Origin of the sequence: Tepidiphilus thermophilus (genome assembly GCF_001418245.1) — a bacterium.
Lineage (GTDB): Bacteria > Pseudomonadota > Gammaproteobacteria > Burkholderiales > Rhodocyclaceae > Tepidiphilus > Tepidiphilus succinatimandens.
In genome coordinates this window covers 112,400-167,019 of record NZ_LIPU01000004.1, presented here as the reverse complement: position 1 = coordinate 167,019, position 54,620 = coordinate 112,400, and the positions used below count along the sequence as shown (strand labels likewise).

Genomic DNA, 54,620 nt, shown 5'->3' with positions numbered 1-54,620 from the left:
GCACAGACCGACGTAGAGGGTGTTGATGTCCACGCATTTCCCGCCGAGATTGCCGCTCTCGAGCATGCTCTTGACGTCGCCCAGGCCGCAGCCGCGCACCTTGGGATCGCGGAAGGAGTGTTCCACCACCCAGTCGTAGATCGCGCGGGCTTTCTGCAGCGGGGTTTCCGCTCCGGCGCTCGCTGCCAGCGCCGTGTCGCGCACGATGCCATCGAGCGGCACCCGTTCGGTGGGCTGGAGATAGCGTTCGAGTACCGTCTCCTGCTCGGGGGTGGGTCGGGGCGGCCGGTGCCAGTCGATTTGCCGATCGCGGGTGGCGACTTCGATGCGCACGCTGGCGCGGCGCTCGGCGGCTCCACGCCAGCGGGCGAAGAAGGCCTCGGCGCGCCCCAGCCGCCGCACTTCGGCCGTGTCGGCATTGCTCTGCCATTGCGGGATCTCGGCGCGTTGATAGTCGCCGAAGTTCTGCGGCAAGGGCAACCACAGCTCGGCTTCGAGGCCGGGTTCGGCAAGTTCGACGTGGTAGGTGAGCGCGAAACGGCGCCAAGATCGCGAATCGGCCGAGTCGGCAGGCGAGGCTTGGAGGGTTGGCAGGCGGGTGAGCAGCAAGGTGCCGCCCGCCAGGCCGAGAAACTCGCGTCGATCCATGGGTGGGTCCTCCGCTGGGGGGTCAATGTTTTTTCTTGGGTGGGTTGCGGTATATTGTATCGTTCCTGTGGCGGACGGGGCGCATGTCCTTACCCGCCGCAGGAACGATATCCTGGTTTTCCCGAGGAAGGCATCCGTGTCCGGTGGCACGGCCGGGCTTCAAACCCGGTTGGGGGCGTCCGACGCTCCCAGGTAGGTTCGACTCCTGCTGCCTTCCGCCATCTGGCGTATCATTGCCCCATGGACGAGATCGCCGCTTCCTTCCCTGCACGCCTGCACGCAACGAGCGAACCCGCGCGCCTCGTGCTCGAGGGGGCGTGGACGGCGGCCGGGATGCGGGCCGAGGCACTCATCGCGGCCGCCGCGCAGGCCTTGTCCGCGCTTCCCGAAGGACCGGTTGCGCTCGAAGCGGCCGCGCAGGCCGAGGTCGACACCGTCGGCGCCCTGGTGCTGGAGCACATCGCGGCCGAGGCGGGGCGCCGGGGCCGTTCGCTCGATTTTTCGGGGTTGCCATCGAACTGGCAGGCGACCTTGGCGCTGGTCGAGCGCGCCGGCGAACATACGCCGCCCCCTGCGCCCGAGCCTTTTTCCGGCTTCGCCTACATCGGCAAGGTCGCCGTCGACCTCGCGCGCCATTACCGGGACATGTTGGCGTTCATCGGCGAGGTCACGCTGCATCTGCTGCCGCTGCTCGTACGGCCCTGGCGCATCCGCTGGGATTCGGTGATCGTGGAGATCGAGGCAGCCGGCGTGCGGGCGATTCCCATCGTGGCCTTGCTCTCCTTTCTCATCGGCGTGGTGCTCGCCTACCAGGCGGGGGTGACGCTCGATCGTTTCGGCGCCAACGTCTTCATCGCCGACATGATCGGGGTCGTCGTCATGCGGGAGATGGGACCGATGATCGCCGCCATCCTCGTGGCCGGCCGCACCGGTTCGAGCTACGCTGCCCAGCTCGGGTCGATGCGCGTCACCCAGGAGATCGACGCGCTGCGCTCGCTCGCGCTGCCGCCGGTCGAGATGCTGGTGATCCCGCGCTTCCTTGCGCTGGCGATCACGCTGCCGCTGCTCACCACCTTGGCCAACGCCGCCGGGGTACTGGGCGGAATGGTGGTGGCCACCGGTGGTTTCGGGCTGGACTGGACGGTCGGTTTGCAGCGTCTGGGGCGGCTGGAGAATACCCATTATTGGATGGGACTGGTGAAGACGCCGGTCTTCGCCACGGTGATCGCCCTCATCGGCTGCCAGGCGGGCATGAGCGTGCGCGGCTCGGCGCTGGAAGTGGGGCGGGCGACCACCTCCAGCGTGGTGCAAGCCATCTTCTGGGTGATCGTGCTCGATGCGATCTTCTCCATCGTCTTTCGCCGGTTGGGGCTATGAGCGCGGTGCAGGAGGAGACGGCCATCGAGGTGCACGGCCTGTGCAACCGTTTCGGTGCGCACGTGGTGCACGAGGGGCTCGACCTGGTCGTGCCGCGCGGCAAGGTGGTCTCGCTCGTGGGCGGCAGCGGCAGCGGCAAGACGGTGCTGCTCAACAACCTCATCATGCTCACGCGCCCGGCGGCCGGCTCCATCCGCATCCTGGGGCGGGACGTGGAGGCGCTCGGACGCGAGGAGCGTATCCGGCTGCAGCTGCGCCTAGGGGTGATGTTCCAGCAAGGGGCGCTCTTTACCTCGCTCACGGTACTGGAGAACGTGATGCTGCCGCTTGCCGAGCACGCGCGCCTGCCGCGGCGGCTGCGCGAGGAGGCGGCCATGCTCAAGATCCAGCTGGCGGGGCTGGACGCGGACGCAGTGCATCGCCATCCGCGCGAACTCTCCGGCGGCATGACCAAGCGCGCGGCGCTCGCCCGGGCGCTCGCGCTCGACCCGGAGATCCTCTTCCTCGACGAGCCCACCTCCGGGCTCGATCCGGTGAGCGCCCGGGCGTTCGACCGGCTGGTGCTCGCGCTGCGCGACGCGCTGGGCGTGACGATCTTCCAAATCACGCACGACCTCGATTCGATCTTCGGTGCAAGCGACCTCGTGGTCTTCCTCGCGCGCAAGAAAGTACTGGCCGCGGGCACGGCCGAGGAACTGGCGCAGCGTCCGGAGCCGGAGCTGCGGGCGTATTTCTCGGCGCGGGCGGGGGGTTCCAACTGTTCGTTAAATACTTGCCTATAGTTGCGCGTTTGTATACACTTTAATCATGTCTCGCAAGCTCGTACCAATACATGAGGCTGCCGAAGCGCTTGGCGTCTCGGCGCAGACTCTTCGCCGCTGGGAGCGCGAAGGGCGACTGTTGCCCGATGAGCGCACGGCGGGCGGGCGCAGACGCTATGACCTTGCCCGGCTCAAGCCAGAGAAGTTCCGCTCGCAAGCCGAGGCAGTACGCAAAACGGTTGCCTATGCTCGCGTTTCCAGCCACGACCAGAAAGACGATCTGGAGCGGCAGAAGCAGGTTCTCGAACTGTATTGCGCACGGCAAGGCTGGACGTTCGAGGTCATCGCCGACCTGGGTTCCGGCATGAACTACCACAAGAAGGGCTTGAAGAAGCTGCTGGAGGCCATCATCGAAGGCCAGGTGGGTCGGCTGGTCATCGCGCACAAGGACAGGCTGCTGCGCTTCGGCGCGGAGTTGGTATTCGCCATCTGCGAGGCCAAGAACGTCGAGGTGGTCATCCTTAATCAAGGCGAGGACACGACCTTTGAGGAGGATTTAGCGAAGGATGTACTGGAAATCATCACCGTGTTCTCGGCGCGGTTGTATGGCTCGCGCAGCCGCAAGAACCAGAAGCTACTGGACAGTGTGAAGAAAGCCGTGGAGGAAATGCAGGCATGATCGTTGCTCACAAGATCGCGCTCGATCCGAACAACGTGCAGGCTTCGTACTTTGCCAAGGCCGCAGGCACGGCGCGATTTGCCTACAATTGGGCACTGGCCGAGTGGCAACGGCAGTACGAAGCCTGGAAACAGGACAACAGCTTGCCCAAGCCCTCGGAAGCCGCACTACGCCGTCAGTTGAACGCCATCAAGCGCGAGCAATTCCCGTGGATGCTGGAGGTCACCAAGAACGCGCCACAAATGGCGATCATCCAGTTGGGCGAAGCGTTCAAGAATTTCTTTGCAGGCCGCGCCAAGTACCCTAAGTTCCGCAAGAAGGGCGTGCACGACCGTTTCACGCTCTCCAATGATCAGTTCAGCATCGACGGCTGCCGCATACGTATCCCCAAGTTGGGATGGGTGCGTATGCGCGAGTCGTTGCGCTTCAATGGCAAGATCATGTCGGCCACGATCTCCCGTGTGGCCGACCGCTGGTTTGCCAGTATCACCGTGGATGTTCCCGATCAGTCCCATTTGCCCAAAGCCGAAAACCAAGGCGTGGTGGGTGTGGATTTGGGTGTATCCGCGCTCGCAACACTCTCGACGGGAGAAACCATCACCGGTCCGAAGCCTCACAAGGCGCTGCTGACCCGGTTGCAACGGCTCTCGCGCAGTCTGAGCCGCAAGCAAAAAGGATCAGCCAATCGCAAGAAGGCCAAGGCGAAGCTGGCACGTCTGCACGCCAGGATCGCCAACATCCGGCAGGACGCCCTGCACAAGCTCACGACGGACCTCACGCGCCGATTCCACACCATCGGCATCGAGGATCTGAACGTGCGCGGCATGGTGAGGAACCGCCATCTGGCCCGCTCCATAGCCGATATGGGCTTCTTCGAGTTCCGTCGGCAACTGGAATACAAGGCCGCGATGCGCGGCGGGCAGGTGGTGATCGCCGACCGATGGTTTCCGAGTAGCAAGATCTGCTCATGCTGCGGACACAAGCAAGAAGAACTGCCGCTGTCGGTGCGGCGCTGGTCATGTTCCATCTGTGGGGTGGAACATGACCGTGACCTAAATGCCGCGATCAACTTGAAGAATTACGCCGCGAGTTCCACGGTGTCTGCCTGTGGAGGGGAAGGCGCTGGCCTTGGCGGTGACGCCAAGGCGAAACCAGCCCCGATGAAGCAGGAAGTCAGCTTTGTTCCTGTTTAGGCAGGAATGAGTAAGTCTGACAGAACGGTGATCCATCCACCCCCACCCTATAGGGCCGGCATCAGATACCGCCGATGCACATGTACTTGATCTCCACATACTCCTCGATGCCGTACTTCGAGCCCTCGCGCCCCATGCCGGAAGCCTTCATGCCGCCGAAAGGCGCGACCTCGGTGGAGATGAGGCCGGTATTGATGCCGACGATGCCGTATTCGAGCGCCCCCCCCACGCGCCAGACGCGGCTCGAGGATTCGGTGTAGAAATAGGCGGCCAGGCCGAACTCGGTATCGTTGGCCATGCGGATGGCTTCTTCTTCGGTGTGGAAGCGAAAGAGCGGTGCCACCGGGCCGAAGGTCTCCTCGCGTGCGACTTTCATCTGAGGGGTGACGTCGGCGAGGATGGTCGGTTCGAAGAAGGTGCCGCCCAAGGGGTGACGCTTGCCCCCAGTGAGGATGCGCGCGCCTTTGCTCACGGCATCGGCGATGTGCTCTTCGACCTTGCGCACCGCGTTCTCGTCGATGAGGGGCCCCTGGTTGGTGCCTTCGGCGAGCCCCGGGCCGACTTTCAGCTGGGAGACGGCTTCGGCGAGCTTGGCGGCGAAGCGCTCGTAGACGCCGTCCTGCACGAGCAGGCGGTTCGCGCACACGCAGGTCTGGCCGGTGTTGCGGTACTTGGAGGCGAGCGCCCCCTGCACGGCGGCGTCGAGGTCGGCATCGTCGAAGACGATGAACGGCGCGTTGCCACCGAGTTCGAGCGAGAGTTTCTTCAAGGTGGGGGCGCACTGCGCCATGAGCTTGATACCGGTCTCGGTGGAGCCGGTAAACGAGAGCTTGCGCACGATGGGGTTGGCGGTGAGCTCGCCGCCGATGGCCGTGGCCGAGCCGGTGACGACGTTGAACACGCCAGCCGGTACGCCGGCACGCTCGGCGAGCACCGCCAGCGCCAGCGCCGAGTAGGGGGTCTGGCTCGCGGGCTTGAGCACCATGGGGCAGCCGGCGGCGAGCGCCGGTCCGGCCTTGCGCGTGATCATGGCCGAAGGGAAATTCCATGGCGTGATCGCACCGCACACGCCGATCGGTTCCTTGGTGACGACGATGCGCTTGTCGGCCAGGTGCGGCGGAATGACGTCGCCGTAGATGCGCTTGCCCTCTTCGGCGAACCACTCGATGAAGGAGGCGGCATAGAGCACTTCGCCGCGCGCTTCGGCCAGCGGCTTACCCTGCTCCGAGGTCATGAGGACGGCCAGGTCTTCCTGATTTTCGACGATGAGGTCGAACCAGCGTCGCAGGATGCGGGCGCGCGCCCCGGCGGTGAGGGCGCGCCAGGCCGGCCAGGCGGCGTTGGCCGCCTCGATCGCGCGGCGCGTTTCGGTAGCGCCCATCTTGGGCACGGTACCGAGCACGCTGCCATCGGCGGGGTTGCGCACCGTGAGGACGGCGCCGTCGTCGGCATCCGCCCAGCGTCCGTCGATGTAGGCTTGGGTGCGGAAGAGGGAGGGGTCTTTGAGGTTCATGCTCGTCTCCGGGGGGTTAGGGATAAATGCCGCGCAGCTGCCTTGCCTCGAGTACGCGCCGGCAGGCAAGGAGGTAGGCGGCGGTGCGCAGGGTCACGCGGTGTTCTTGCGCGGCTTTCCATACGGACTCGAAGGCTTCGCTGAGGATGCGCTCGAGCCTTTCGTTGATCTCCTGCTCGGTCCAGAAGAAGCTGGAGAAATCCTGCACCCATTCGAAGTAGCTCACCGTGACGCCGCCGGCATTGGTGAGCACGTCGGGCACGAGGGTCACCCCGCGGGACGTGAGGATGTCGTCGGCTTCGGGCGTGGTGGGGCCGTTGGCGCCTTCGAGGACGAGGCGCGCTTTGATGTCTCGCGCATTGTGCCGGTCGATCTGGCCTTCCAGCGCCGCGGGCACGAGGATGTCCGCTTCGACCGTCCAGAAGTCTTCGTTCGCAATTGCCGTGGCGCCGGGGAAGCGCCCCAGGGCACCGCCGCCGTCGAGCCAGCGTTGCAGGGCGTCGAGATCGATCCCGTCGCCGGCGTGGATCGAGCCGGTGACGTCCTGCAGGGCAACGATTTTGGCGCCGGTTGCGGCGAAACAGCGGGCGGCGGTGGCCCCGACGTTGCCGTAGCCCTGGATGGCGACGCGGGCCCCAGCTAGATCCAGGCCAAGCTTGCACGCCGCACTGCGCCCGACGATGAACACGCCCCGGCCGGTGGCCTCACGCCGCCCCAGACTGCCGCCGAGGCTGACTGGTTTACCAGTGACGACGCCCATCACCGTTCGCCCCTGGTTGATGGAATAAGTGTCCATCATCCAGGCCATGATCTGCTCGTTGGTGTTGACGTCAGGCGCGGGAATGTCCTTGTCCGGGCCGATGAGCACACCGATCTCGCTGGTGTAGCGGCGCGTGAGGCGCTCCAGTTCGCCTCGGGTCAAGGTGCGGGGATCGACCCGTACTCCCCCTTTGGCGCCCCCGAAGGGCAGGCCGATCACGGCGTTCTTGATCGTCATCCAGCCGGCGAGCGCCATGACCTCCGAGAGCGTGACGTCCTGGTGATAGCGCACCCCGCCCTTGCCCGGCCCGCGCGAGGTGTTGTGATGGACGCGGTAGCCTTCGAAGTGCCTGATCGAACCGTCGTCCATCTTCACCGGGATGTCGACGATGAGGATCCTCTTGGGGTGTTTGAGGGTCTCGATCCAGTAGCCCAGATCACCGAGGTGAGGGGCCACGCGATCGACCTGTTCGAGAAAGACTTCCCATGGGCCGAGATGGGCGCGGTCGAGGTAGGAAGGAATGGCATCCATCGTGGGTTTCTCCTTTTGGGAGCGCAAAAAAATCCTTATGGGATTGGGGTCGGTCACGGCGGGGATTTTTCAGCGAGTTCATTCATTCGAGGAAGGCTGCTCCTACAAGTGTAGGTGATACCGCCGGGATTTGCCATGGAACAGAGATCTCCCTGCGGGCAGACGATTTTTTCACCAATCCTTCAGACGACCCCCTTCGCCCGCAGTGCGGCCACTTCTGCTTCGTCCATCCCGAGCACCTCGCGCAGGACTTCGGCGGTGTGCTCACCCAGGAGCGGCGGCGCGCCGCGGTAGGCCGGGGGCGTGGCCGACAGCCGCATGGGGTTGGCGACCTGGGGCACGTCGCCGAGCCGCTCATGGGGCAGGTGCAGCGCCATGTCGCGGGCGCGTACCTGGGGGTCGGCGAAGACCTTGGAGAGAGGGTTGATGGGGCCGCAGGGGACTCCGGCCCGCTCCAGTGCGGCGATCCAGGCGTCGGTGCTGCGCGTGCGGGTGAGCTCCTGCAGGCGCGGGATCAGCTCGGCGCGGTGGGCGACGCGCGCCGGGTTGGTGGCATAGCGCGGGTCGGCCGCGAGTTCCGGCACCCCTGCTTCGGCACAGAAACGGGCGAATTGACCATCGTTGCCGATCGCCAGGATCATCCAGCCGTCGGCGGTGGGAAAATCCTGGTAGGGGACGATGTTGGGGTGCGCATTGCCCAGCCGCGGAGGATCCTGGCCGGTGGTGAGGTAGTTGAGCGCCTGATTGGCGAGGCAGGCGACCTGCACGTCGAGGAGCGCCATGTCGATGTACTGGCCGCGGCCACTGCGTTCGCGCCAGGCAAGCGCGGCGAGGATGGCATTGGCGGCGTAGAGCCCCGTGAGGATGTCGGTGAGCGCCACGCCCACTTTCATCGGCCCGCCGCCGGGTTCGTGATCGGGGCGGCCCGTGATGCTCATCAGGCCGCCCATGCCCTGGATGAGAAAATCGTACCCCGCCCGAGGCGCGTAGGGGCCGGTCTGGCCGAATCCGGTGATGGAGCAATACACGAGGCGGGGATTGCGCGCCGAGAGGCTGGCGTAATCCAGGCCGTAGCGTGCGAGCGCTCCCACCTTGAAGTTCTCGATGACGACGTCGGCTTCTTCGGCGAGCCGCCGGATGAGCTCCTGGCCTTCGGGGCGGGTGAGATCGACGGTGAGCGAGCGCTTGTTGCGGTTGGCACACAGGAAGTAGGCGGCTACTTTTTCCCCGTCTTCACCGTTTCCCTTCCACCACGGCGGGCCCCAGGTACGGGTGTCGTCGCCGCTGCCGGGTTTTTCGATCTTGATGACGTCGGCGCCCAGATCGGCGAGCAGCTGGCTCGCCCAGGGGCCGGCCAGCACGCGCGAGAGATCGAGCACGCGCAGGTGGGAGAGGGCCTGATCCATCGTCGCGATTCCCCGGCTCAGTTGGCAAAGGCGGCGATGCCGGTGATGGCTCGGCCGAGGATGAGGGCGTGGATGTCGTGCGTGCCCTCGTAGGTATTGACCACTTCGAGGTTGACGAGGTGGCGCGCCACGCAGTATTCATCGCTGATGCCATTGCCGCCGAGCATGTCGCGGGCGGTGCGGGCGATGTCGAGCGCCTTGCCGCAGGAATTGCGCTTGACGAGGGAGGTGAGTTCGACGGCGGCGATGCCTTCGTCCTTCATCCGGCCGATGCGCAGCACCGTCTGCAACCCGAGGGCGATCTCGGTGCACATGTCGGCGAGCTTTTTCTGGATGAGCTGGTTGGCGGCGAGCGGCCGGCCGAACTGCTTGCGTTCGAGCACGTAGTTGCGGGCGGTCTCGTAGCAGGCTTGGGCCGCGCCCAGCGCGCCCCAGGCGATGCCGAAACGGGCGGAGTTCAGGCAGGTGAAGGGACCCTTGAGGCCGCGGACTTCGGGAAAGGCATTCTCTTCGGGAACGAAGACTTCGTCCATGACGATTTCGCCGGTGACGGAAGTGCGCAGCCCCACCTTGCCGTGGATGACCGGCGCCGAGAGCCCCTTCCAGCCCTTCTCGAGGATGAAGCCGCGGATCTGCCCCTCGTCGTCCTTGGCCCAGACGACGAAGACGTCGGCGATAGGGCTATTGGTGATCCACATCTTGTTGCCCGAGAGCAGGTAGCCGCCCTCGACGCGGCGCGCCCGGCTTTCCATGCCGCCGGGGTCGGAGCCGTGGTTGGGCTCGGTGAGCCCGAAGCAGCCGATCCATTCGCCGCGGGCGAGTTTGGGCAGGTACTTGCGCTTTTGCGCTTCGGTGCCGAATTCGTGGATGGGGACCATCACGAGCGAGCTCTGCACGCTCATCATCGAACGGAAACCCGAGTCGACGTATTCGATTTCGCGGGCGATGAGCCCATAGGCGACGTAGTTGAGTCCCGCACCACCGTATTCTTCGGGGATGGTGGGGCCGAGCAGGCCGAGTTCGCCCATCTCGCGGAAGATCGCCGGGTCGGTGTGTTCGTGGCGGAAGGCATGCTGGGCGCGGGGCTGGAGTTTTTCCTGGGCGTAGGCGCGGGCGGTGTCGCGCACGAGGCGTTCCGTTTCGGTGAGCTGGGTGTCGAGCAGCAGCGGGTCTTGCCAGTCGAATGCGGCGCGGGGGGAGGGCATGGCGATCTCCTTCGGTGGGGTAGATGTGATGTTTCGGTATGGTATAAAGGGAATCTTCTGCCGGCAAGCGCTTTTTATGCATCGACCGGTGCGTTTTGCTCACTTCGCGGCATTGGGGTATGCGCAAGAGAATCCCTTCGACGATGGCGCTGACGGCGTTCGAGGCGGCGGCGCGCCATGAGAGTTTCACCCGGGCGGCCGAGGAACTGGCGCTGACGCAGAGCGCCGTCTGTCGCCAGATCGGGGCGCTGGAAGACTTTCTGGGGGTGGCGCTGTTTCGCCGCACGCGGCGCGGGGTGCAACTCACGGAAGCCGGCCGGGCCTACAGCCGCCAGGTGGCGCTGCGACTCGAGGCCCTGGAGCGCGACACGCTGGCGGTGATGTCCGGCCAGGGAGCGGGTACGCTGGAGCTCGCCGTGGTGCCCACTTTCGCCACCCGCTGGTTGCTGCCTCGCCTGGGCGCGTTTCGCGCGCTCCATCCCGAGGTGGTGATCCACATGGAGACGCGCACCCGCCCTTTCCTCTTCGCCGATACGCCGTTCGATGCAGCGATCTATTTCGGCGAAGCGGGGTGGCCGGGGACGGAAGCGCATTTCCTGATGCCGGAATTCCCCGTGCCGGTGTGCAGCCCGTCATTACCGGGGGCAAGGCCGGATCTTTCCCCTCAAGAGGTGGCTCGTCTGCCGTTGCTGCAGCAGAGCACCCGTCCCTATGCCTGGCGGCAGTGGTTCGAGGCCGCGGGCATGCGGGTGGCGCACGACCTGTCGGGGATGCGGCTCGAATTGTTCTCGATGCTGGCCCAGGCGGCGATCGAGCGCATGGGCGTGGCCCTCATCCCGCCTTTCCTCATCGAACGCGAGCTCGCCGCGGGCGAACTGATGATTCCCTGCAACCGCAGCTTCGTGAGCCGCCGCGCTTATTACCTGATCGTGCCCGAGCGCAAGGCCGAACGTCAGGCACTGGCAGTATTTCGCCAATGGCTGGTCGAAGAGGCGGGACGCAGCCACGAAGCGGTCCGGGACGCGGCGGTGGCTGGCGGCGAAGGGCAGTGCTAAGATATGCCGAGGGCCGTCTGGTCCGCGAGGATTCCCTACCACGAGGAGGAACGAGATGACGATACGCACGCGTTTGGTGGAATACACGCACGAAGGCACGACGCTCGAAGGCTTCCTGGCGTGGGATGACGCGATCACCGGCAAGCGACCGGCCGTGGCCGTGGTGCATGCCTGGGCCGGGCGTACCGCCTTCGAGTGCGAGAAGGCGCGCCAGCTCGCGATGATGGGCTACGTCGGCTTTGCCGTGGACCTGTACGGCAAGGGGGTGCTCGGCAAGAGCAAGGAAGAGAACGCGAAGCTGATGGCCCCCTTCGTCGAGAATCGCGCGAAGCTGCAGGGGCGTATCGCCCAGGCGATCGAGACCCTGCGGGCGCAACCCGAAGTCGATGCCGAAAAAATTGCGGCGATCGGCTTCTGTTTCGGCGGGCTCACGGTGCTCGATCTGGCGCGCACTGGGGCCGACGTGCGTGGGGTGGCGAGTTTCCACGGCCTCTTCACGCCGCCGGGCAATACCGCGGGCAAGAAGATCAAGGCCAAGGTGCTGGCGCTGCACGGCTGGGACGATCCCATGGTGCCGCCGAACATGGTGGTGGACTTCGCCAAGGAAATGACGGAAGCCGGCGCCGACTGGCAGCTGCATGCCTTTGGCAACACCATGCACGCCTTTACCCTGCCCGAGGCGAACGACCCGTCCTTTGGGACGGTTTATGAGCCCAAAGCCGATGCGCGCTCGTGGGCGATCCTGCGCGAGTTCCTGCACGAGATCTTCGCATGAGGCGTGCGCCGCGGCGCTGACCAGACGGTGGAATCGCGCGTCCCTTATGTGATCGTCGGCGTGTTCGTCGTCGTGGCGCTCACGGCCCTGGCCGGTTTAGGCCTGTGGCTGGGCGCCGACGTCGATACCCGCCGCTATCTGCCCTACCGGGTGCTGACCACCGAGTCGGTGACCGGCATCAATCGTGGCAGCTTCGTGCGTTACCGCGGTGTCGTCGTCGGACGGGTGAAGGGGGTCACGCTCGTCGATTCCGAGCGCGTGGCGATCGACCTCGATATCGTCGAAGGAACGCCGATCAAGACCGACACCAAGGCGACGATCTCCAGCCAAGGCCTGACGGGCTTGTCGTACATCGAATTGTCCGGCGGCTCGGTCGAGGCGCCGCCGCTGCTGCCGGGGCCGGACGGCACGCCGGCGGTGATCACCGCGGCGCCTTCGCTGATGCGCCGGCTGGACGTGGCGCTGTCGCAGAATCTGGAGCAGGTGGCGGGGGTGATGCAGCAGCTGCACAAGCTCCTCTCCGACGACAACCTCGCCAACCTCACGGCGACGATGGCCGACGCGCGCCGTTTCACGGCTGCGCTCGCTGCCCAGGAGAAACGCATCGATGCGCTGGCCGCTTCCCTCGAGAAGGCGGCAGCGCAGGCACCGGAACTGGCCGCCGACGGGCGCCGGACCTTGCGCGAGGCACAGGCGCTTCTGGCGGAGCTGCAGCGCACGGCTGCGGCCCTGCGAGAGGCCACGGTGGCGGCGCAGGGAGAATTGCAGGCGGCGCGCCGCGGGCTGCAACCGGAGGCGGAGGCGGCGCTGCAACGCTTGGAGGCGTCGATGGCCCGGCTGGAGCGCTTGAGCGCTTCGCTCGAGGAGCGGCCGCAGCGTCTGCTGTGGGGCGATCCGCCGGAACGGCCAGGGCCAGGGGAGTGAGCACGATGAGCGTAAGGGCGGTTGCGACGATAGGGGTCGTGAGCTTGGCGTTGGGCGCTTGCGCCATGGGCCAGCAAGGGTCTTCGCAGGCGCCGGCGCGGCTGTCGCTGGAGGCGGCGGCACGCACGGCTGGGCAAGGAGGAGAGTCCTCCGCCCCGCCGCAGGCCTCTTCGTCCCTGACGGTGCAAGTGAGCGCGCCGTGGGTGGCGCCGGCCTTCGCCGGAGAGCGCATCGCCTACCGGCGCGAGCCGCTGCGCCTGGAGTATTACACCCTTAGCCGCTGGGCGGAGCCGCCGCAGGAGGCCGTAGCGGCGGTACTCACGCGCCGCCTCGAGGAAAGCGGCGCATTTCGCGTGGTGCTGCCGCCGCAGGCGCACCTCTCGGCCGATCGGCGGCTCGCCGTCGACCTAGAGCTCTTGGAAGAACGGGTTCCGCCGGTCGGACCTGCCCCTTACGGCGAAGCGGAGGTGGCGCTGCGGGCGCGCTGGGTGCAGACGAGCGACGGTCGGGTACTGGCGAGCAAGCGCTTCGCCGCCACGGCGCCCGTGACCCAGCCGAACGCCGAAGGGGCGGTGGCAGCGCTCGGGGAGGCGCTCGCGCGCGTGAGCGAAGAGGTCGCGCGCTGGACGTTGGCCGTGGAGGCGCAAGGGCGATGAGCGCCGGGGCACTGGTGGCAGCGGCGCGCCGCTTGCACGAGCGCACGGCGGCGCTCGAGTTCGGCCCGCCGGTGACGCACGTCTATGCCCCGCTCGACTACGCCTGGGCGGTGCACGAGCAATACCTGAGCCGCTATGGTGAAGGGCCCAAGCGCGTGCTTTTCCTCGGCATGAATCCCGGGCCGTTCGGCATGGTACAGACGGGGGTGCCGTTTGGCGAGATCGCGGCGGTGCGCGACTGGCTGGGACTGGATGCGCCGATCGTGCGCCCGGTGCGCGAACACCCGCAGCGCCCCATCGAAGGCTGGGCCTGCCGGCGATCCGAAGTCTCGGGGGCGAGGCTGTGGGGGCTTTTCCGCGAGCGCTTCGGCACTGCGGCAGCCTTTTTCACCGAACATTTCGTGGCGAATTACTGCCCGCTTGCCTTCTTTGCCGGCACGCGCAACTTCACGCCGGACAAACTGCCCGCCGCGGCGCGCACGGCGCTGCTCGCGGCCTGCGACGCGCATTTGCGCGAAGTGGTCGAAGCCTTGAGGCCGCAATGGGTGATCGGGGTGGGCGCCTGGGCGGAGCAGCGTGCGCGGGAAGCGCTCGAGGATCTGCCGGTTCGCATTGCCCGTATCCTGCACCCGAGCCCGGCGAGCCCGGCGGCCAATCGCGGCTGGGCCGAGCAGGCGCGGGAGACGCTGACCGAACTGGACGTGTGGCGCTAGGGGCGATCCGTCTCCTTGGCCGCCCTTTGCGATGCGGCTCTCAGCGACCGGCCTGAGCGACTCGGGTAGGAGCCTTGGACTTGGCTTTGTCGTTGTCTTTGGCTTGGGCTTTGGCCTGAACGCCGTGCGGTGCCGCGGCAGGCTTCTCGTTCTTCGCCTGAACCACGGGTTTGGCGGGCGGCTTGCCGCTGGCCTTGGCGGTCTGTACGGTGTTCTTCCCCACCGGGGAGCGTGACGCGGGCGTTCGGCTCGCCGTCTGCGTGTGGACCGTAGGCGTGGCGCGCCCCTGAGCCGTGGGTGCCGCGGTTTTGCGGGTTTTGTCGTTGCGTGCGACGACGCGGTTGGCCGAGGGAGCCGCTTTGGCGGGCTTGGCCTTGCTGCTGCCCCCCTTGTTGGGTGCGACGCCGGCCGCGAGCAGAGGAGCGGCCGCGGCGGCCGCCGTTTCGAGGGAATCTTTGCCGTGGGAAGAAGGAGTTTCCTGGCTTTCTTCCTTGGCGGCGAGTTCGAGCGGCGCGTGGCTCATGCCGCCGACGCGACCTCCGGCGATGAAGCGCTCGCGCCAGTAGTCCTGCTCGAGCGTGTCGATGGAGACGGTGCGGCCGCGCCGAGGGGCGTGGATGAAACGGCCGTTACCGAGGTAGATGGCGACGTGGTTGATCGAGCGGCTGCGGCGCCCGGTCTTGAAGAAGAGGAGATCGCCTGGCTGAAGCTCGCTGCGCGAGACCCGTTCCGTGGCGTTGTACATGTCGCTGGAGGTGCGCGGCAGGTCGATGCCGACGCTGGAAAACGAATATTTGACGAAACCGCTGCAATCGAGGCCTTCTTCAGGGAGGTCCCCTCCGTTGCGGTAAGGTGTTCCCTGCAAGGAGAGGGCGGTCTCCAGTGCCCGAGCCATGCGACCGGGTTTGACGTCGGCGCTCAGGGTATAGTCGGGACTGCGGTAGATGGGGGCAGAGAGAAAGACGTCGAGCGCGTCTTCCGCTGCCTCTTCGTCTTCTTCCTGGGTGGCGATCTCGTTGCCGCTGGTTAGGGCATACTGAGAAGAATCATCGGGGCGTGTTGCTTGTTGGGTGAGGGTGCAGGCGCTCAGCAGACCGAACGCCATCGCCAGAAGGCTCAGCCGCCACAAGGGCTGGGTCACTGGTGTCGGCATGGCAGACCCTCCGACCAGAAAAGGATAATTGCCAATTATGCAACGAAACGTACGAGATGCAAACCTCGCCCGCTCCCCGTCGCGGCTGGTGGTGGCGGTGACCGGCGCTTCTGGTAGCGCCTTGGCGCTGGAACTGCTGCGCTGGCTGCGCGAGGCGACCGATTGGGAACTGCACGTGGTGGTGTCGGCAGCGGCGCTGCGTACCGCCCGGCTCGAACTGGGCGTCGGGCGCGAGGCATTCGCGGCGCTCGCCGATGCGATGTACGCGAACAAGGACATCGGCGCATCGATCGCCTCGGGTTCGTTCGCCACGCTCGGCATGGTAGTGATCCCTTGTTCGATGAACACCCTGGCGGCGATCGCCCACGGTCTGGGGGACACCCTGATCGCACGGGCGGCGGACGTGACGCTCAAGGAGCGCCGGCGCTTGGTTCTGGTGCCGCGCGAGACGCCCTTGAACCTCATTCACCTACGCAACATGACGGCGGTGACCGAGGCGGGTGCGGTGGTGGCCCCGCCCGTGCCGGCGTTCTATCTGGGGGAACTCACGCCGCAGCGGCTGGTACAGCAGATCGCCATGCGGGTGGCTTCGCTCTTCGGCGTGGCACCGGCGCCGTGGGCGCAATGGACGGGCGAAGAGTGAGGCTCAGGCGGCGGGCAGGGCGGCGTTGAGTTTTTCGAACGCCTCGCGCAGCCGCGCCGGCTCGTCGAGCTTGAGCAGGCGCTGCACCTTGGGAGTGAGTTCGTTGATGTCGGCATGAAGCAGGCGCTGCTTCACGCCGAGCACCCGCTCGGGGTGCATGGAAAATTGCCGCAGACCCATACCGAGGAAGAGCCAGGTGTATTCGGCGTGGCCGGCGAGCTCCCCGCACAGGGATACGGGCAGGCCGTTCTTGGCGCCGAACTGGATAGTGCCGGCGATGAGCCGCAGTACGGCCGGATGCAGCGGGTCGTAGAGATCGGCCACGGCATCGTCCTGCCGGTCGATGGCCAAGGTGTACTGGATGAGGTCGTTGGTGCCGATGGAGAGGAATTGCACGCGCTTGAGGAAGATACCAGGCGCGAGCGCCGCGGCCGGGATTTCGACCATGGCGCCGAGTTCGACGTCTTCGGCGAATTTCTTCCCTTCGCGCTGCAGCTGTTCCTTGGCGCGGGCAAGCAGCTGCAGTGTCTGGTCGATTTCGTGGGCGTGCGCCACCATGGGCAGCAGGATCTTGAGCTTGCCGTGCACCGAAGCGCGTAGCAGCGCCCTCAGCTGGGTGAGGAAAAACGTGGGCTCGGCGAGGCAATAGCGGATGGCCCGCAACCCCAGGGCGGGATTGGGCTGCACGCGCGAGGTGTTCGGCTCGAAATCCTTGTCGCCGCCCAGATCGAAGGTGCGGATGGTGACCGGCTTGCCTTTCATGCTCTTGAGCACGTCGCGATAGGCTTCGTACTGTTCGTCTTCGCTCGGCCGATCGAGCCGGTCGAGGAAGAGGAATTCGGTGCGGTAGAGCCCAATGCCATCGGCGTTGACGCGCTGCACGAGCTCGAGGTCGCTCGGTGTCTCGATGTTGCACAAGAGCTCGATCGGTGTGCCATCGAGCGTGACGGTGGGGGCGTCTTTCAGGCGGGCGAGCCGCGTGCGCGAGATCTCCAGCTCGGCCTTGCGCAGGCGGTATTCCTCGACGATGCTGGGATGGGGATTGACGATGGCCACGCCCCGCGCGCCGTCGATGATGACGAGATCGTCTTCTTCGAGGAGCTGGCGCGCGAGCCGCACACCCACCACCGCCGGCAGCTGCAGGCTGCGCGCGACGATGGCGGTGTGGGAGGTAGGGCCGCCGACGTCGGTGAGAAAGCCGGCGATGTGCTGGCCGCGAAAACCGATGGTATCGGCCGGCGAGAGGTCGTGCGCCACGACGATGGTGGGCAGATCGTCGCGCCGCGGTTTCGGCGGGCGCGCCAGCCCCAGCAGTTCCTTGAGGAGCCGCTCGACGATCTGGATGACGTCGGCGCGACGCTCACGCAAGTAAGGGTCTTCGATGGTGTCGAACTGCTCGAGCAGCGTGTCGAGCTGCTGGGTGAGGGCCCATTCGGCGTTGATGTGCTGCTGGCGGATGCGATCGCAGGCGGCTTCGATGAGCAGCGGGTCTTCGAGCATCATCGCCTGCAGGTCGAGAAAGGCGTTCAGTTCGGCCGAGGCCTGGCTCGCGGCGGTGGTGGCCTTGAGCGCGGCCAGTTCGGCCTTGATCGCGGCGGCGGCGGCACGCAGCCGGGCGCATTCGTCCTCGACGCGGTTCTCGGGGATTTCGTAATGGCTGACTTCGAGCAGGGCGTGCGAGACGAGGTGCACCCGGCCGATGGCGATGCCGCTCGAGACGGCGAGCCCGTGCAGCGCGAAGGAGATGCCGCCCAAGGGCTCACTCCTCCTCGCCGAAGCGGTTGCCAATGAGCTCGACGATGGCCTGCAAGGCTTCGTCGGCCCGCTCGCCCTCGGTTTCGATCTCGATCTTGCTGCCTTTGGCGGCGGCAAGCATCATCACGCCCATGATGCTCTTGGCGTTGACCCGTCGCCCGTTGCGGCTGATCCAGATCTGGCAGGGAAACTGGCTGGCGAGCTCGGTGAGCTTGGCCGAGGCCCGCGCGTGCAGTCCGAGCTTGTTGATGATTTCGACTTCGGCCTTGGGCATGGTGGTAGCGCCGGGAAAGGAGTCTGCATTTTAGCGAATCTGCGGGGGAAAGGGTTTCTTTTCGTGGAAAGCAGGGTAATGCTAGACTGCGCAAAACGGATGGAAGGAAAGGAGACCATGGCATTCGTCGAGATCGATGGAATTGCGCTGGAATACGAATGGTGGCGGCCGCAGGATGCCGCTGCGGCGGCTTCGCCCGTGGTGTTGCTGCACGAGGCCCTGGGCTCGGTGTCGATCTGGCGCGATTTCCCGCAGCGGCTGGCCGCTGCCCTGCGCCGTCCCGTGATGGCGTACTCGCGCCAGGGCTATGGGCGCAGCGGCCGGGAGGATCGTCCGCGCGGGGTGGATTACCTGCACCGCGAGGCCTTGCATTGGCTGCCGCGGGTGCTGTCGGCGTTGGAGATCGAGCATCCGGTGCTCGTGGGGCACAGCGACGGGGCTTCGATCGCGTTGATCTGCGCCGCTTCCGGTTTGGCACCGCGGCCAGAGGCGGCGGTGCTGATCGCGCCGCACGTCGAGGTGGAACCCGAGGCGATCGCCGGCATCGAGGCGGCCGACCGGCTGTGGCGCACGACCGACTGGCCGCAGCGCCTGGCGCGGCATCAGCCCGATCCGCAGCGCGTGTTCGCCGCTTGGCGTGATACCTGGCGCTCGCCTGAGTTTCGTGCGTGGAACATCGAGGCGGAGATCCCGAAAATCGCCTGTCCGGTGCTGGCGGTGCAGGGTGACCGGGACGAATACGCGACCTTGGCCCAGATCGAGAAGATCGCACGGGGCGCGCCTCGCGGGAAGATGGCGGTATTGCCGCAGTGCGGCCACAGCCCGCATCGGGAGCGACCTGAGGCGCTGATCGCGCTGATTGCCGACTTCCTCCACCAGCTCGACGAGGAACGTACATGAACGGCTGGCCTGCCTGGGTGTGGCTGGTGCTGGGCGTGCTCCTGATGCTCGCCGAGCTGGTGGTGCCTTCTTTCTTCATTTTCTGGTTCGGCTTGGCCGCCTGTGGCGTGGCCGCCGTGGTGGCGATCCTGCCGCAGAGTTCGCTACTTCTGGAGCTCGGTCTCTGGCTGGTCGCTTCCCTGCTGCTCGTGACGGCGTGGTTTGGCTGGCTGGAACCGCGCCGGCGGCGCTCGCGCATCGGGGCTTCCGACGCGGCGGTGGGGGAGATCGGCTGGGTGAGCGAGGCGATCGAGCCGCAGCGGCGAGGAAAAGTGCGGTTCCAGCGGCCGGTTCTCGGGGCGGAAGAATGGCCGGCCTTGGCCGACGAGCCGATCGGCGAAGGCGAGCGGGTGCGGGTGGTGGCGGTCGAAGGGCAGATGGTGAAAGTGGCGCGGCTGCGTCAGGGGCGATCTTGAGGGATGCTTTTTTGCGGGAGGTGGGGAAATGAACGCGAGTCTGGTCGTCGTCGGCGTCTTGCTGCTCTTCGTGGTCGTCACGATCGCCAAGGGGGTGCGTATCGTGCCGCAGGGGGAAGAGTGGATCGTGGAGCGTCTGGGGAAATACCGGACCACCCTGCGGCCCGGGCTCAACATCGTCATCCCGTACTTCGATCGCATCGCCTATAAGCTGGTGACGAAGGATCTCATCCTCGACATCAAGGAACAGGAGGTGATCACGCGCGACAACGCCGTGATCGTCACCAATGCGGTGGCCTTCGTCAAGGTCACCGATCCGGTGAAGGCCGCCTATGGCGTGACGAATTTCGCCGTGGCGATCGAAAACCTCATCATGACGACGCTGCGCTCGATCATCGGCGAGATGGAGCTCGACGAAGCGCTCTCCTCGCGCGAGAAGATCAAGGTGCGGCTGCGTGAATCCATCGTCGATGAGGCGATCGACTGGGGGCTGACGGTGAAGTCGGTGGAAATCCAGGACATTCGTCCTTCCCCGTCCATGCAGCAGGCAATGGAACAGCAGGCCGCCGCCGAGCGCGAGCGCAAGGCCATGGTCACGCGCGCCGAAGGCGAGAAACAGGCGGCCATCCTGGAAGCCGAGGCGCGGCTGGAGGCGGCCAAGCGCGACGCCAACGCCCAGGTGATGCTGGCGCAGGCTTCCGCCGAGGCGCTGCGCCGGGTGGGCGAGGCGGTGGGACCGGATTCCGCCGCCCTGTGGTATCTGCTGGGCGAGAAGTACGTCGCCTCGCTTGAGCGCCTCGCCGCCGGAGAGAACGCCAAGTTCCTCGTCCTGCCGGCCGATCTGCCCCAGGCGGTGGCGGGGCTCTTCGCCCGCGGGGGGCATTGAACCCTTTGCTGGTCTTCGGCGTCGAAAACGCCTAAAATCAAAAGTTTCTCCTCGACCATCGCAAGCCCATGATTTTTCCTGAACGCTTCGACGTCATCGTCGTCGGCGGCGGCCACGCCGGCACCGAGGCGGCGCTGGCCGCGGCGCGCGCCGGTGCGCGCACGCTGCTGCTCACCCACAACCTCGACACCCTGGGGCAGATGAGCTGCAACCCCTCCATCGGCGGCATCGGCAAGGGGCATCTCGTCAAGGAAGTCGACGCGTTGGGCGGGGCGATGGCGCTCGCCACGGACGAAGCCGGTATCCAGTTTCGTACGCTCAATGCGAGCAAGGGGCCGGCGGTGCGCGCCACCCGCGCCCAGGCCGATCGCGTGCTCTATCGCAAGGCGATCCGCAAGCGCCTGGAGAACCAGCCCAACCTGTGGCTCTTCCAGCAGGCGGTCGACGACCTGCTGGTGCAGGGCGATCGCGTGCTGGGCGTGGTCACCCAGCTGGGTATCCGCTTCGAGGCGCCGGCCGTGGTGCTCACCACCGGCACTTTCTTGAATGGCCTCGTGCACGTGGGACTGTCGCGCTACACGGCCGGGCGGGCGGGCGATCCGGCTTCCGTGTCGCTCGCGCAGCGGCTCGCCGAACTGGGCTTACCCAAGGGGCGCCTGAAGACCGGCACGCCGCCGCGGCTCGATGCGCGCACCATCGACTTCTCCCGCTGCACCGTGCAGCCGGGCGACGATCCCGAGCCGGTGTTCAGCTTCCTCGGCTCGCGCGCCATGCATCCGCCGCAGCGCCCCTGCTGGATCACGCGCACCAACGCGCGCACGCACGAGATCATCCGTCGCAACCTCGATCGCTCGCCCCTCTACGCCGGCGTGATCGAGGGGGTGGGGCCGCGCTATTGTCCCTCGATCGAGGACAAGATCCACCGCTTCGCCGACAAGGATGGACACAACGTCTTCCTCGAACCCGAGGGGCTGGAGACGAACGAGATCTACCCCAATGGCGTATCCACGTCGCTGCCTTTCGACGTGCAGATCGAGATGCTGCGCACCATCCCGGGGCTGGAGCGGGTGCACGTGCTGCGCCCAGGCTACGCCATCGAATACGACTACTACGATCCGCGCCACCTCAAGCACAGCCTCGAGACCAAGCACTTCCACGGGCTCTTCTTCGCCGGCCAGATCAATGGCACCACTGGCTACGAAGAGGCCGCAGCGCAGGGGCTGCTCGCCGGGGTCAATGCGGCGCGCTTCGTCTTCGGCCATGAGCCGTGGTGGCCGCGGCGCGACGAGGCTTATCTCGGCGTGCTCGTCGATGATCTCGTCACCAAGGGCGTGAGCGAACCCTACCGCATGTTCACCTCGCGCGCCGAGTTCCGCTTGCAGTTGCGCGAGGACAACGCCGATCTGCGGCTCACCGAGATCGGGCGTCGCCTGGGCTTGGTCGATGATCTGCGCTGGACAGCGTTCTGCCGCAAGCGCGAGGCGATCGAGCGCGAGACGGCGCGTCTGCAGGCGCAGCGGGTCGTCCCGGCTCGGATCTCGCCGGACGAGGCGCAGGCGTTCGCCCAAGTGCTGGGCGCGCCGCTCGAGCGCGAGGCGAGCTTCTTCGATCTGCTGCGCCGTCCGGGGGTGCGCTACGAGGAACTCATGACCCTGCCGGGGGCGCCGGAGCTGCCCGAGAACGACCCGGCGGTGATCGAGCAGCTCGAGATCGCTGCCAAGTATCACGGTTATCTCGCGCGCCAGCACACCGAGGTCGAGCGGCTCAAGGCCGCCGAGGCGCTGCGCATTCCGCCGGGGATCGACTATTCCCGCATCCCGGGGCTGTCGCGCGAGATCCAGCAGAAACTCGCCCAGCACGCGCCCGAGACGCTGGGGCAGGCAAGTCGCATCCAGGGCGTGACCCCGGCGGCGATCGCCATCCTGCTCGTGTGGCTGCGCCGTGGCGAACCCGCGCCGCAGGTCGAAGTGGCGCCGGAGGGCATCGAGTGAGCCCTCGCGCTCCCTCGTCCCAGGACGAAGCCGCGGCGCGCGCCCTGCTCGAAGAGGGTGTCGCCGTGCTCGGGCTTTCCTTGCCTGCGACGACGCTGGAGGCGCTGTGGCGCTACGCTGGCCTACTGGTGAAGTGGAATCGCGTCTATAACCTCACGGCCATCACGCGGCTTGAGGAAGTGGTCACGCACCACCTGCTCGATGCGCTCGCCGTCTGGCCCTGGGTGCGGCAGGAAAGGGTGCTTGTCGACGTCGGCTCCGGCGCGGGACTACCGGGCATCGTGCTCGCGCTCGCGGCGCAGGCCGAGGGGCGGCCGCTCGAAGTGCATTCGCTCGATGCGGTGGCGAAGAAGATCGCCTTTCAGCGTCAGGTGGCGATCGAATTGGGACTGAAAGGCTTCCATCCCTGGCACGAACGCATCGAGCGCTGGCAGCCACCGGCGCCGATCTCGGGTATCATCTCGCGGGCATTCGCGCGCTTCGATGAATTCATCGCCCTCACACGCCACCTCCTGCCGCCGGGCGGACGCTGGTACGCCATGAAAGGACCGCGCCATGAAGAAGAGCTCGCCGGCTTGCCGGAAGATGTGGCGGTTCGGGTCGTGCCGCTCGAAGTGCCGGGGCTTGCCGAGGCGCGCCATCTCGTGATCGGGGAACTTCGCTGATGGGCCACGTGTTTTGCATCGCCAACCAGAAAGGCGGGGTCGGCAAGACCACGACCAGCGTCAACCTTGCCGCGGCGCTCGCCCGGCGGGGGCACCGCGTGCTGCTCGTCGACCTCGACCCACAGGGTAACGCCACCATGGGCAGTGGCATCGACAAGCGCACGCTCGAGCGCTCCGTCTATCAGGTGCTGGTCGGGTTATCGGGCCTGGAAGAGGCAACGTTACGCTCCGAATCCGGCGGCTACGACGTACTGCCGGCCAATCGGGAACTGGCCGGGGCCGAGGTGGAGCTCGTCGACTTGCCTCGGCGTGAATTCCGCCTGCGCGATGCGCTCGCCGCCGCCCCTTCCACCTATGATTTCGTGCTCATCGATTGTCCGCCCTCGCTTTCCTTGCTCACGCTCAATGCGCTCACCTGCGCCCACGGCGTGATCATTCCGATGCAGTGCGAATACTACGCGCTGGAGGGCTTGTCGGATCTGGCCAACACCATCAAGCGCGTGCATGCCAACCTCAACCGGGACCTGCGCATCGTTGGGCTGCTGCGGGTGATGTTCGATCCGCGCGTGACGCTGCAGCAGCAGGTCTCGGAGGAAGTGCAGCGCCATTTCGGCGAGAAAGTCTTCGCGACGGTGATTCCGCGCAACGTGCGCCTGGCCGAGGCGCCGAGCCACGGTATGCCCGGGGTCGTCTTCGATCCCCGCTCTCGGGGCGCCCTCGCCTACCTCGAGTTCGCCGCCGAGCTGGAGCGGCGCCTGGGCGTGGCCGCTCCGCTCGCGGAGGCGCACTGATGGCAGCGGGCAAGCGCAAGGGGCTGGGGCGCGGGCTGGACGCACTGCTGGGCGCGCCGACGGCGGTGGAAGAGGCGCTGCGCAGCCTCGACATCGACTGCATCGACCCCGGCCGCTACCAGCCGCGCACGCGCATGGACCCTCAGGCGCTGGAAGAACTCGCCGCCTCGATCCGCGCCCAGGGCGTGATGCAGCCGCTGCTGGTGCGCCCCGTGGGCGAGCGCTACGAGCTCATCGCCGGCGAGCGGCGCTGGCGTGCCGCCCGCATGGCGGGTCTGCTGGAAGTGCCCTGTCTCGTGCGCGAGATCCCGGACGAGGCGGCGCTGGCGATGTCCCTCATCGAGAACCTCCAGCGTGAAGACCTCAACCCCATCGAAGAAGCTCAAGGGCTGCAGCGGCTCATCGACGAATTCGGCATGACCCACCAGCAGGCGGCCGAGGCCGTCGGGCGCAGCCGCTCGGCGGTCACCAACCTGCTGCGCCTGCTGCAACTGGCCGAGCCGGTGCGCGAGCTGCTGATGGAGGGGGCGCTCGAAATGGGCCACGCCCGGGCGCTGCTCGCGCTTGCCGTGCCGCAACAGGTGGAACTCGCCCGCCGCGCTGCGGCGCAGGGCTGGTCGGTGCGCCAGACCGAGCGCGCCGTGCAGGCGCTGCTTTCTCCGCCCGCGCCCAAACCCGAAGCGGTGAAAGACCCCGACTGGCGGCGGCTGGAAGAGGCGCTTTCCGAACACTTCGGCGCGCCAGTCCTCATCAAGCGCCGCCGCGACGGGCGCGGCACGCTCGAGATCGCCTTCGCCGACGACGACACGCTCGAGGGCCTGCTCGAACGCCTGGGCGTGCGGGCCTGAACGGTCAACCCGCCGCTTGCGCGGGGGTGCTGCCCATCTCGCGCAATTTGCGGTAGAGCGTGGCGCGGCTGATGCCCAGGCGCCTTGCCGCCGCCGTGCGGTTGCCGCGGCTTGCGACGAGCGCCCGCTCGATCGCGGCGCGCGACAGGGTTGCCAGTTCCAATGTCTCTTCCTGCCCTTGCGGCAGGGAGGGGGACATGCTGGTCCGTTGCTTCAGCGCCGCCGCGAGCCCCTCGGGCAGCGCCTCCCAGCCGATCACCATTTCTTCCTCATCCACCAGGGCTGCGGCCACGCGCAGCGCCTGCGCCAGTTCCCGCACGTTGCCCGGCCAGGAATGGGCCGCGAACGCGGCGGCCACCTCGGGCGCGAGCCTCAGGTCCCGGTCCGGCGCGCAGGCGCGCAGGATGCGCTCCACCAGCACGGGTAGATCGCTGCGCTCGCGCAGCGGCGGCAGGGTCAGCGTCAGGCCCGCCAGCCGATAGTAGAGATCGGCGCGGAATCGCCCCGCCTCGACTTCTGCCGGCAGGTCGCGGTGCGTGGCCGCGATGAGCGCAAACTCGACGCGCACCGGTTTTCCGCCCAGTGGCACGACCTCCTTCGTCTCCAGCACCCGCAGCAGTCGCCCCTGCAGCGCGAGCGGCATGTCGCCGATCTCGTCGAGAAAGAGCGTGCCGCCGTGCGCCTCGCGGATGCGCCCGAGGCTCCCCTCGCGGCGCGCGCCGGTATAGGCGCCGGGGGCATAGCCGAAGAGCTCGGCCTCGATGAGCGCTTCCGGTAACGCAGCGCAATTGACCGCTACGAACGGTTTGTCGCGCCGCGGCGAGCTGCGATGGAGGGCTTGGGCGAAGAGTTCCTTGCCCACGCCGCTCTCGCCGCGCAGCAGGATGGGGATGTCCTTGTCGAGCACCCGACGGGCCTGGGCGATGACCCGGCGCAGCGCCTCGTCGCCGGTGTCGAGCTCGGCCAAGGCATCGTTGGCCGGTGCAGGATCGGCGCGGCGGATCACGACGCGCGCGCGGCGTCCTTCGAAGCGCGCATAGAGGGGATTGCCCTGCGGATCGTACAGCAGCACCGGTTCGTCGCCGCGCGGCACGGGGGCGGCGCGGCGGAAGAGCCGTTCCAGTGGCACCGCACCAAGCTCCTCGTGCCGTAGAGAAAAAAGGCGGCGGGCAGCGGAATTGGCTGCCACCACGCGACCGTCGTCGTCCACGCAGACGATGGCGTCATCGACGAAGCTGCCCAGGGCGTGCGCATCGCGATGCAAATGGATGCGCAGACCGCGGTGGCGGGCAACGATGGCGTGGTTCTCGATCAGGCGCACCGCCGTATCGACCAGGGCGCGGGTGTGTGGATGGTGGTCGTGCCAGTCGCAGGAGACGTCGAGCACCGCCACCAAGCGGCCAGTGCCGTCGAAGATGGGGGCGGCGGTGCAGGCGAGAAATTCGTTGCAGCTCAGATAATGCTCCGGCCCCAGCACCTCGACCGGCGCCCCTTCGGCGATCGCCGTACCCACGGCGTTGGTGCCGCGCACGCCTTCGTGCCAGATCGCACCGCGGGCCAGGTGGACCCGTTGCGCACGTTCGAGGAAAGAAGAATTTCCCACCGCCTCTACGATCAGACCCTGTGTGTCGGCGACGATGAGCACGCTGCGGCTTGTATCGAATCCGCCGAAAACACCCTCCAATACTGGACGGGCAAGCCGTAGCCATTCCTCGACCGACTGGCGAGCCTGCTCGAGGATGAGTGTTTCTACTACACCTTCTTCGGGAGGCAGGAGACGCTCGGCTGCTACATGGTGCTCACGGCAGCGTTTCCACGAGTGTAGGATGGGTGTCGCCAAGGGAAGGGCGGGAAGTTCACCTCGTTCGACAAAGATTCGCTTAGCTTGACGTACGGATTCTGGACAAACCCGGAATTCGATCTCCATTTCCTCCTCCACTATGTGAGACGGTGTCGCAGATTGCGACCCTGTATTTCGGTGTATCGTCTCGAATTGCGACACTTTTCCGTTTTTTGGCCCCGATACCCCTCTTCATGAGTGAAGTTACAGGGATGCGGTTTGCGGCATGTTTTTTGCTATATCAATTTCACCGATGGATCGATCCATCGGTATGATGAAAATTGTATCTCTATATTTTGAGAGGAGACTTCCATGAGTTTGGTGAATTATCTTCAACTGGCCGACCGCACCGATGGTTTCTTCATCCCTTCAGTGACCCTCGTTGGCCCTGGATGTGTCAAAGAAGTTGGGCCACGGGCCAAGATGCTGGGCGCGAAACGGGCGTTGATCGTCACCGACGCTGGGTTGCACAAGATGGGGTTGTCGCAGGAAATTGCCGACCTACTGCGCAGCGAGGGCATTGACAGTGTAATTTTCGCTGGTGCCGAACCCAATCCAACCGACATCAATGTTCATGATGGTGTAAAAGTTTATCAGAAAGAGAAGTGCGATTTCATCGTTTCCTTGGGTGGCGGATCCTCGCACGACTGTGCCAAAGGTATCGGTCTGGTCACCGCGGGGGGGGGGGCATATCCGCGACTACGAAGGAGTCGACAAGTCCAAGGTGCCGATGACGCCGCTGATCGCCATCAACACCACTGCCGGTACCGCCTCGGAAATGACCCGCTTTTGCATCATCACCAATACCGATACCCACGTGAAAATGGCCATCGTCGACTGGCGCTGTACCCCGCTGGTCGCGATCGATGATCCTCGCTTGATGGTGAAGATGCCGCCTGCGCTTACTGCCGCCACGGGCATGGATGCCTTGACGCACGCGGTAGAGGCTTATGTCTCCACTGCGGCCACACCCATCACCGATGCCTGTGCCGAAAAAGCCATCGAACTCATCGGCCAATGGCTCCCCAAAGCGGTGGCCAACGGTGATTGGATGGAAGCGCGCGCCGCCATGTGCTATGCCCAGTATCTTGCCGGCATGGCGTTCAACAATGCCTCGCTCGGCTACGTCCACGCCATGGCGCACCAGCTCGGCGGTTTCTACAATCTGCCGCATGGTGTGTGCAACGCCATCCTTCTGCCGCACGTCTGCCAGTTCAATCTCATCGCAGCCACTGAACGCTATGCCCGGATTGCCGCCTTGCTGGGTGTAGACACTTCAGGCATGGAGACGCGAGAGGCTGCCTTGGCGGCGATCGCTGCCATCAAGGAGCTTTCTTCATCCATTGGCATTCCCCGTGGTCTGAGTGAGCTGGGTGTGAAGGCGGCCGATCACAAGGTAATGGCCGAAAACGCCCAGAAGGATGCCTGCATGCTCACCAATCCGCGCAAAGCTACGTTGGAACAGGTGATCGGCATCTTCGAGGCGGCCATGTGACATCCTCCCTTTCGGAAGAGACGACTTGATGGAGGATTGAATTTATCTGTGCATGTGCTAATTTTATCTATACGCTGCCCATAGATGTGGCAACGAAATCATTGATCCACGAGGAGACGCGAAGATGACCTACCCTTTCCCCGGCGCTGCTGGTGCCCCGGTCCAGTTCAAGGCCAAGTACGACAACTTCATCGGCGGCAAATGGGTGCCGCCCGTCAAGGGGCAGTACTTCGACAACATCACGCCCATCACTGGCAAGGTGTTCTGCCAAGCGGCGCGCTCCACGGCCGAAGACATCGAGCTCGCGCTCGATGCCGCGCATGCCGCCAAGGAAAAATGGGGCAAGACCCCGCCGGCGCAACGCGCCCAGGTGTTGCTCGCGATTGCCGATCGGCTCGAGCAGAACCTGGAAAAACTCGCCTACGCCGAGACGGTGGACAACGGCAAGCCGATCCGCGAAACCCTTGCGGCCGACATTCCGCTCACCGTCGATCACTTCCGCTACTTCGCCGGCTGCATCCGCGCCCAAGAAGGGACGCTCTCCGAGATCGACGAAAATACCGTCGCCTACCACTTCCACGAGCCGCTGGGCGTGGTCGGTCAGATCATTCCCTGGAACTTCCCCATCCTGATGGCGGCCTGGAAACTCGCCCCGGCGCTGGCGGCCGGCAACTGCGTGGTGCTCAAGCCCGCCGAGCAGACGCCCGTGAGCATCATGGTGCTCATGGAGCTCATCGCCGACATCCTCCCGCCGGGGGTGGTCAACGTCGTCAATGGCTTCGGCCTGGAGGCAGGCAAGCCCCTGGCCACCAGCCCGCGCATCGCCAAGATCGCCTTCACCGGCGAGACCACCACCGGCCGGCTCATCATGCAGTACGCCAGCCAGAACCTCATTCCGGTCACACTGGAGCTCGGCGGCAAATCGCCCAACATCTTCTTCGAGGACGTGGCCGCGGCCGACGACGACTTCTTCGACAAGGCGATCGAAGGCATGGTGCTCTTCGCCTTCAACCAGGGCGAAGTGTGCACCTGTCCTTCGCGCGCCCTCATCCAGGAGTCGATCTACGACAAATTCATGTCGCGCGCCCTGGAACGCGTCAAGGCGATCAAACAGGGCAACCCGCTCGATCCGACGACGATGATCGGCGCTCAGGCTTCCTCCGAGCAACTGGAGAAGATCCTCTCCTATCTCGACATCGGCAAGCAAGAGGGGGCGCAGTGCCTCATCGGCGGCGAACAGGCGAAACTGCCCGGAGAACTCGCCGGCGGCTACTACGTCAAGCCCACGATCTTCAAAGGGCACAACAAGATGCGCATCTTCCAGGAGGAGATCTTCGGCCCCGTGCTGGCGGTCACCACCTTCAAGGACGAAGCCGAGGCGCTCTCGATCGCCAACGACACGCTCTACGGCCTTGGCGCGGGCGTGTGGACGCGCGACGGCAGCCGGGCCTATCGCATGGGCCGCGGCATCCAAGCCGGTCGGGTGTGGACCAACTGCTACCACCTCTATCCGGCGCACGCGGCCTTCGGCGGTTACAAGCAGTCCGGCATCGGCCGTGAGAACCACAAGATGATGCTGGAGCATTATCAGCAGACGAAGAACCTACTGGTGAGCTACTCGCCGAAGAAACTCGGTTTCTTCTAATAGGGATGGGGGGAGGGAAATTCCCTCCCTTCCATTCGATTGTGCTGGGTGCCAGGGGCATCCCCTGGCGCTTTTGTCTGGGAGGATACGATGGCTGCAGAAATGTCCACACAAACTGCATCCGAGGAACGCCCTCCGATGCAAGCACCGCCCCAAGTGATCGCCACGCCGGCCGCGCTCGAGCTCATCAAAAGGCTCCAGGAGAAGTACGGACCCGTGATGTTTCATCAATCCGGTGGCTGCTGCGACGGCTCTTCCCCCATGTGCTATCCGCAGGGGGAGTTCCTCGTCGGAGACAACGATGTGCTGCTCGGCGAGATCGGCGGGGCGCCGTTCTACATCAGCAAGCCGCAGTTCGAGTACTGGAAACACACGCAGCTCATCATCGACGTCGTGCCCGGCCGGGGCGGCATGTTCTCCCTGGAAAATGGCGAAGGAGTGCGCTTCCTCGTGCGTTCTCGGCTTTTTACTGATGAAGAATATGCCGCCTTGCAGGCGGCCGGCAAGGTGTGAGCCTCGTTGCTATGCAACAAATCTCCTTCGACCAGACCCTCTTGACCCCATGCTGAACTTCCTCTAGTATCTCCTTCATACGATAACAAACGTTCATCGCATCATCATTCGATATTGCGATGCAACAAAAGGAGGGAGGAGTGGCGACGACGGCCGAAGCCGCGCGCAGGGTCGCGCTGCGCTGTGAAAACGTCAATCGCTGGTTCGGTGGCCTGCATGCGCTCAAGGGCCCCGATCTGGCGATCTTCCAAGGCGAAATCTTTGGGTTGGTGGGGCCGAACGGCTCCGGTAAGACCACCCTTGTCAATACCGTCACGGGGTTTTATCCGCCGCAGAAAGGGCGGGTGTTGCTCTTCGACGAACAGATCAACGGCCTGCCACCCTATCGCATCGCGCAAAAGGGCGTGGCGCGCACCTTCCAGAACGTCGCGCTCTTCCGCGGTCTCACCGTGCTCGACAACATCCTCGTGGGGCGCCACATCCACATGCGGCCGAGCGCACTCGCCACGCTCGGCTACTGGTGGTGGGCGAAGAAAGAGGAGGTGGCGCACCGCGCCAAGGTCGAGGATGTGATCGACCTCCTGCAGCTCGAAGACGTGCGCGACGAGCCCGTCGATGTCATCCCCCTGGGGCTGCAAAAGCGCGTCGAACTCGCCCGGGCACTCGCCGCCGAGCCGCGGCTGCTGGTGCTCGACGAGCCCATGGCCGGCATGAACCAGGAAGAGAAAGAGTACATGGTGCGCTTCATCCTGGATGCGCACGAGGATCTCGGTCTCACCATCCTCATGATCGAGCACCACATGGACGTGGTCACCTCCATCTGCCACCGCGTGGCGGTGTTCAACGACGGCGTGAAGATCGCCGAAGGTGCGCCGCGCGAGACCATCAACGATCCGGCCGTCGTGGCCGCCTACATCGGAGCGAGCGATGCGGCCTGACGATCTGCCTCAAGCCCTGCCCTGGCGCCCCCACGACTGGCGCAAAGGGGACCACCTGCTTGCGCTGCTCGCCGCCAACGCCTCGAGCCATCCGGCCGAGATCGCCATGCGCGAGCGCGACCGCGGCATCTGGCGCGAATACACCTGGCAGGATTATCACGACACGGTGCTCGCCTTCGCCGCCGGCCTCGAAGCCCTTGGCGTGCGTCCCTTCGAGGTGGTACAGATCATCGGCGACAACCGGCCGGCGCTTTATTTCGCCATGGTTGCGTTGGGGGCCTTGCGCGCCATCGCCTCGCCGGCGTACCCCGACGCCACGCCGGACGAGATCGCTCTGCTTGCCGAGCGCGAAGACGTGCGCTGTGCCGTCGTCGAAGATCAGGAGCAGGTCGACAAGCTGCTGCAGCTGGAAAAAGAGCACGGCGAACGCTACCGGCTCATCGTCTACGACGACCCGCGCGGCCTGGCCGGCAAGATGCCCGAGCGCTTCGTTGCCTTCACCGACGTCGTCGCGCGTGGGCGCGAGCGGCTCGCCGCCGATCCCCTGTTGCGCCAGGCCCTGCTCGAGCGCCCCTCCGCGCACGACGTGGCCGTGCTGTTGCACTCTTCCGGTACCACCGGCACGCCCAAGGGGGTGCCGCTCAAGCACGGCCACGTGCTCTCGGCGGTGCGCAACGCCGCGCAGGCGGGCTATTTCCAGAATGGCGACGTGCACGTCGCCTACCTTCCCATGGCGTGGGTGGGCGACTACATCTTCTCCATCGGGGCGGCCTTCGCCCTGCGCTTCGCGGTGAACATCCCCGAGCGGCAGGAAACGGTGATCCGCGATCTGCGCGAGATCGCGCCCACCGTCTTCTTCTCCTCGCCGCGCGCCTGGGCCGGCATGATCACCCGCATCCAGGTGGGCATGGACGAATCCACGCCGCTCAAGCGCCGGCTCTACGAGCATTTCATGGCTTTCGCCATCGACCTCGAGCGACGGCGTCTGGCCGGAAGCCCGCCTTCGCTCGGTGCGCGGCTATGGCGGACGTTGGGCGAGTGGATGATCTATGGCCCGATCAAGGATCAGCTGGGGCTTGCCCGCGTGCGGCGCGCCTACACCGCCGGCGAGGCGATCGGCGAGGACGACTTCCTCTTTCTGCGCGCGCTCGGCGTTCCGCTGCGCCAGTTCTACGGCCAGACCGAGAACTGCGCCCTGTGCGCCGCTCAGTCGGCCGACGACGTCAAGCTACACACCGTCGGACGCCCTTTTCCCGGCGTGGAGGTAAAGATCGCCGACAGCGGCGAGATCCTCGTGCGCGGCGACAACGTCTTCGACGGCTATTACGACAACCCCAAGGCGAGCGAAGAGGCCCTCGAAGACGGCTGGCTGCACACGGGCGATGCCGGCTACTTCGAAGAGGACGGCTCGCTCGTCGTGCTCGGGCGCCTGTCGGAAGTCGCCTACACCGCCGCCGGCGAGCGCTACGTCGCCACCTACATCGAGAACCGCATCAAGTTCAGTCAGTACGTCAAGGACGTCTGCGTGGTCGGTGAGAACCGCCCCTTCCTCACCGCCATCGTCTGCATCGACCTCGAGGCGGTGGGGCATTGGGCGGAGGAGCACGGCGTGCCCTACACCTCCTATGCCGATCTGTCGCAGAAGCCCGAAGTTTACGATCTGGTCGCAAGGGTCATCGCGCACGTCAACAACGTGCTGCCGTCGGGGCTGCGCATCCGCCGCTTCGTCAACCTGCACAAACCCTTCGACCCGGACGACGGCGAAGTCACGCGCACGCGCAAGCTGCGCCGCAAGGTGATCTACGATCGCTATGCGCCCATCCTCGAGGCGCTCTACGACCCGGCGCGGCGCGAGATCGACTTCCAGGCGACGATCACCTACGAGACCGGCGAGACTGGCGTCATTGCCCGCCGTCTGCGGCTGTACGACGTCGCCCCGGCGCAGGGAGAGTGAGATGGATTTCTTGTTTCTGGCCGAACTCTTCGTCAATGGTCTGAGCACCGGGCTCATGTACAGCCTCGTGGCGCTGGGCATTACCTTGATCTACAAGGCGAGCGGCGTGCCCAACCTGGCGCAGGGGGCGATGGTGATGCTCTCGGGCTATCTCGTCTGGGCTGTGGTGAGCCTCCTTTCCTGGCCGCTGTGGCTGGCGATCGCGCTCGCGGTGGTGGGCATGTTCCTCTTCGGTCTGGCCACCGAGCGCTGGCTGCTGCGTCGCATGGTGGGCCAGCCGGTCATCATGATCGTCATGCTCACGCTCGGTCTGGACATCTTCCTGCGGGGTTTCGTGCCCGGACTGCTGGGTGCGGCGCCCAAGCGGCTCGACCTGGGCATCGGTCTTGCGCCCATCATCGTGGCCGACGTCTTCGTCAACCGCGCCTACCTCGTCGGGGCGATCGGTGCCATGGTGCTCATCGCCGCGGCCATGCTCTTTTTCCGCACCCGGCTCGGTACCAAGCTGCGCGCGGTCTCGGACGATCACGTCGCCAGCTGGGCCGTGGGTATCTCGGTGGAGCGCGCGATCGGCATCTCCTGGGGGATCGCCGGCGTGGCCGCCGTGGGGGCCGGCACCGTCTGGGGCTCGGTGCAGGGGGTGGACTGGACCCTGTCGGCACTGCTCTTTCCTGCCATCGCCGTGGTGATCCTGGGCGGCATCGACAGCCTGCTCGGCGTCTTCGTCGGCGGGCTGGTGGTCGGGGTGCTCGGCTCGGTGATTCCCGGCTATCTCGATCCCATCGTCGGCGGCGGTACGCGCGACGTCGTCACCTCCGTGCTGATCGTGCTCACCATCCTCTTCCGGCCCTATGGCATGTTCGGCCGCGAAGACATCGAGAGGGTCTGATCCATGTTCTACCGTCTCTCCGGCGTCCATCACACCCGCTACGAAGACACGCGGCGGCTGTGGCCCATCCCCACCGACCGGCGGCTGGTGGCGGTGCTCTTCCTCCTTGCGCTCAGCGCCCCGCTGTGGCTCTCCGAGCTCTACCTGCAGAACTATCTCCTGCCCTGGCTCATCTGGAGCGCGGCCACCCTGTCGCTGACGCTGCTCATGGGGGTGGCGGGGCAGCTGCACTTCGGCTACGCCGCGGTGATGGCCATCGGTGCCTATTCGGCGATCCACCTCGTGCGCCTGGGGGTACCCTTCGAGCTCGCCTTCATCGGGGCGGGGCTCGTCGCGGCGGTGATCGGTTGTCTGTTTGGGGCGGCGGCTTTGCGCGTCAAGGGGCTCTACCTCGTGATGGCGACGCTCGCCATGCAGTACCTCGTCGACTGGGTCATCGTCAACGTTCCGGCGATCTCGGGCGGGGCGCACGCCACGCTGCAGGCGCCCGAAGCGCGAGTGCTGTTCTTCTCCTTCGCTGACGGGTTCACGCGCTATTACTTCGCCTTCTTCTGGGCGGTGTTCATGACGGTCTTCCTGCTCAACACCAAGCGCACCAGCTTTGGGCGGGCGCTGGTGGCCATCCGCGACAAGGATTACGCCGCCTCGGTGATCGGGGTGAGTCCGTTCAAGTACAAGCTGCTCGCGTTCTTCACCAGTTCGTTTTTCGGCGGCATGAGCGGCGCGGTGCTGGCGTTCTGCTTCTACCGGGCCGTGACGCCGGAGCAGTTCGGATTCAACGTCTCGACCCAGCTCGTGGCCATGGTGCTCGTCGGCGGCCTGGGCAGCGTGATCGGCGCCTATCTCGGCGCGGCTTTCGTGCTGCTCACGCCTATGATCCTCTCCAATGGCATCGCGGCGCTGTCGGATGCCGGCTGGCTGTCGGTATCGGCAAACCTCCTCGCGCACCTGCCGCTCATGATCTACGGTGCGCTCATCATCGGCTTTCTGCTCGCCGAGCCCTTGGGGCTGGCGAAGATCTACGACAACATGCGCAATTATTTTCTCGTGTGGCCGTTCAAGCATTCGCGGCGCTGACGGAAATTTCAGGTGGTTCATTACGACAAGGAGGAGACGCGATGAAAACGATGTTCAAAAAAGGCATGCTCGGGGCGCTGTTCGCCACGGCCGCATTCGCCGCCGCGCCGGCATTGCAGGCGCAGGAGACGGTGAAGTTCGGCCTGTTCCACGATTTCACCAAGGTCTACACGTTCGTGGCCGACGAGTTCAGCCAGGGGCAGCGGGACTACCTCACGCTGATCAACGAGGAGGGTGGCATCAAGGGGCAGAAGTTCGAGGCCATCGTGCGTGACCACGGCAACGAGCCGCAGCGCGGCCTGGAACTCTACAACCGCGCACGTGAGGAAGGGGCGATCTACTTCATGTTCCTGAGCACGCCGGTGGCCAACGCCGTCGTGCCGCGGGCGCTGCAGGACAAGGTGGTGCTGGGTACGCCGCTGCACGGGCGGGGCGACGCCATGGTGGGCGAGACCTTCCCCTACGTCTTCCCCATGATGGCGAGTTACTGGTCGCAGGCGGCGCGCCTGCTCAAGTACGTCGAGGATACTCAAGGCGGGCTCAAGGGCAAGAAGATCGCCCATGTGCACATCGACACTCCCTTCGGGCGCGAGCCGCTGCCCATTTTGGAGAAACTCGCCCAGCAGAAATCCTTCGAGCTGCGCTCCTTTGCCTACCCCAGCCCCGGCAACGAGCAGTCGGCCGTGTGGTCCGACGTGCGCCGTTACCGGCCCGATTTCGTGCTGATCTGGGGCGCGGGCAACTCGCAGATGGTGTCGGTGCGCGAGGCGGTGCGCAACGGCATCGATCCGGCGAAGATCCTGTCGGTCGTCTGGCTCACCGAGACCGACATGAAGAACATCGGCGAGAGCACGGCCATTGGCGCCAAGCGCGTCGAAGTGGTGCAGCCGGGGCGCGATCATCCGATCATCCAGCGCATCCTCGACAAGGTCTACAAGGCCGGCAAAGGAGCTGGCCCCGAAGCGCGGGTGGGCAACACTTACTACAACTACGGCGTGGCCGACATGGTGATCGCCACCGAAGGTGCGAAGCTCGCGCTGGAGAAACTCGGTCCGCCGCTCACCGGCGAGAAACTCAAGGCCGGCATGGAGATGATCCGCAACCTCGACACCAAGGGCTTCATGCCGCCGGTGACGATCACGCCGCAGGATCACCAGGGCGGCGGTCAGGCGCGCGTGTCGCAGTGGGACGGCAAGGCGTGGGTTCCGGTGAGCGACTGGGCCGCGGCCTATCAGGACGTGGTGTGGGAAGAGGCTCGCGCGAGCGCGGCCAAGTTCAGCCAAGGGAAATGAGGATGGCCGGCGCCGGGACATTCTCGGCGCCGCACAGGGAGCGAGCATGAGCCAAACGGGCGATACGCGCGGCACGGCCCCCGTGCTGCTGCGGCTATCCAACGTCGAGGTGGTCTACGACAAGGTTTTCCTGGCGATCAAGGGCGTCTCGCTCGAGATCCGCGAAGGGGATATGGTGGCACTGCTCGGCGCCAACGGCGCCGGAAAGAGCACCACGCTGAAATCGGTGAGTGGCCTGCTCGCGCCCGAGCGCGGCGAGGTGACCCGCGGGCACATCGAGTTCGCCGGGCGCGATCTGGGCACGATGCCGGCGCCGCAGCGCGTGCACCTCGGTATCGCCCACGTGCTCGAGGGGCGGCGCGTCTTCGGGCATCTCACGCCGGAGGAAAACCTCATCGCCGCCTACCGGGGGCGCGACCAGCGCCGCTACCTGCAGCTGCGAGACATGGTCTATGGTTACTTCCCGCGCCTGGTCGAGCGGGCGAAATCGAAGGCGGGCTATCTCTCCGGCGGAGAGCAGCAGATGCTGGCCATCGGCCGGGCGCTGATGACCGAGCCGAAACTTCTGATGCTCGACGAACCGAGCCTGGGGCTCTCGCCGCTCTTCGTCAAGGAGATATTTGGCATCATCCGCACGATCAACGAGAAAGAGCGCATGAGCGTGCTCCTCGTGGAGCAGAACGCCGTGGCGGCCCTGAACGTGGTGCAGCACGCCTACGTCGTCGACCAGGGCCGCATCGTGATGGAGGGCAGCGCCGCGCTGTTGCGCCAGAATCCCGATATCCAGGAGTTCTACCTCGGCGGCAGCCATGCCGTCGATTATCACAACGTCAAGCACTACCGCCGGCGCAAGCGCTGGCTCGCTTGAATCGCGGAAGACGCGGCGGTGGCCGCGTCTACTGCTTTGTGCTTACTCCCGATCGGGCAAGCCGATCATGGTGGCCGTCATCAGCGCCACCTGCTCACGCCCGTCTTCTCGTTCCATCCAGCCTTCACCCAGGCACACCGTGAGGGTGCGCCCGGCGCGTACCACGCGCCCTATCGCCACCAAGCGATCGCCTCGGGCGGGTGAGAGCAGGTTGGTCTTGAGTTCGACCGACAGCACCGCATGACCAGGCGGCATCAACGAATAGGCCGCATAGCCCACGGCGCTGTCGATGATGGTGATGACCACGCCGGCATGCAGGAAGCCGTGCTGCTGCGTCAGGTCGGCGCGAAAGGGGAGCACGATCTCCACCTCGCCCGGTTCGACGCGGGTGAGTTCGGCACCGAAGGTCTGCATGACGCGTTGGCGGGCGAAATTGTCGCGTACGCGGCGCACGAAGTCGGGATCGGCGGGGGTGAATGGCATGGAATCCTCCTCGGCAGGGAATCAAAAAATTTTGATCGTCCGCAAAACGGTTTCGATCGTACTGCGCGAATAGTGTAACGGAGTTTGACAGCATCGACCGATGTGCTTTAGAATCCACGGGATTTTCTGCAGGGGGTGGTCGCTGTGGGCTCCGGCCTGATGCGTCTGGCGGCGTGGCAACTCGTTGCCGGCATTCTCGCCACACTCGCGGCCTGGGTCTTGGCCGGCGAAGCAGCAGGGCGATCGGCAGCGATCGGCGCGTTCTCGGTCTGGTTGCCCAACGCCGCGTTCGCCGTCTATCTCGCGATGCGCGCGCGGCTCGGCACTCCCTCGGCAGTCGGTTTCCTGGTCGGCGAACTGTTCAAGATCGCCGCCGTGGTGGTGTTGCTGTTCGCGTTCGTGCGCCATGCCGGCGTACAGAGTTGGCCCGCGTTGATCGTCGGCCTGGTCGTGACGCTGCAGGCAAACATCGCCGTTGCTGGATTTTTACGCAAAATCTGAGGGAAAGGCATGACTGCTAGCGCACACGGACCTACGGCGTCCGAATACGTCGTCCATCACCTGACGCACCTCAACACTCTAGGCGGGCCGCAGAAGGACATCGTCGACTTCTCGGTACTCAATCTCGATACGCTCTTCTACTCCGTCCTGCTGGGCGTGCTCACCGTCTACCTGCTCTACCGTGCGGCAAAGAAAGCCACTTCCGGCGTGCCGACGCGCTTTCAGGCTGCCGTGGAGATCCTGGTCGAGATGGTCGCCGACCAGGCCAAGGGCGTGATCCACAGCGCCGAGTCGCGCAAGTTCGTGGCCCCGCTCGGGCTCACCGTCTTTCTGTGGATCCTCTTCATGAATACCATGGACCTGCTGCCGGTCGACCTGCTGCCCCGTATCTGGGAGGGCGTCTATGCCGCGATGGGCGGGGATCCGCATCATGCCTACATGCGGGTGGTGCCCACGGCCGACGTCAACGCCACTCTGGGCATGTCCATCGGCGTGCTCCTCATCTGCCTCTATTACAACGTCAAGATCAAGGGGTTCGGCGGCTGGCTGCACGAGCTCTTCACCGCCCCCTTCGGCAGCCATCCGGTGCTCTATCCGGTGAACTTCCTCATGCAGATCATCGAGTTCCTCGCCAAGACCCTGTCGCACGGGCTGCGGCTCTTCGGCAACATGTACGCGGGCGAGCTCATCTTCATCCTGATTGCGCTGCTCGGCGGCACCGCCACCGTGCTCGGCTTCGTCGGTCACGTCCTCGCCGGCACGGCATGGGCCATCTTCCACATCCTGATCATCGTCCTGCAGGCGTTCATCTTCATGATGCTGACGCTGGTGTATGTGGGGCAGGCCCACGAAGGGCACTGATCGGATGCGGCGGCGGGAGCTGTTTCCCGCCGCCGGCGGCCGTGGGCAAACAGTGTAGAATCGCGCTTTTCTTTTTTCTCGTCATCAACCACTAGGAGTCGTCATGGAAAACGTTCTGGGTCTCGTCGCGCTCGCCGCTGGTCTCATCATCGGTCTTGGGGCCATCGGCGCCTGTATCGGTATCGGCATCATGGGGTCGAAATACCTCGAAGCCTCCGCCCGTCAGCCCGAGCTGATGAACGCGCTGCAAACCAAGATGTTCCTGCTCGCCGGTCTGATCGACGCGGCGTTCCTGATCGGCGTCGGTATCGCGATGATGTTCGCGTTCGCCAACCCGTTCCAGCTCTGATCCTCGGAGTCGTGAACGCCCATCCGTTTTTTCATAGGGGGCAGACGTCGTGAATTTGAACGCAACCCTCATCGCCCAGCTGGTGGTGTTCTTCATCCTCGGCTGGTTCACGATGAAATACGTGTGGCCGCCGATCGTCAAGGCGCTCGACGAGCGTTCGGCCAAGATCGCGGAGGGGCTGGCGGCGGCCGACAAGGCGAAGGCGGATCTGGCGCTCGCCGAGAAGAAAGCCGTCGAAGAACTGCGCAAGGCGCGCGAGGAGGCGGCCCAGCTGCGCGCGGCCGCCGACAAGCAGATCGCCAAGCTGATGGAAGAAGCCCGGGCGGAAGCGGCCCGTCTCATCGCTCAGGCGCGCGAAGCGGCCGAGCAGGAGGCGCGCGCCGCCGTCGAGCGGATCAAAGACGATCTGCGCGAGGAAGTTGCCCGGCTCGCCGTCGCCGGCGCCGAACGTATCCTGCGCCGCGAGATCGACGCCAAGGCTCACGCCGAGCTCTTGGCCAACCTCAAACAGGAACTCGTCTAAGCCATGGCCGAAAAAGTCACCATCGCTCGCCCCTATGCGGAGGCCGCGTTCTCGCTGGCGCTGGGGGCCGGTGCGCTGGAGGCCTGGTCGCAAGCGCTGGAGCGGCTCGCCGCCCTCGTCACGCTCGACGAAGTGCGCACCGTGCTGCTCGATCCCAAGGTCGACGATGACAGCAAGGCGCGTGTGCTCCTCGAGCTCGCAGGCGCCGATCAGCCGTTGCCCGAGGCGGTGCAGAACTTCGTGCGGTTGCTGGTGCAGAACGACCGCGTGCTGTTGCTGCCCGAAATCCATGCGCTGTTCGTCGCCCGGAAGAACGATCACGAAGGGGTCGCCGTCGCCAAGGTCACGAGCGCATTTCCGCTCGACGATGCGGCGCGGGAACGCCTCAAGCAAGACCTGGAAGCCCATTTCAAGAAAAAACTGCAGCTCGAAGTCGCCGTCGATCCGGATCTGATCGGAGGGGTGCGAGTGCAGGTGGGCGACGAAGTGATCGACGCTTCCGTACGTGGCAAGCTCGCGAACCTGGCCGCTGCGCTCAAAATCTAGGAGTCATTCGATGCAACTCAATCCCTCTGAAATCAGCGACCTGATCAAGAGCCGGATCCAGAACCTGCAGCTATCGGCCCAGGCCCGCAACGAGGGCACCGTGGTGTCGATTGCCGACGGCATCTGCCGTATCCACGGTCTGGCCGACGCGATGCAGGGCGAAATGCTGGAGTTTCCCGGCAACACCTACGGGCTCGCGCTCAACCTGGAGCGCGACTCGGTCGGTGCCGTGGTGCTCGGCGACTTCGAGCACATCTCCGAAGGCGACACGGTCAAGGCTACTGGCCGCATCCTCGAAGTGCCGGTTGGCCCCGAACTGCTCGGGCGCGTGGTCAATGCCCTGGGGCAACCGATCGACGGCAAGGGTCCGATCGAAGCGAAGCTCACCGACAAGATCGAAAAAGTGGCCCCGGGCGTCATCTGGCGTAAGTCGGTGTCGCAGCCGGTGCAGACGGGCCTGAAGGCCGTCGATACCATGATCCCGATCGGCCGCGGCCAGCGCGAGCTGATCATCGGCGACCGCCAGACCGGCAAGACCGCGGTGGCCGTCGATACGATCATCAACCAGAAAGGCCAGAACATGTACTGCATCTACGTGGCGATCGGGCAGAAGGCCTCGACCATCGCCAACGTAGTGCGCAAGCTCGAAGAGCACGGCGCGATGGAATACACCACCGTCGTCGCCTCGCCCGCCTCCGAATCCGCCGCCATGCAGTATCTGGCCGCCTATGCCGGTTGCACCATGGGCGAGTATTTCCGCGACCGCGGCATGGACGCGCTCATCATCTACGACGATCTCACCAAGCAGGCTTGGGCCTACCGCCAGATTTCGTTGCTGCTGCGCCGTCCGCCGGGGCGCGAAGCCTATCCGGGCGACGTATTCTACCTGCACTCTCGTCTGCTCGAGCGCGCCGCGCGCGTCAACGAGCAGTACGTCGAGAACTTCACCAAGGGTGAGGTCAAGGGCAAGACCGGTTCGCTCACGGCGCTGCCGATCATCGAAACGCAGGCCGGCGACGTCTCCGCCTTCGTGCCCACCAACGTGATCTCGATCACCGACGGCCAGATCTTCCTCGAGACCGACCTCTTCAACGCCGGCATCCGCCCGGCGGTCAACCCCGGCATCTCGGTGTCGCGGGTGGGCGGTGCGGCCCAGACCAAGGTCATCAAGAAGCTCTCGGGCGGTATCCGGACCGACCTTGCCCAGTATCGGGAACTGGCGGCGTTCGCGCAGTTCGCCTCCGACCTGGACGAAGCTACCCGCAAGCAGCTCGAGCGTGGTCGCCGCGTCACCGAGCTCTTGAAGCAGCCGCAATACTCGCCGATGAACATCGCCCAGATGGCGGTGTCGCTGCTGGCGGTCAACAACGGCTTCTTCGACGACGTGCCGGTGGAGAAAGTGCTCGCCTGCGAACACGACATGCACCAGTACGTGGCGCAGCAGCTGCCCGACGTGATGGAGCGCATCCTGAAGACGGGCGAGCTCTCTGCCGAAGACGAGCAGCGCCTCAAGGATGCGATCGCCGCGTTCAAGAAATCCTGGGTCTGAGCGTACGGGCGACGATCACTAGGAGAAACGGGATATGGCCGGTAGCAAAGAGATACGGGGCAAGATCAAGAGCGTGCAGAACACGCGCAAGATCACCAAAGCCATGGAAATGGTGGCGGCCTCCAAGATGCGCAAAGCCCAGGAGCGGATGCGGACGGCCCGTCCCTACGCCGAGAAGATCCGCCGGCTCGCAGCCAACCTGTCGCACGCCAATGTGACCGAGTTCCGTCACCCCTTCCTCATCCAGAAGGAAGCGGTGAAGCGGGTCGGGCTCATTCTCGTGACGACCGACAAGGGGCTCTGTGGCGGCCTCAACACCAACATTCTGCGCCACACCGTCACTGCCATGAAGGCGTGGGAAGGCAGTGGGGTCGAGGACATCCGTGTGGTGGCCATTGGCAGCAAAGGCCTGGGGTTCATGCAGCGCATCAAGGCCAACGTCGTGGCCCAGCGCACGCAGCTCGGCGACGTGCCGCACCTCGACCAGCTCATCGGCCCGGTGCGCGTGCTGCTCGACGCCTACACTGCCGGTGAGGTCGATGCGGTGCATCTCGCCTACACCCGTTTCATCAACACGATGAAACAGGAGCCGGTGGTCGAGCAGCTGCTGCCGCTCACCGGGGAACGGCTGGGGGCGCCGGAGCACGCGTGGGATTACCTCTACGAGCCCGATCCCCAGTTGGTCATCGAGGAGCTGCTGGTGCGCTACATCGAGGCGATCGTCTACCAGGCGGTGGCCGAGAACATGGCTTCCGAGCAGAGCGCCCGGATGGTGGCGATGAAGGCGGCTTCCGACAACGCGGGCAACGTGATCAAGGAACTGCAGCTCGTCTACAACAAATCGCGGCAGGCGGCGATCACGAAAGAACTCGCCGAGATCGTCGGCGGCGCGGCGGCGGTGTGACGGACAATGCACAATCGAGGAAACACACGATGACAACGGGTACGATCGTTCAATGCATCGGCGCGGTGGTGGACATTCAGTTCCCCCGCGACGAGATGCCGAAAATCTACGAGGCCTTGAAGCTCGAAGATACGAGTGAGTTCGCCGAGACGGGGCTCACCTTCGAGGTGCAGCAGCAGTTGGGCGACGGCGTGGTGCGTACCATCGCCTTGGGCTCCAGCGATGGGCTGCGTCGCGGCATGAAAGTCAAGGCCACAGGGGCGCCGATCTCCGTTCCGGTCGGTTCCGGCACGCTGGGCCGCATCATGGACGTGCTGGGGCGCCCCATCGACGAGGCCGGCCCCATCCAGGCCGAAGAATACCGCTCGATCCACCAGAAGGCGCCGAAATTCGACGAGCTCTCCCCGTCGGTGGAGCTGCTGGAGACCGGCATCAAGGTGATCGACCTCATCTGCCCCTTTGCCAAAGGAGGCAAGGTGGGTCTGTTCGGCGGTGCCGGCGTGGGCAAGACCGTCAACATGATGGAGCTCATCAACAACATCGCCAAGCAGCACTCGGGTCTGTCGGTGTTCGCCGGCGTGGGCGAGCGCACCCGTGAGGGCAACGACTTCTACCATGAGATGCAGGAGTCGAACGTCCTCGACAAGGTGGCAATGGTCTTCGGCCAGATGAACGAACCGCCGGGCAACCGCCTGCGCGTGGCACTCACGGGCCTCACCATGGCGGAGAAGTTCCGCGACGAGGGTCGCGACATCCTCTTCTTCGTCGACAACATCTACCGCTACACGCTGGCCGGTACCGAAGTGTCGGCGCTACTCGGGCGGATGCCCTCGGCGGTGGGTTATCAGCCTACGCTCGCCGAGGAGATGGGTAAACTGCAGGAGCGGATTACCTCGACCAAGGTGGGTTCGATCACCTCGATCCAGGCGGTGTACGTGCCGGCGGACGACCTGACCGACCCGTCTCCCGCCACCACCTTCCTTCACCTCGACTCGACCGTGGTGCTGTCGCGCGACATCGCCGCGCTGGGGATCTATCCCGCGGTCGATCCGCTCGATTCCACCTCGCGCCAGCTCGACCCGCTCGTCGTGGGTGAGGAGCACTACAACGTGGCCCGTGCCGTGCAGGCGACGCTGCAGCGCTACAAGGAACTGCGCGACATCATCGCCATTCTCGGCATGGACGAACTCTCGCCGGAAGACAAGCTGGCAGTGGCACGCGCGCGCAAGATCCAGCGCTTCCTGTCGCAGCCCTTCCACGTGGCCGAGGTGTTCACCGGCAGCCCCGGCAAGTTCGTGCCGCTCAAGGAGACGATCCGCGGCTTCAAGATGATCGTCGAAGGGCAGTGCGACGACATTCCCGAGCAGGCGTTCTACATGGTCGGCACCATCGACGAAGCGATGGAAAAGGCCAAGAAACTGCAATGACGGTCTCGGCCGCCGTGGTGTTGTGGCGGCCGTGATCGCGCGCCGCGGCATCTCGTCCGCGGCGCCTTCGACGAGGGGATGCAAAGATGGCGATGACCGTACATGTCGATGTCGTGAGCGCCGAGGAGCAGATTTTCTCGGGGCTCGCGGAGCTGGTCGTGCTGCCCGGCGAGGCGGGCGAGCTGGGGGTGCTGCCGGGGCATGCGCCGCTGCTTTCCCGTATCCGTCCGGGAGCAGTGCGCATCAAGGTGCCGGATCGCGAGGAGCCGGAGATCATTTTCGTGGCTGGCGGCATGCTGGAGGTGCAGCCCAGCCTGGTGACGGTGCTCGCCGATACGGCGATCCGCGGCCGCGATCTGGACGAGGCGCGAGCGATGGAGGCCAAGCGCCGGGCCGAGGAGGCTTTGAAGGACCAGCAGGCGAAGATCGACTACGCGCGGGCGCAGGCCGAGCTGCTCGAGGCCGTGGCGCAGCTGCAGACGATCGAGCAGATGAAGCGCCTGAAGAACCGCGTGGGCGGCACCTGAGCCGCCTGCTGTTCGGAGGTGGAAAAGAAAAAGGCCGCGACATGCGGCCTTTTTCACTTGTGTGCCGCTGTGCCGGAGGCCAGGCGTGCGATGCGCCGGCGTAGGGCGTCGAGTTCGCGGGTGAGCGCCGCCGCGTCTGCCTGCAGCCGTTCGTATTCGGCGCGAGAGGGGAGCAGCCCCTCTTCTTCTTTCAGGGTTTCGATCAGGTTGCCGCCGATCGCCGCGCCGGCATTGCGCAGGGCGGCGAGACCGGCGCGCATGAGCGCATGCAGGCGCAGCCCCAGGATGGGGCCAAACCGCTCGGCAAACCAGTGTTCCAGCGTTGGGGCAGGTTCGGAGAAGGCCTTGGCGAGCAGCTCGGCGATCGCCGCTTCGCCCTCGACGTGCGTGCGCACCGCGGCGCCTTCGGCGAGCAGCCTCCGCCGCAGGACTTCTTCGAGGCGCAGGCGGATCGTCACGGCGGGCGCAACGGCAGCATCGGGCAGCAGTCGGCCGTTTGCGTCGATTCGCAATCCCAAGGGCGGCAAGGGTTCGATTTCGAGGCGTACCGCAGCGCCGGCGTGGGCGGCGAGCCGCTCGCGCCACCAGGGGACTTCGTCGAGGTGACGCTCGAGCGCCGCCGTGAGCACCCCTTGCCACATGGTTCAGGCAACCGGTTGGATGCCGGCAAGCCGCCAGCCGCCGCCGTGGAGCGGTTTGACCAGATGCCAGTATTCGCTGAAGGGTTGCGGCGGGGCGTCGCGCGACTCGCGCAGGCTACCGGAGAATTCGACCGTGGCGACGTAGTGGTCCCCTTCGAGGGCGAGATCGACGAGGCGCGCTTCCAGCATCACGATGTCGGTCTTCTCACCGGGAGTCTGCCCACCCTGGCGGCGCAGGTCGGCGAGCAGCTCCGGCGTGACGAGGGAGGCAATGGCTTCCCAGTCGCCGCGGTCGTGCGCTGCCTGCAGTTCGACGAAACGCCGCTTGGCTTCGGCGAGGAAGGCGGCTTCGTCGAGCTGGGCGCGCAGGTCGTCAGCGACAGGAGTGCCGTTGGCCGGCGCTGCAGGGGGCGCGCTCATGGCGGGCCCGGTCATCGTGCGCTCGGTCGCTCCGGCGTAGGCCGGTTCGGGCGCGCGCCGTGCTCCGGCGAAGCGGCGAAAGAGGGCGAAGAGCACGACGGCGAAGAGCACGAGGAGGAGCAGAGAACCGAATTCTTCGCTCAAGCCCAGGTGCTGGAAGAGCGCTGCCAGCCCTAGGCCGGCAGCGAGTCCAGCGAGGGGACCGAGCCAGGAGCGTTTGGGCGCCGGCTGCGGCGTGGTGCTGGGTTGCTGCGCCGGTGTCTGGCGCTGGGCGGGGGCCTGGGTGGGAGAGGTCGGACTTGCCGGTTTCGGCGCCGGGGAGAGGGGGGCAGAGGGGGTGATGTTGCGCTGCAGGCCGCCACCGCTGCCGCCGCCGAGGCGTTTGGCTTCGGTGGCGTCGAAGAAAGTAAAGGAGGCGAAGAGCGCGAGCAGCAGGGTGAGGAAGGGGCGTTTCATGGGGCCTCCGTTAAGGGCTTACAGCTTGCGGCCGAGGTGCAGGGCGACCACGCCGGCGGTGAGGTTGTAATAATCGACGCGATGAAAGCCGATGCGTTCCATCATTGCCTTGAGCGTTTCCTGGTCGGGATGCACGCGGATCGATTCGGCGAGGTAGCGGTAGCTCTCGGCGTCGTGGGCGATTTTCTCGCCCAGCCAAGGTAGGACCTTGAAGGAATAGAGGTCGTAGGCCGGTGAAAGAGGGGCCCAGACGCGGGAGAATTCGAGCACGAGGAGTCGCCCGCCGGGCTTGAGCACGCGGTGCATCTCGGCGAGCGCCGTTTCCTTGTGCGTCATGTTGCGCAGGCCGAAGGCGACGCTGACGCAGTCGAAATGATCCGAGGGGAAGGGGAGCGCTTCGGCGTCGCACTGCGCCGTGGGCACGAGCACCCCTTCGTCGAGGAGCCGGTCGCGCCCGCGCGCGAGCATGGCACCGTTGATGTCGGTGAGCCAGACTTCCCCGGTGGGGCCCACGCGCCGGGCGAAGGCGAGCGCCAGATCGCCCGTGCCGCCGGCGATGTCGAGCACGCGGTGGCCGGGGCGTACGCCGGAGACGGTCACGGCGAACTTTTTCCACAGCCGGTGCAGGCCGAGCGACATGAGATCATTCATCAGGTCGTACTTGCCGGCGACCGAGGAAAATACCCGGCCAACGAGGTGTTTCTTTTCGGGTTCGGGTACCTTGCGGAAGCCGAAGTCGGTGACTTCGTTCATGGCGTACCTGTTTCTCCACGGCATCGATGCGAAGCATTCATGATAACGCATCGTGCCGCGGGGTGGACGAATCAGCCGAAACGGTCGGTGCTGTCGTCTTCGGTCTGCTCTGCGCCAGGATGGTCTGGGTTGCTTGCCAGGCGCTGCGAGGGGAATCTTTCTCTCCGAGCACGAGCGCCGTCACGATGGCTCCTTCGAGGAGCAAGAGTACTTGTGCAGCGAGGCGTCCGGCGGCGGATTCCTCGGTGAGTGGTGACACGATCTCTTTGATCTTCTTTCGGATCGCTTCCTTGTGAGCCTTGGCGGCGAGGTGGATCGGATCATCCGGTGCTGGATACTCCGCCGCGGCGCTGATGAACATGCAGCCGTTGAAGGTGGGTTCGTTGAACCAGCGTTCGTGCCAGACGAACACCGCTTCGAGTCGTTCCCAAGGTGAGTCGAACGAGGCGACGAAGGCATCCATCGCAGCGCGAAACGCTGCGTCGCGTCGCTCGAGGACGGCGGCGATCAGGGCGTCCTTCGAGGGAAAGTGTTTGTAGAGCGTCATCTTGGAGACGCCGGATTCGGCCACGATCCGATCGATGCCGACGGCGTGGTAGCCGTGAGCGTAGAAAAGGCGCTCGGCCGTATCGAGTAGGAGCTGGCGGGTGTCGCGCATCGGAAGCATCGCTGTGGCAGGCAAGGTGAAGTATATGGGAAGAGAAGGGCAAGCCCAAGTTGACATATACAGACAGGTCTGTATTATCAGTTTCGTGTCTCTTGCACGCCATCTTTCGACGACGCCTTGGGAGCCCCTCATGATCGGATTCGTCAGCAAATGGAAAATTGGCGGTGCCGTATGCCCGCCGCGAGCCCCTTTGGGGGATATCGCTTGGGCCGGACTCGGGGGGCAATCGCGATCGCCGTGGTGGCCTATGCTTCGAGCCGGGCGCAGCTGCCGCTCGTTCTGGGTTCGTTCGGCGCCAGTTGCGTGTTGCTCTTTGGATTTCCCGATAGCCCCTTTTCCCAGCCGCGCAACGTGATCGGTGGCCACTTGCTCGCTTCACTCGTGGGCTTGGTGTTCCTGCATCTGCTCGGGGATGCTTGGTGGAGCATGGCGCTGGCGGCGGGCTGCACGATCGCCGGGATGCAACTCACCCGTACCGTCCATCCGCCGGCCGGCTCGAACCCGGTCATCGTCATGCTCTCGGGGGCGTCGTGGCCGTTCTTGCTCACGCCGACCTTATGCGGGGCGCTCGCCCTGGTCGGGGTGGCGTTGATCGTCAATAACTTGCGCACGGGGCGAGCGTATCCCACATACTGGTGGTGAGCGTGGAAAGGGGCGTTCGGTGCAACGAGGCGTCCCTTTTCTTTTCCTGCCTCAGGCCGCAGCGCAGTAACGGCTCTTTTCCCCGGCATCGACGAGCTGCCACAGACCGTCGCGGCCGACCGGCTCTCGGGCGAACCACGGAATCAGCACGCAGCGGCCGCGTGTGTGTTGCTGTACGCGGCGGATGAAGGGCAGTTCGTAGGCGGCGCGTTCGGCAAGGCACGGATGGCGCGTGCCGCTCGCGAGCAGCGACTGGTTGATCACCCAGCCGAAGGGGTGGATGCCGGCGCGCTCGAGGTCGGCTTCGAGCGCCTCGGCTTCGGAAACCGGCGTGGATTCCGGTAGGGTGACGATGCAGACGTGCGTGAAGTCAGGGTCGCGCAGGCGCGGCAGCAGTTCGCGCACCGCTTCGGGCAGGTCGCCCTGGGTGCGCAGGACTTCGCGGTGGTAAGCCTCGGTCGCGTCGAGCAACAGAATGGTATGGCCGGTAGGTGCCGTGTCAAGCACGACGAAACCGGAGGTACCGCCGGCCACGGTGTGGGCGAAGGCGCGGAAGACGGCGATTTCCTCGGTGCAGGGCGAGCGTAGGTCTTCTTCCAGCATGGCGCGCGCCTCTGGCGTGAGGTCCTTGCCCTTTTGTTCGAGTACTTCGGAGGTGTAACGGGCGAGTTCGGCAGCCGGGTCGATGCGCGTCACCGTGAGGCCGGCGGTTTCGCCCGCGAGCGCGTCGGCAAGGTGCGCCGCCGGGTCGGTGGTCGACAAGGTGACTTTCTTGCCGCGCTCGGCGAGCGCGAGCGCAATCGCCGCAGCTACCGAAGTCTTGCCCACGCCGCCTTTGCCCATGGTGAGGACGACGCCGTGATCCTGGCGGGCAAGTTCGTCGATAAAAGCGGACAAGCCTGGCGGCAGGTCGGTGACTTCCGGCAGCGCTACCGGCCCCTGCGGGGCGGGTGGCGTGCCAGAGAGCAATTGCTGCAAACCGGCAAGCCCGGTCGTACCGCGCGGCAGGAAGGGCAGGGTACTTTGCGGCAGGGCGGCGAGTCCGGGTGGGATGGCGGCAAGCGCCGCGGCGTGACGCTCGGCCATGGCACGGGCGATGGCATCGTCGCCGGTTTCGTCGGCGAATAGCCCGTTGATCACCAGATGCAGGTTGCGGATGCCGAGTTCTGCCAGCTCGACGCGGGTGCGCTCGGCCTCGCGCAGCGCGGCGCGTTCGGGACGGCTGACGAGCACCAGGGTGGTCTCGGCCGGATTGCCCAGCCGGGCGACCGTGGCGGCGTAGCGTTCGCGCTGTTGCTGTAGCCCGGCGAGCGGCCCCAGGCAGGAGGCGCCACCGGTCGTGGATGCGATGAATTCATCCCAGGCGCTCGGCAGGGTGAGGAGCCGCAGGGTGTGACCGGTAGGGGCGGTGTCGAAGATGACGTGGTCGAATCCGGCGGTGGCGGATGGGTCGCCCAAGAGTCGCGCGAATTCGTCGAAGGCGGCAATTTCCACGGTGCAGGCCCCGGAAAACTGCTCTTCCATGCTCTGGATGGCCGCCTCGGGCAAGATGCCACGGTAGGGTGCGACCATGCGTTCGCGGTAGGCCGCTGCCGCGGCGCGCGGGTCGAGATCGAGCGCAAAAAGGTTCGGCGCCCCCACGATCGGCGTCGGGGCATGCCCGACCGGCGTGCCGAGTACTTCGCTCAGATTGGAGGCCGGGTCGGTGCTGACGATGAGAACTTTCCTGCCGCGCTGCGCCAGGGAGAGGCCGGTGGCGCAGGAGAGCGAGGTCTTGCCGACTCCGCCCTTGCCGGTGAAGAAGAGATAGCGTGTGTCGAGGGTGAGCAGGTTCATGGTGGCGGATTCCTTGTTGGTGGCGTTCAACAGCAGCTTTTGCCCTGGACGGCGGCGGGTTGAGCGGCGCAGCAGGTGCCGCTTGCCGGGGCGTCGGTGGCGGAAACATCGGTTAGGCCGAGTTTTGCGGCCAACGCGTGGCGATCGGGGTAGGCGCCGCTGGCGAGCAGTTCGCCGTCGAGAAAAACGGCCGGCAGGCGGTCGTTGCCCTGTTGCAAAAGCGCCAGCACGCGCGGATTGGTGGCGAACGCGGCGGGGTCCTGGCCGAGGTTGTGGCGTTCGACCGTCACGCCGTGCGCTTCCAGCCACTTGAGATCGGCGGCGAATTGCGCGAGCGCCGGGTCGACATCGACGCCGCAGACGCCGGTCGCGCAGCACAGGGCGGGATCGAAGACTTCGAGTTTGGGCATGATGGAACTCCTTGGGTTCGAGGGAGGGAGGTTTGCCTACCGTCGCCGGCGGGCAGGGGTCGTGGCTCACACCGTGCGGTGTTCGTACCAGCCGCGGGTGCGACGCACGAATTTCACGACAAGCAACATGGCCGGCACTTCGATCAGCACGCCGACCACCGTGGCGAGCGTCGCACCGGAGGCAAGACCGAACAGGCTGATCGCTGTGGCCACCGCCAGTTCGAAGAAGTTGGAGGCGCCGATCAGGGCCGACGGGCAGGCGACGGCGTAGTCCTCGCCCAGGGCGCGGTTGAGGCCGTAGGCGAGCGCGGCGTTGAAGGCGACCTGCACTACGATGGGCACGGCCAGCAGTGCGATCACCAGGGGCTGGGCAAGGATGGCTTGCCCCTGGAAGGCGAAGATCAGCACCAAGGTGGCAAGGAGCGCCGCCGTCGACCACGGCGCGATGCGGCGCATCGCCGCGGCAAAGGCCGCCTCGCCGCGTTTCATGAGCCGTTTGCGCCAGAGTTGGGCGAGGACGACCGGAATGACGAGGTAGAGGAGCACCGAGGCGACGAGCGTCTGCCACGGTACCGTGATCGCCGACAGGTCGAGCAGAAAACCGACGAGCGGCGCGAAGGCGAAGACCATGATGAGATCGTTGACGGCCACCTGGGTGAGGGTGAACAGCGGGTCGCCGTCGGCGAGCCGGCTCCAGACGAAGACCATCGCCGTGCACGGCGCAGCGGCGAGCAGGATGAGCCCGGCGAGATAGGCATCGATTTCGCCGGCCGGTAGCCACGGGGCAAAAAGCTGGCGAATGAAGAACCAGCCGAAGAATGCCATCGAAAAGGGTTTGACCAGCCAATTGACGAAGAGCGTCACGCCGATGCCGCGCACGTGGCGGCGCAGGTCGTGCAGGGCGCTGAAATCGACCTTCACCAGCATCGGGACGATCATTACCCAGATGAGGAGACCCACCGGCAAATTGACTTCGGCCACCGTGCAGCGGGAGAGTGCCGCGAACACCTCGGGCAGCGCCTGCCCTAGCCCGATGCCGGCACCGATGCACAGGAGCACCCAGAGCGTGAGATAGCGTTCGAAGAATCCCAAAGGCGAGGCGGGAGCGCTCATGGACGGGCTCCTCGTTCAGCATCCAGAGCCTGGCGAACGGCAGGCACCAGCCTGGCGCGGATTTCGTCGCGCACTTCGAGGAAACGCGCAAGCGGCTGCCCCATCGGGTCGGGGAAGGCAACGTGCAGCCGTGGCACCGGACGCGGGAAGACGGGGCAGGATTCCTTGGCGTCGTCGCAGACGGTGACGACGAGCTCGACCGGTTCGTCGAGCACGGCGTCGAGGGATTTGGGCACGAGCCCATCGGCCGGCAGGCCGGCGAGGCGCAGCGCGGCGAACACTTCGGCCGGCACTTCGCCCGCCGGTTGCGTGCCTGCCGAGATCGCCCGCACTGCGGGGGCGAGTTCGTGTTCGAGAAGGGCCTGCGCCAGCTGCGAGCGGCAGGCGTTGTGCGTGCACAGCACGAGCACGGTCTTCGTCATCGTCATGCTCCTTGGGGTGCAGGGCTGGTCGTTTGGGGAAGTTCTTCGTTTGGTCTGGTTGCCGCCCCAGAGAGGCAAGCAACTCCGCCGCAGCAGTTCTGCGTGAGGAAAGCGAGGAGTTCGTCCATCGTCTCGTAGGCGGCGGCGTAGCGCAGATACCGCCCCTCTTTGTGCCGACGGATCAAACCGACCCGTTTGAGGTGCGCGAGGTGGAAGGACAGGGTGGCGGGAGGCAGGCCGAGCGCTTCACCGAGTTCGTTCGGATAGCGGCCCGGCGGCCCGGCTTCGACGAGCAGGCGGAAGATGGCAAGGCGCGTTTCGTGCCCCAGAGCGGCGAGGAGTTCGGCAGCAAGTAACATTTCCATATTTCCATTATTGTTGAAGTATTGAATGATGTCAAGCATGCGATACCCGAAAAACCGTTCACCGACTATCCTGAGTCGACCAGGCGGTCGATGTGCCCGGCGCAGATGTGGAGGGAGGGGCAATGAACGGGGAACGAAAAAGGGCAGGGGCGTGGGACGTCTTGTTCGTCTTTCTGCGCCTGGGGCTGACGTCGTTCGGCGGGCCGATCGCGCATCTGGGCTATTTTCGCGAGGAGTTCGTGGTGCGCCGTGGCTGGCTCGACGAGCGGGAATATGCCGATCTGGTGGCGCTGTGCCAGTTCCTGCCGGGACCGGCGAGCAGTCAGGTGGGAATGGCATTAGGCTATCTGCGGGCCGGCTACGGCGGGGCGCTCGCCGCCTGGCTCGGGTTCACCCTGCCCTCGGCGGTGGCGATGATCCTGTTCGCGCTGGGCCTGACGCACTACGCCCAGGCGGTTCCCGCCGGCGTCTTGCACGGTTTGAAAGTGGCGGCGGTGGCGGTGGTGGCGCAGGCGGTGTGGGGCATGGCGCGCACGCTGTGTCCCGATGCGCGGCGCGTGACGCTGATGACGGTGGCGGCGTGCTGCGTCGCGCTCGCGCCACTGGCCTGGGTGCAGGTGGCGGTCATCGCGGCGGCGGGCGTGGCCGGTTTGGCACTACTCCCAGGGCGGGAATTACCGCTGCCCGAGCCGTTGCCGATCGCGGTGCGACGGCGCACGGGCCTCTTTTGGCTCGCGCTCTTCGCCGCGCTGCTCATGGTCCTGCCGCTGCTCGCCCACTTGACCGAAAATCCCACGCTCACGCTCGTCGATGCATTCTACCGCGCCGGCGCGCTCGTCTTCGGCGGAGGGCACGTGGTGCTGCCGCTGCTGCAGGCGGAGACGGTGCCGCGCGGCTGGGTCGACGCGCAGACGTTCCTCGCCGGCTACGGGGCGGCGCAGGCGGTGCCGGGGCCGCTCTTCACCTTCGCGGCTTTTCTCGGTGCCGTTCGCGAGATACCGCCGGCGGGCTGGACGGGCGGTCTGCTCGCGCTCACCGCGATTTTCCTGCCTTCGTTCTTCCTGATCCTCGGCGCACTGCCGTTCTGGGCGAAATGGCGCCACCTGCGGCACACGCAGGCGGCGCTCGCCGGCGTCAATGCCGCAGTGGTCGGCCTCCTGCTTGCCGCGCTCTATCAGCCGGTGTGGACCAGCGCGATCCTGCGGCCGCAGGATTTCTGTCTCGCGCTCGTCGCCTTCGTCGCGCTGCTCTTCTGGCGCGTGCCGCCTTGGGCAGTGGTCGGCGGGTGCGGTTTCCTGGGTGGTGTGCTGGGGTGAGGGAAGGGTTGCAGCGATGTGCCGTTGACATCACCATGTAACCTGACGTGCTTACTCTGCCGCCGTCGTCCCGATCGGGACTCGTGCCGCAGGAGCCGTCATGACCCTTGCCGTTGCCGTGCAACACCAGCGCGCCACCTTGCCGGCGCTGGGACGCTATGAACTGGCGCTCGCCGCGAGCGAGCTCGACGTGTATGAGGCGCAGCGTCTGCGCTACCGCGTCTTTCACGATGAACTCGGGGCGCGTTTGACGAGCCGCATTCCTGGGCTCGATTGCGATTTCTTCGATCCGTATTGCGAGCACCTCATCGTGCGCGATCGGGTGGAGCAGCGCGTGGTCGGCTGCTATCGCGTGCTCACGCCGGAAGGGGCGAAGCGCGTGGGCGGCTTGTATTCCGAGCAGGAATACGATCTGGTGCGCCTCGACCCCTTGCGCGAGCGCATGGTGGAGGTGGGGCGGGCCTGCATCGCGCCGGGACACCGTCATGGCGGGGTGATCGCGCTGCTCTTTGCCGGCCTGGCGAGCTATCTGGACGTGCGCGGCTACCGTTATCTCTTCGGGTTGGCGTCGGTGCCGCTGCATGCGGGGCTCGACGCGGTTCATGCCCTGTTTGTGGCACAGTGGGCGGAACGCGCTGCACCGATCGAATATCGCGTCACGCCGCGCCGGCCGCTGCCTGAGGTCGAAGGGGCGACACGCGCCGAGCCGGCACCTTGCCCGGCGCTCCTCAAGGCCTACCTCAACGCGGGGGCGTGGCTGTGCGGTGCGCCCGCGCTGGATGCGGATTTCCGGTGCGCGGACGTGCCGGTATTGCTGTCGGCCGAGCGGATCTCTCGGCGC

The 54,620-nt window shown here is 65.8% G+C and carries 56 protein-coding genes, 1 tRNA gene and 1 pseudogene (2 of these 58 running past the window's edge); 39 read left to right on the top strand and 19 right to left on the bottom strand.

Annotated features, from left to right (window positions below; genetic code table 11):
- A protein-coding gene (locus ASC37_RS05130) for a transglutaminase-like domain-containing protein (protein WP_055423348.1) crosses the window boundary here: on the bottom strand, nt 1-648 show its 5' portion. Its footprint begins 411 nt before the window's first position; 648 of the gene's 1,059 nt are visible here — the first part of the coding sequence; its start codon is at nt 646-648; its stop codon lies off the left edge, out of view.
- 125 nt (nt 649-773) lie between these two features.
- Between ASC37_RS05130 and ASC37_RS05125 the strand changes: the two genes are divergently transcribed.
- The 5 genes from ASC37_RS05125 (at nt 774) to ASC37_RS05105 (ending at nt 4,658) form a co-directional block, all read left to right on the top strand.
- Nucleotides 774-869: transfer RNA gene (locus ASC37_RS05125), tRNA-Sec, on the top strand.
- 19 nt (nt 870-888) lie between these two features.
- Complete coding sequence (locus tag ASC37_RS05120) at nt 889-2,025, top strand: MlaE family ABC transporter permease (RefSeq protein ID WP_055423347.1); 1,137 nt, start codon at nt 889-891, stop codon at nt 2,023-2,025.
- The gene (locus tag ASC37_RS05115) at nt 2,022-2,807 is read left to right on the top strand and encodes an ABC transporter ATP-binding protein (RefSeq protein WP_055423346.1); all 786 of its coding nucleotides are present in this window, start codon (nt 2,022-2,024) and stop codon (nt 2,805-2,807) included. The genes ASC37_RS05120 and ASC37_RS05115 overlap by 4 nt, the downstream gene beginning before the upstream one ends.
- A 25-nt stretch (nt 2,808-2,832) precedes the next feature.
- Nucleotides 2,833-3,465, top strand: coding sequence for an IS607 family transposase (locus tag ASC37_RS05110; protein ID WP_055423345.1), 633 nt, complete (start codon nt 2,833-2,835; stop codon nt 3,463-3,465).
- Nucleotides 3,462-4,658 carry an RNA-guided endonuclease InsQ/TnpB family protein gene (locus ASC37_RS05105; protein ID WP_055423344.1) on the top strand — a complete coding sequence of 399 codons (1,197 nt, stop codon included), beginning with the start codon at nt 3,462-3,464 and terminating at the stop codon, nt 4,656-4,658. The genes ASC37_RS05110 and ASC37_RS05105 overlap by 4 nt, the downstream gene beginning before the upstream one ends.
- Nucleotides 4,659-4,719: 61 nt before the next feature.
- On the opposite strand, the gene gabD is transcribed toward ASC37_RS05105, so the two are convergent.
- From gabD to ASC37_RS05085, 4 genes are all read right to left on the bottom strand, one after another.
- Nucleotides 4,720-6,171 carry an NADP-dependent succinate-semialdehyde dehydrogenase gene (gabD, locus tag ASC37_RS05100; RefSeq protein ID WP_055423343.1) on the bottom strand — a complete coding sequence of 484 codons (1,452 nt, stop codon included), beginning with the start codon at nt 6,169-6,171 and terminating at the stop codon, nt 4,720-4,722.
- Between the two features lie 16 nt (nt 6,172-6,187).
- Nucleotides 6,188-7,462: a Glu/Leu/Phe/Val family dehydrogenase gene (locus ASC37_RS05095; RefSeq protein ID WP_055423342.1), complete on the bottom strand. Its 1,275-nt coding sequence runs from the start codon at nt 7,460-7,462 to the stop codon at nt 6,188-6,190.
- A gap of 182 nt (nt 7,463-7,644) precedes the next feature.
- Nucleotides 7,645-8,868, bottom strand: coding sequence for a CaiB/BaiF CoA transferase family protein (locus tag ASC37_RS05090; RefSeq protein WP_055423341.1), 1,224 nt, complete (start codon nt 8,866-8,868; stop codon nt 7,645-7,647).
- A gap of 17 nt (nt 8,869-8,885) precedes the next feature.
- Nucleotides 8,886-10,073 carry an acyl-CoA dehydrogenase gene (locus ASC37_RS05085; protein WP_055423340.1) on the bottom strand — a complete coding sequence of 396 codons (1,188 nt, stop codon included), beginning with the start codon at nt 10,071-10,073 and terminating at the stop codon, nt 8,886-8,888.
- A 119-nt stretch (nt 10,074-10,192) separates the two neighbouring features.
- Here ASC37_RS05085 and ASC37_RS05080 point away from each other — a divergent pair, with 119 nt between their 5' ends.
- Genes ASC37_RS05080 through ASC37_RS05060 form a run of 5 tightly spaced genes read left to right on the top strand, consistent with a single transcriptional unit; the run spans nt 10,193 to nt 14,196 of the window.
- Nucleotides 10,193-11,128: a LysR family transcriptional regulator gene (locus ASC37_RS05080; RefSeq protein ID WP_055423339.1), complete on the top strand. Its 936-nt coding sequence runs from the start codon at nt 10,193-10,195 to the stop codon at nt 11,126-11,128.
- A 55-nt stretch (nt 11,129-11,183) separates the two neighbouring features.
- Entirely contained in the window at nt 11,184-11,903 is a 720-nt protein-coding gene (locus ASC37_RS05075; protein ID WP_055423338.1) for a dienelactone hydrolase family protein, read from the top strand.
- A gap of 3 nt (nt 11,904-11,906) precedes the next feature.
- A complete protein-coding gene (locus tag ASC37_RS11830; protein ID WP_055423337.1) occupies nt 11,907-12,827 on the top strand; it encodes an MlaD family protein in 921 nt (306 codons plus the stop codon).
- A 38-nt stretch (nt 12,828-12,865) separates the two neighbouring features.
- Complete coding sequence (locus ASC37_RS05065) at nt 12,866-13,483, top strand: ABC-type transport auxiliary lipoprotein family protein (RefSeq protein WP_157287447.1); 618 nt, start codon at nt 12,866-12,868, stop codon at nt 13,481-13,483.
- Nucleotides 13,480-14,196, top strand: coding sequence for a uracil-DNA glycosylase family protein (locus tag ASC37_RS05060; RefSeq protein WP_055423335.1), 717 nt, complete (start codon nt 13,480-13,482; stop codon nt 14,194-14,196). The genes ASC37_RS05065 and ASC37_RS05060 overlap by 4 nt, the downstream gene beginning before the upstream one ends.
- A 40-nt stretch (nt 14,197-14,236) precedes the next feature.
- Here ASC37_RS05060 and ASC37_RS05055 read toward each other — a convergent pair whose 3' ends face one another.
- A complete protein-coding gene (locus tag ASC37_RS05055) occupies nt 14,237-15,349 on the bottom strand; it encodes a C40 family peptidase (protein ID WP_198289012.1) in 1,113 nt (370 codons plus the stop codon).
- A 37-nt stretch (nt 15,350-15,386) separates the two neighbouring features.
- Between ASC37_RS05055 and ASC37_RS05050 the strand changes: the two genes are divergently transcribed.
- Nucleotides 15,387-15,992 (top strand): UbiX family flavin prenyltransferase, encoded by a 606-nt coding sequence (locus ASC37_RS05050; protein WP_055423333.1) that lies wholly within the window; start codon nt 15,387-15,389, stop codon nt 15,990-15,992.
- A gap of 3 nt (nt 15,993-15,995) precedes the next feature.
- Here ASC37_RS05050 and ptsP read toward each other — a convergent pair whose 3' ends face one another.
- Nucleotides 15,996-17,738 (bottom strand): phosphoenolpyruvate--protein phosphotransferase, encoded by a 1,743-nt coding sequence (gene ptsP, locus ASC37_RS05045; RefSeq protein ID WP_055423402.1) that lies wholly within the window; start codon nt 17,736-17,738, stop codon nt 15,996-15,998.
- 13 nt (nt 17,739-17,751) lie between these two features.
- On the bottom strand, nt 17,752-18,021 hold the full coding sequence (locus tag ASC37_RS05040; RefSeq protein ID WP_055423332.1) for an HPr family phosphocarrier protein: 270 nt from the start codon (nt 18,019-18,021) through the stop codon (nt 17,752-17,754).
- Between the two features lie 117 nt (nt 18,022-18,138).
- Between ASC37_RS05040 and ASC37_RS05035 the strand changes: the two genes are divergently transcribed.
- The 7 genes from ASC37_RS05035 (at nt 18,139) to ASC37_RS05005 (ending at nt 24,557) form a co-directional block, all read left to right on the top strand.
- Nucleotides 18,139-18,921 carry an alpha/beta fold hydrolase gene (locus ASC37_RS05035; protein ID WP_055423331.1) on the top strand — a complete coding sequence of 261 codons (783 nt, stop codon included), beginning with the start codon at nt 18,139-18,141 and terminating at the stop codon, nt 18,919-18,921.
- Entirely contained in the window at nt 18,918-19,376 is a 459-nt protein-coding gene (locus tag ASC37_RS05030) for an NfeD family protein (protein ID WP_055423330.1), read from the top strand. Before ASC37_RS05035 ends, ASC37_RS05030 begins: the two co-directional genes overlap by 4 nt.
- A 28-nt stretch (nt 19,377-19,404) precedes the next feature.
- Nucleotides 19,405-20,262 (top strand): SPFH domain-containing protein, encoded by an 858-nt coding sequence (locus tag ASC37_RS05025; RefSeq protein ID WP_055423329.1) that lies wholly within the window; start codon nt 19,405-19,407, stop codon nt 20,260-20,262.
- 68 nt (nt 20,263-20,330) lie between these two features.
- Nucleotides 20,331-22,253: a tRNA uridine-5-carboxymethylaminomethyl(34) synthesis enzyme MnmG gene (gene mnmG / locus ASC37_RS05020; RefSeq protein WP_055423328.1), complete on the top strand. Its 1,923-nt coding sequence runs from the start codon at nt 20,331-20,333 to the stop codon at nt 22,251-22,253.
- Nucleotides 22,250-22,918 carry a 16S rRNA (guanine(527)-N(7))-methyltransferase RsmG gene (rsmG, locus tag ASC37_RS05015; RefSeq protein ID WP_055423327.1) on the top strand — a complete coding sequence of 223 codons (669 nt, stop codon included), beginning with the start codon at nt 22,250-22,252 and terminating at the stop codon, nt 22,916-22,918. Before mnmG ends, rsmG begins: the two co-directional genes overlap by 4 nt.
- A complete protein-coding gene (locus tag ASC37_RS05010; RefSeq protein ID WP_055423326.1) occupies nt 22,918-23,709 on the top strand; it encodes a ParA family protein in 792 nt (263 codons plus the stop codon). Before rsmG ends, ASC37_RS05010 begins: the two co-directional genes overlap by 1 nt.
- A complete protein-coding gene (locus tag ASC37_RS05005; RefSeq protein WP_055423325.1) occupies nt 23,709-24,557 on the top strand; it encodes a ParB/RepB/Spo0J family partition protein in 849 nt (282 codons plus the stop codon). The genes ASC37_RS05010 and ASC37_RS05005 overlap by 1 nt, the downstream gene beginning before the upstream one ends.
- 4 nt (nt 24,558-24,561) lie before the next feature.
- On the opposite strand, the gene ASC37_RS05000 is transcribed toward ASC37_RS05005, so the two are convergent.
- Nucleotides 24,562-26,484, bottom strand: a complete 1,923-nt coding sequence (locus ASC37_RS05000; protein WP_055423324.1) for a sigma-54-dependent Fis family transcriptional regulator — start codon at nt 26,482-26,484, stop codon at nt 24,562-24,564.
- 225 nt (nt 26,485-26,709) lie between these two features.
- On the opposite strand from ASC37_RS05000, the pseudogene mdh reads away from it, so the two are divergent.
- The 9 genes and pseudogenes from mdh to ASC37_RS04955 all read left to right on the top strand — a co-directional run bounded on the left by mdh (nt 26,710) and on the right by ASC37_RS04955 (nt 37,068).
- Nucleotides 26,710-27,892, top strand: a pseudogene (gene mdh / locus ASC37_RS11820) (iron-dependent methanol dehydrogenase).
- Nucleotides 27,893-28,016: 124 nt separating this feature from the next.
- Nucleotides 28,017-29,537, top strand: a complete 1,521-nt coding sequence (gene adh, locus ASC37_RS04990) for an aldehyde dehydrogenase (protein ID WP_055423323.1) — start codon at nt 28,017-28,019, stop codon at nt 29,535-29,537.
- A 138-nt stretch (nt 29,538-29,675) separates the two neighbouring features.
- A complete protein-coding gene (locus ASC37_RS04985) occupies nt 29,676-30,050 on the top strand; it encodes a DUF779 domain-containing protein (RefSeq protein WP_055423322.1) in 375 nt (124 codons plus the stop codon).
- A 140-nt stretch (nt 30,051-30,190) separates the two neighbouring features.
- On the top strand, nt 30,191-30,988 hold the full coding sequence (locus tag ASC37_RS04980) for an ABC transporter ATP-binding protein (protein ID WP_198289009.1): 798 nt from the start codon (nt 30,191-30,193) through the stop codon (nt 30,986-30,988).
- On the top strand, nt 30,978-32,942 hold the full coding sequence (locus ASC37_RS04975) for an AMP-dependent synthetase/ligase (protein WP_055423320.1): 1,965 nt from the start codon (nt 30,978-30,980) through the stop codon (nt 32,940-32,942). The genes ASC37_RS04980 and ASC37_RS04975 overlap by 11 nt, the downstream gene beginning before the upstream one ends.
- Before the next feature lies 1 nt (nt 32,943).
- Nucleotides 32,944-33,831, top strand: coding sequence for a branched-chain amino acid ABC transporter permease (locus ASC37_RS04970; protein ID WP_028875388.1), 888 nt, complete (start codon nt 32,944-32,946; stop codon nt 33,829-33,831).
- 3 nt (nt 33,832-33,834) lie between these two features.
- The gene (locus ASC37_RS04965; protein ID WP_055423319.1) at nt 33,835-34,908 is read left to right on the top strand and encodes a branched-chain amino acid ABC transporter permease; all 1,074 of its coding nucleotides are present in this window, start codon (nt 33,835-33,837) and stop codon (nt 34,906-34,908) included.
- Between the two features lie 41 nt (nt 34,909-34,949).
- On the top strand, nt 34,950-36,200 hold the full coding sequence (locus ASC37_RS04960; protein ID WP_055423318.1) for an ABC transporter substrate-binding protein: 1,251 nt from the start codon (nt 34,950-34,952) through the stop codon (nt 36,198-36,200).
- Nucleotides 36,201-36,246: 46 nt separating this feature from the next.
- Complete coding sequence (locus ASC37_RS04955; RefSeq protein ID WP_072247929.1) at nt 36,247-37,068, top strand: ABC transporter ATP-binding protein; 822 nt, start codon at nt 36,247-36,249, stop codon at nt 37,066-37,068.
- Between the two features lie 42 nt (nt 37,069-37,110).
- Here the strand turns inward: ASC37_RS04955 and ASC37_RS04950 are convergent, their stop codons facing one another.
- On the bottom strand, nt 37,111-37,551 hold the full coding sequence (locus ASC37_RS04950; protein ID WP_055423317.1) for a PaaI family thioesterase: 441 nt from the start codon (nt 37,549-37,551) through the stop codon (nt 37,111-37,113).
- A 144-nt stretch (nt 37,552-37,695) separates the two neighbouring features.
- On the opposite strand from ASC37_RS04950, the gene ASC37_RS04945 reads away from it, so the two are divergent.
- The 9 genes from ASC37_RS04945 to ASC37_RS04905 all read left to right on the top strand — a co-directional run bounded on the left by ASC37_RS04945 (nt 37,696) and on the right by ASC37_RS04905 (nt 44,738).
- Complete coding sequence (locus ASC37_RS04945; protein WP_055423316.1) at nt 37,696-38,052, top strand: ATP synthase subunit I; 357 nt, start codon at nt 37,696-37,698, stop codon at nt 38,050-38,052.
- A 9-nt stretch (nt 38,053-38,061) separates the two neighbouring features.
- Nucleotides 38,062-38,913, top strand: coding sequence for a F0F1 ATP synthase subunit A (atpB, locus tag ASC37_RS04940; protein ID WP_055423315.1), 852 nt, complete (start codon nt 38,062-38,064; stop codon nt 38,911-38,913).
- Between the two features lie 103 nt (nt 38,914-39,016).
- Nucleotides 39,017-39,262 (top strand): F0F1 ATP synthase subunit C, encoded by a 246-nt coding sequence (atpE, locus tag ASC37_RS04935; protein ID WP_028875394.1) that lies wholly within the window; start codon nt 39,017-39,019, stop codon nt 39,260-39,262.
- A gap of 49 nt (nt 39,263-39,311) precedes the next feature.
- Complete coding sequence (locus tag ASC37_RS04930; RefSeq protein WP_028875395.1) at nt 39,312-39,785, top strand: F0F1 ATP synthase subunit B; 474 nt, start codon at nt 39,312-39,314, stop codon at nt 39,783-39,785.
- A gap of 3 nt (nt 39,786-39,788) precedes the next feature.
- A complete protein-coding gene (locus ASC37_RS04925; RefSeq protein WP_055423314.1) occupies nt 39,789-40,331 on the top strand; it encodes a F0F1 ATP synthase subunit delta in 543 nt (180 codons plus the stop codon).
- A 10-nt stretch (nt 40,332-40,341) separates the two neighbouring features.
- The gene (atpA, locus tag ASC37_RS04920; RefSeq protein ID WP_055423313.1) at nt 40,342-41,880 is read left to right on the top strand and encodes a F0F1 ATP synthase subunit alpha; all 1,539 of its coding nucleotides are present in this window, start codon (nt 40,342-40,344) and stop codon (nt 41,878-41,880) included.
- Between the two features lie 34 nt (nt 41,881-41,914).
- Nucleotides 41,915-42,784, top strand: coding sequence for a F0F1 ATP synthase subunit gamma (atpG, locus tag ASC37_RS04915; protein WP_055423312.1), 870 nt, complete (start codon nt 41,915-41,917; stop codon nt 42,782-42,784).
- Nucleotides 42,785-42,813: 29 nt separating this feature from the next.
- Nucleotides 42,814-44,211, top strand: coding sequence for a F0F1 ATP synthase subunit beta (gene atpD / locus ASC37_RS04910; RefSeq protein ID WP_055423311.1), 1,398 nt, complete (start codon nt 42,814-42,816; stop codon nt 44,209-44,211).
- Between the two features lie 86 nt (nt 44,212-44,297).
- Complete coding sequence (locus ASC37_RS04905; protein WP_055423310.1) at nt 44,298-44,738, top strand: F0F1 ATP synthase subunit epsilon; 441 nt, start codon at nt 44,298-44,300, stop codon at nt 44,736-44,738.
- Nucleotides 44,739-44,791: 53 nt separating this feature from the next.
- Here ASC37_RS04905 and ASC37_RS04900 read toward each other — a convergent pair whose 3' ends face one another.
- The 4 genes from ASC37_RS04900 to ASC37_RS04885 are packed head-to-tail and all read right to left on the bottom strand — an operon-like array spanning nt 44,792 to nt 47,666.
- Complete coding sequence (locus ASC37_RS04900; protein ID WP_055423309.1) at nt 44,792-45,379, bottom strand: hypothetical protein; 588 nt, start codon at nt 45,377-45,379, stop codon at nt 44,792-44,794.
- 3 nt (nt 45,380-45,382) lie between these two features.
- Nucleotides 45,383-46,255 (bottom strand): Tim44 domain-containing protein, encoded by an 873-nt coding sequence (locus ASC37_RS04895; protein WP_055423308.1) that lies wholly within the window; start codon nt 46,253-46,255, stop codon nt 45,383-45,385.
- Between the two features lie 18 nt (nt 46,256-46,273).
- Complete coding sequence (gene ubiE / locus ASC37_RS04890; RefSeq protein WP_055423307.1) at nt 46,274-47,008, bottom strand: bifunctional demethylmenaquinone methyltransferase/2-methoxy-6-polyprenyl-1,4-benzoquinol methylase UbiE; 735 nt, start codon at nt 47,006-47,008, stop codon at nt 46,274-46,276.
- Nucleotides 47,009-47,045: 37 nt separating this feature from the next.
- Nucleotides 47,046-47,666 (bottom strand): TetR/AcrR family transcriptional regulator, encoded by a 621-nt coding sequence (locus ASC37_RS04885; protein WP_055423306.1) that lies wholly within the window; start codon nt 47,664-47,666, stop codon nt 47,046-47,048.
- Between the two features lie 213 nt (nt 47,667-47,879).
- Between ASC37_RS04885 and ASC37_RS04880 the strand changes: the two genes are divergently transcribed.
- The gene (locus ASC37_RS04880) at nt 47,880-48,317 is read left to right on the top strand and encodes an HPP family protein (protein WP_198289008.1); all 438 of its coding nucleotides are present in this window, start codon (nt 47,880-47,882) and stop codon (nt 48,315-48,317) included.
- Nucleotides 48,318-48,368: 51 nt separating this feature from the next.
- On the opposite strand, the gene arsA is transcribed toward ASC37_RS04880, so the two are convergent.
- The 5 genes from arsA to ASC37_RS04855 form a co-directional block, all read right to left on the bottom strand.
- Complete coding sequence (gene arsA, locus ASC37_RS04875) at nt 48,369-50,153, bottom strand: arsenical pump-driving ATPase (protein ID WP_055423305.1); 1,785 nt, start codon at nt 50,151-50,153, stop codon at nt 48,369-48,371.
- 26 nt (nt 50,154-50,179) lie between these two features.
- Nucleotides 50,180-50,563, bottom strand: a complete 384-nt coding sequence (gene arsD / locus ASC37_RS04870) for an arsenite efflux transporter metallochaperone ArsD (protein WP_055423304.1) — start codon at nt 50,561-50,563, stop codon at nt 50,180-50,182.
- Nucleotides 50,564-50,629: 66 nt separating this feature from the next.
- Nucleotides 50,630-51,676 (bottom strand): ACR3 family arsenite efflux transporter, encoded by a 1,047-nt coding sequence (gene arsB / locus ASC37_RS04865; protein ID WP_055423303.1) that lies wholly within the window; start codon nt 51,674-51,676, stop codon nt 50,630-50,632.
- Complete coding sequence (locus tag ASC37_RS04860) at nt 51,673-52,104, bottom strand: arsenate reductase ArsC (RefSeq protein ID WP_055423302.1); 432 nt, start codon at nt 52,102-52,104, stop codon at nt 51,673-51,675. The genes arsB and ASC37_RS04860 overlap by 4 nt, the downstream gene beginning before the upstream one ends.
- Entirely contained in the window at nt 52,101-52,457 is a 357-nt protein-coding gene (locus tag ASC37_RS04855; protein ID WP_072247926.1) for an ArsR/SmtB family transcription factor, read from the bottom strand. Before ASC37_RS04855 ends, ASC37_RS04860 begins: the two co-directional genes overlap by 4 nt.
- Nucleotides 52,458-52,585: 128 nt before the next feature.
- On the opposite strand from ASC37_RS04855, the gene chrA reads away from it, so the two are divergent.
- Together chrA and ASC37_RS04845 are read left to right on the top strand one after the other, a co-directional pair.
- Nucleotides 52,586-53,779 carry a chromate efflux transporter gene (chrA, locus tag ASC37_RS04850; protein ID WP_055423301.1) on the top strand — a complete coding sequence of 398 codons (1,194 nt, stop codon included), beginning with the start codon at nt 52,586-52,588 and terminating at the stop codon, nt 53,777-53,779.
- A 100-nt stretch (nt 53,780-53,879) separates the two neighbouring features.
- On the top strand, nt 53,880-54,620 hold the 5' portion of the coding sequence (locus ASC37_RS04845) for a GNAT family N-acetyltransferase (RefSeq protein ID WP_082438377.1). The gene runs 42 nt beyond the window's last position; 741 of the gene's 783 nt are visible here — the first part of the coding sequence; its start codon is at nt 53,880-53,882; its stop codon lies beyond the right edge, outside the window.

Excerpts from the sequence above, each read along its gene's own strand:
- ASC37_RS05050 (WP_055423333.1), top strand. The coding sequence starts at position 15,387 with ATGCAACGAAACGTACGAGATGCAAACCTCGCCCGCTCCCCGTCGCGG.
- chrA (WP_055423301.1), top strand. The coding sequence starts at position 52,586 with ATGAACGGGGAACGAAAAAGGGCAGGGGCGTGGGACGTCTTGTTCGTC.
- atpD (WP_055423311.1), top strand. The coding sequence starts at position 42,814 with ATGACAACGGGTACGATCGTTCAATGCATCGGCGCGGTGGTGGACATT.
- ASC37_RS04950 (WP_055423317.1), bottom strand. The coding sequence starts at position 37,551 with ATGCCATTCACCCCCGCCGATCCCGACTTCGTGCGCCGCGTACGCGAC.
- ASC37_RS04970 (WP_028875388.1), top strand. The coding sequence starts at position 32,944 with ATGGATTTCTTGTTTCTGGCCGAACTCTTCGTCAATGGTCTGAGCACC.
- ASC37_RS04985 (WP_055423322.1), top strand. The coding sequence starts at position 29,676 with ATGCAAGCACCGCCCCAAGTGATCGCCACGCCGGCCGCGCTCGAGCTC.
- ASC37_RS04955 (WP_072247929.1), top strand. The coding sequence starts at position 36,247 with ATGAGCCAAACGGGCGATACGCGCGGCACGGCCCCCGTGCTGCTGCGG.
- ASC37_RS05005 (WP_055423325.1), top strand. The coding sequence starts at position 23,709 with ATGGCAGCGGGCAAGCGCAAGGGGCTGGGGCGCGGGCTGGACGCACTG.
- mnmG (WP_055423328.1), top strand. The coding sequence starts at position 20,331 with ATGATTTTTCCTGAACGCTTCGACGTCATCGTCGTCGGCGGCGGCCAC.
- ASC37_RS05115 (WP_055423346.1), top strand. The coding sequence starts at position 2,022 with ATGAGCGCGGTGCAGGAGGAGACGGCCATCGAGGTGCACGGCCTGTGC.
- ASC37_RS04900 (WP_055423309.1), bottom strand. The coding sequence starts at position 45,379 with ATGTGGCAAGGGGTGCTCACGGCGGCGCTCGAGCGTCACCTCGACGAA.
- atpG (WP_055423312.1), top strand. The coding sequence starts at position 41,915 with ATGGCCGGTAGCAAAGAGATACGGGGCAAGATCAAGAGCGTGCAGAAC.
- atpE (WP_028875394.1), top strand. The coding sequence starts at position 39,017 with ATGGAAAACGTTCTGGGTCTCGTCGCGCTCGCCGCTGGTCTCATCATC.
- ASC37_RS05055 (WP_198289012.1), bottom strand. The coding sequence starts at position 15,349 with ATGCCGACACCAGTGACCCAGCCCTTGTGGCGGCTGAGCCTTCTGGCG.
- ASC37_RS05040 (WP_055423332.1), bottom strand. The coding sequence starts at position 18,021 with ATGCCCAAGGCCGAAGTCGAAATCATCAACAAGCTCGGACTGCACGCG.
- arsD (WP_055423304.1), bottom strand. The coding sequence starts at position 50,563 with ATGCCCAAACTCGAAGTCTTCGATCCCGCCCTGTGCTGCGCGACCGGC.
- ASC37_RS05110 (WP_055423345.1), top strand. The coding sequence starts at position 2,833 with ATGTCTCGCAAGCTCGTACCAATACATGAGGCTGCCGAAGCGCTTGGC.
- ASC37_RS05090 (WP_055423341.1), bottom strand. The coding sequence starts at position 8,868 with ATGGATCAGGCCCTCTCCCACCTGCGCGTGCTCGATCTCTCGCGCGTG.
- ASC37_RS05000 (WP_055423324.1), bottom strand. The coding sequence starts at position 26,484 with ATGGAGATCGAATTCCGGGTTTGTCCAGAATCCGTACGTCAAGCTAAG.
- ASC37_RS05035 (WP_055423331.1), top strand. The coding sequence starts at position 18,139 with ATGGCATTCGTCGAGATCGATGGAATTGCGCTGGAATACGAATGGTGG.
- ASC37_RS05085 (WP_055423340.1), bottom strand. The coding sequence starts at position 10,073 with ATGCCCTCCCCCCGCGCCGCATTCGACTGGCAAGACCCGCTGCTGCTC.
- ASC37_RS05080 (WP_055423339.1), top strand. The coding sequence starts at position 10,193 with ATGCGCAAGAGAATCCCTTCGACGATGGCGCTGACGGCGTTCGAGGCG.
- ASC37_RS04905 (WP_055423310.1), top strand. The coding sequence starts at position 44,298 with ATGGCGATGACCGTACATGTCGATGTCGTGAGCGCCGAGGAGCAGATT.
- ASC37_RS04860 (WP_055423302.1), bottom strand. The coding sequence starts at position 52,104 with ATGACGATGACGAAGACCGTGCTCGTGCTGTGCACGCACAACGCCTGC.
- arsA (WP_055423305.1), bottom strand. The coding sequence starts at position 50,153 with ATGAACCTGCTCACCCTCGACACACGCTATCTCTTCTTCACCGGCAAG.
- arsB (WP_055423303.1), bottom strand. The coding sequence starts at position 51,676 with ATGAGCGCTCCCGCCTCGCCTTTGGGATTCTTCGAACGCTATCTCACG.
- ASC37_RS05105 (WP_055423344.1), top strand. The coding sequence starts at position 3,462 with ATGATCGTTGCTCACAAGATCGCGCTCGATCCGAACAACGTGCAGGCT.
- ASC37_RS04925 (WP_055423314.1), top strand. The coding sequence starts at position 39,789 with ATGGCCGAAAAAGTCACCATCGCTCGCCCCTATGCGGAGGCCGCGTTC.
- gabD (WP_055423343.1), bottom strand. The coding sequence starts at position 6,171 with ATGAACCTCAAAGACCCCTCCCTCTTCCGCACCCAAGCCTACATCGAC.
- ASC37_RS04965 (WP_055423319.1), top strand. The coding sequence starts at position 33,835 with ATGTTCTACCGTCTCTCCGGCGTCCATCACACCCGCTACGAAGACACG.
- ASC37_RS04895 (WP_055423308.1), bottom strand. The coding sequence starts at position 46,255 with ATGAAACGCCCCTTCCTCACCCTGCTGCTCGCGCTCTTCGCCTCCTTT.
- ASC37_RS05075 (WP_055423338.1), top strand. The coding sequence starts at position 11,184 with ATGACGATACGCACGCGTTTGGTGGAATACACGCACGAAGGCACGACG.
- ASC37_RS05120 (WP_055423347.1), top strand. The coding sequence starts at position 889 with ATGGACGAGATCGCCGCTTCCTTCCCTGCACGCCTGCACGCAACGAGC.
- ASC37_RS04975 (WP_055423320.1), top strand. The coding sequence starts at position 30,978 with ATGCGGCCTGACGATCTGCCTCAAGCCCTGCCCTGGCGCCCCCACGAC.
- ASC37_RS05030 (WP_055423330.1), top strand. The coding sequence starts at position 18,918 with ATGAACGGCTGGCCTGCCTGGGTGTGGCTGGTGCTGGGCGTGCTCCTG.
- ASC37_RS05060 (WP_055423335.1), top strand. The coding sequence starts at position 13,480 with ATGAGCGCCGGGGCACTGGTGGCAGCGGCGCGCCGCTTGCACGAGCGC.
- ASC37_RS05025 (WP_055423329.1), top strand. The coding sequence starts at position 19,405 with ATGAACGCGAGTCTGGTCGTCGTCGGCGTCTTGCTGCTCTTCGTGGTC.
- ASC37_RS05010 (WP_055423326.1), top strand. The coding sequence starts at position 22,918 with ATGGGCCACGTGTTTTGCATCGCCAACCAGAAAGGCGGGGTCGGCAAG.
- atpA (WP_055423313.1), top strand. The coding sequence starts at position 40,342 with ATGCAACTCAATCCCTCTGAAATCAGCGACCTGATCAAGAGCCGGATC.
- ASC37_RS04885 (WP_055423306.1), bottom strand. The coding sequence starts at position 47,666 with ATGCGCGACACCCGCCAGCTCCTACTCGATACGGCCGAGCGCCTTTTC.
- ASC37_RS05095 (WP_055423342.1), bottom strand. The coding sequence starts at position 7,462 with ATGGATGCCATTCCTTCCTACCTCGACCGCGCCCATCTCGGCCCATGG.
- adh (WP_055423323.1), top strand. The coding sequence starts at position 28,017 with ATGACCTACCCTTTCCCCGGCGCTGCTGGTGCCCCGGTCCAGTTCAAG.
- atpB (WP_055423315.1), top strand. The coding sequence starts at position 38,062 with ATGACTGCTAGCGCACACGGACCTACGGCGTCCGAATACGTCGTCCAT.
- ubiE (WP_055423307.1), bottom strand. The coding sequence starts at position 47,008 with ATGAACGAAGTCACCGACTTCGGCTTCCGCAAGGTACCCGAACCCGAA.
- ASC37_RS04960 (WP_055423318.1), top strand. The coding sequence starts at position 34,950 with ATGAAAACGATGTTCAAAAAAGGCATGCTCGGGGCGCTGTTCGCCACG.
- ASC37_RS04855 (WP_072247926.1), bottom strand. The coding sequence starts at position 52,457 with ATGTTACTTGCTGCCGAACTCCTCGCCGCTCTGGGGCACGAAACGCGC.